Genomic DNA, 40,641 nt, shown 5'->3' on the forward strand with positions numbered 1-40,641 from the left:
CGACCTGTATCTCTGAAAAACTCACCGATACAAGCACCTGTAAACGGAGCAAAGAACTGCATTGGAGCGGGTTCTGAAGCTGCAGCAGAAACTACAACTGAATAAGGAAGTGCTCCGCCTTTTTCCAAAGCTGCTACAATACCTGCAACAGTGGAAGCTTTTTGCCCTATGGCAACATAAATACAGAAAACTGGCTCTCCTCTTTCATAGAACTCCTTCTGATTCAAAATAGTATCAATAGCTACAGCGGTTTTACCTGTCTGACGGTCACCGATAATCAATTCACGCTGACCTCTTCCGATCGGAATCATGGAGTCAATCGCTTTGATACCTGTCTGAAGTGGTTCGTTAACTGGCTGACGGTAGATTACTCCTGGAGCTTTACGCTCTAGAGGCATTTCAAAAAGATCACCTTCAATAGGACCTTTTCCATCAATTGGATGACCTAATGTATCTACAACCCTTCCAAGCATTCCTTCGCCTACTTGAATAGAAGCAATACTTTTGGTTCTTTTTACGTTGTCACCTTCCTTGACCAATTTAGAGTCACCGAACAATACGGCACCTACATTGTCTTCTTCAAGGTTAAGCACCATCGCTCTAAGACCATTGTCAAATTCAAGTAGTTCTCCAGCTTGTGCTTTGCTAAGTCCATATATTCGGGCAACACCGTCACCAACTTGGAGAACAGTACCCACTTCTTCAAGTTCGGCTTCAGTCTTGACATTGGAAAGTTGCTCTCTCAATATCGCCGAAACTTCATCAGGTCTAACTTGTGCCATTATATTTTTAATTAAATGTTATGCTTTATTTTTTAGTATAATTTGACAAAATACCTTTTGGCAAATTCTAGTTTTAATGTTCTCAGTTTATTGCTGATAGAGTCATCCAAAAGTTTATCATTGACTTTAAGGATAAATCCGCCAATAATTTCTGTGTCTATTTTTTCTACTAACTCAACCGTGTTAAGACCAGAAATCTCTTTTACAATTTCAACTACTTTCTTTTTGATATCCTCATCTAGAGCAATAGTAGTGGTGATTTCCGCTACCTGTATACCTTTGTAAAGATTGTACTGCTTCTGAAATTCCAGAGCTGTAGAAACTAACACATTTGCCCTATTTTTTCTGGTGACCAATTCGAAAAAACTCATAGTAATTTTGTTGGCAGTTTTTGAAAACAACTGCCTCAACACGTTGAATTTTTTGTCTGTGTTGACAATTGGGCTATTGAGCATCAGTACCAACTCTCTGTTTTCTGAGGCCAAAGAAATCAATAGTCTGACATCTGTCATGACCTCTTCAAGTTGACCCTTCTCAACAGCTAGCTCCAAAAGAGCTTTGGCGTACCTGGATGCTACTTTTATTTCTGACATAATCAGTTAAACTTAATTTCATTGATCAACTCATCCACAAGCTCTTTTTGCTTGGCATCATCAGCCAAAGTTTTTCTTAAAACTTTCTCTGCTATGGATAAAGATAGGGCGGCTACCTGAACCTTCACATCTTCAAGAGCTGCTTGTTTTTCAGTTTCAATTGCTTTTTTTGCTGCCTCAAGTAATTTGGCACCTTCTGCCTGAGCTACTCCTTTGGCATCTTCAACAACCTGTCTGGCTGTCTCAGTTGCTTTCAGTAACATCTCGTCTCTTTCAAGCTTGGCTTCAAGGATGATTTTTTCGTTCTCTGCTTTCAGATTGGCCATTTCATTTCTGGCTATTTCAGCAGATTTCAGTGCATCTTCAATGCTTTTTTCTCTTTCCTCCAAAGCAGAAAGTATCGGCTTCCATGCAAACTTAGCAAGGATAAACAGCAATATGGAAAATCCAATGATTTGCCATATGATCAAGCCGGAACCGGGAATAATAAGATCCATATCTAGAAATTTTAGCTTATTTTCAGTTTTTGTTCAATGTAATAAAAGGGATTGGCCTAGCGCCAATCCCTGATCTTTGTCTTAGAAAGTGTAATCGCCCAAAGCAATTAGTAGACAAACTACTACTGCAAATAGGGAAACCACCTCAATAAGAGCCGCGATAATCAACATAGCAGTTTGGATTTTTCCAGCTGCTTCAGGCTGACGAGCGATGCCCTCCATTGCTTGACCACCGATTCTACCGATACCCAGACCTGCGCCTATCGCTACAATTCCGGCACCGATACCAGCACCCATAAGTGCGAAACCGGCAGTTAATAAGATTGAAGTTAACATACTTGTTAGGTTTTATAAATTGAACAAAGAAATTACTAATTAATGATGCTCATGTTCTGCGACTGCCTGACCAATATACATGGCAGAGAATAGCGTAAATACATAAGCCTGTATGGTAGCTACCAACAATTCGATCATATTGATAAACACTACCATTATCGTACTTGCTAACCCTACAGCATAGGATTCAAACACGAATATCAATCCAATAAAGCTCAAGATCACAATGTGACCTGCTGTAATGGCCACAAAAAGACGGACCATCAAGGCAAATGGCTTGGTGAAGAGACCTATGATTTCGACCGGAACAATGATCAACAAAAGAGGGACCGGAACACCGGGAGTTGCAACTACGTGTTTCCAATAATCTTTATTTCCATTAAGATTGGTAACAAAGAAAGTAAAGATGGCCAATGTAGCAGTAACAGCAATGTTACCCGTGAGGTTGGCTGCCCCTGGGAAAAGACCCAATAAGTTACCAAACCAAATGAAGAAGAAAATCGTCAACAGGTAAGGCGTAAAGTTTTTGTATTTGTGATGCCCTATATTTGGTAATGCAATCTCATCTCTGACGAAAACAACAATCGGCTCGATAAAGGAAGCTGCTCCTTTAGGTGCCTGTCCAGGATTTTTTTTGTAGTGGCTAGCCGCAGAAAGCAGTATCCAAAGTACTATTGCGATTACAATGAACAACATTGCTACATTTTTGGTGATTGAAAGATCTATAAATGATCTTTCTTCATCCACAGCCTTAAGATGATCATGCTCATCTATATAATATCCATTGTGGCCGTATTCTTTTCCAAAAAGATGTGTTTCTGGATTCTGAAAGTTTGATGAGGAAAACACCTCAAGTCCTCTATCAGAAGAATAGATAATTACAGGCAAAGGAAGTGTCAGGTGAGTGTGCCCAAAAGTTGCAAAATGCCACTCGTGTGAGTCCTTTACGTGGTGCATGATGAAGCCTGTTTTATCATCTTCATCTCCTGCTGCAACAGCTACATTTGAAAAACCAATCCAAAAGACTGATAATAAAACACTTAGGCAAAGTAATTTACGGACCATTAAATGATTTTTTAGAACCTATTTCGAATTCGGGCGCAAATTAGCTATTACCCCGTATATATCAAACAATAAGTAAAAGAAATAAATGATAAAGAAATTGACCACAAACCAAATAATATTTTCAAGTTTTAATACCAGCATAACCGCCACAAAACCAATACTTGCCAAGAGACGGATGCCAATCGCTCCTAATAAAATATTAACAGAATTTTCTTTGCTGATTCCTAATAGATAATGAGTAAACATTCCTGTCAGCCAAGTCAAAATCACAAAAAATGAAAGGATTATCCATACCTTTTCGTGTATCCAATAAGGATCAAAAAAATATTCCAAGAGGTATATGACTCCCGCGATAAGTAAGGAAATCAGAAATAACCAAAATGTAAGTTTTTTAATTGTGTGCATACCCCTTATTTAGAGGATGCAAAACTAGGTATTTTTATTACTCTCTTCATTTTTTTCATCTTTTTTCATCATGATGTATAAATGATAAAAAGAAGCGACCACAGATAAAAAAGAAAAGAGCAAGAGCCAAAGAGGAAATTTCATGTTACTTTGCTCCTGAATATACCATCCCAAAAATGTTCCCAGCCCAATCACCGCAAACATTTGGAATGAGAGGCCCATATACTTTAGAAAAGTATTCAACCTAACCTGCAGCAAACTGTTTCTTACCGGACTCTTCTTTATCTTCCGACTTGGAAACAGTGAGAGAGTTGGAATTCATCTGACATTTCCCATTGAAAACAGCTCCATTTTCAACCACCAATTTTTGTGTGGTGATATTTCCGTTGATAAAGGCGGTCTTTTTCAGAAAAAGCAGATCGCTACAGACTACCTCTCCCTCAACTTTTCCGGAAATTTCCGCTTCTGCAGAAACAATATTCCCTTTGATGGTGGAAGAGTCCCCTATCACCACTTTTGAAGTGGATTTTACCATACCGTCTACGGTACCTTCTATACGAATATTGCCTTGGGCTGTGATATCGCCTGTGATATGTGTTTCTCTTGAAATCACATTGCTGGAGTTTACCATGTCGACCACTGATTTTTTTTCTTCTGGTTTACTGAACATAACTAATCGAAGGAGATAAATTCTTGAGGATTAAGAGGAGAACCTTGATACCAAAGTTCAAAATGAAGATGGGGTCCCGAGCTGAGTTCTCCTGTATTTCCTACAATTGAAATAATCTCTCCACTCCTTACCACATCTCCTACATTCTTCAATATTACCGAATTATGTTTATAAATGGAAATCAACTCATTAGAATGCTGTATCATCAATACATACCCGGTATCAAGTGTCCATGAGCTGAAAATCACTGTCCCATCCAAAATAGATTTCACTGCTTCATTTTCTTTGGCAACAATATCCACACCAAAGTGATCCTGCTGTGGATCAAATACAGCCAAAACCAATCCTTTAATGGGAGTGAAAAAATAAGTGCTTGTCATAAAGCTCGAAAAATTTCTGTTTTGGAGGTTACCTTCCAAAGGAAGTCCGCGCATCTCTTCTATAATGGATTGAGTACCTTTGCTTGGTTGAAACTTCTCTAATTCAGGCCTTGCACTCCCAACTTCAAAATTAGCAGTATCCAAAAAAGCCTGAACAGTATCACCTCCTAATTCATCTCCCCCTATAATACGCTGTATATTCTGTATATAATTGTCTTTCTTCATCACCTCCAGGGCAAGAGAGTCTACCCTATTGGAAAGATTAATAAATAACTCTGTACTCTCTGTTGCTGTCAAACTGGGATCAAACCAGTTTTTCAATAGCGTCTTTGCCAGTACAAGTGAAATCCCAAAGCTTAGTATGAAAAACAAGACCCCGATCAGCAATACTTTAGAAGCTGTAATGCTGAACGAAGTTAAGACTGCAAAATCTTCTTCTTTTCTGATGACAAAAAGAAATTTTGACTTAAAGATTTTCTTGAGTTTATACTTCATTTAAACTTACCTGAACTTTCGAAAATATAATATTAAGTGAAAGCGTTTATTATTTTATAACCAAATCCTTTATTTTGGGGCTTTATAGGCAAAATGAATAAAATCCACTTAATTTATTTCTTATTAATTGCATTGCTAGTAGGGGCATGTTCTTCGGAAAAGAACACATTTACTAACAGGATGTACCACAATACAACCTCAAGATACAATGCTTATTTTTATGCCTACAACAATATCTTAAAACTTGAACAAGCGATCAAAGACAATCATCGAGAAGACTATTCACAGGTTTTACCTGTATTTTATCCAATTGACAGTGCTATTATAGAACAAAATGAAGAAATTCTGACTGAAGTGAAAGACTTCTCTTCAAAAGCTATAGAATGGCACAGGATTTCAAAATGGGTGGATGACAATTACTTCCTACTTGGGCTTGCGGATTATTACAATGCGGATTTTGACGATGCATCAAATACCTTCAGGTACCTGAATGTCAACAGTAAGAAAAGAAATGTCCGGCACCGTTCTTTGATTCAATTACTTCGGCAATTTATTGACTTGCGAAATTATGATGACGCAACTTATGTCATTGATTTTCTCTCAAAAGAGTCCAGAATCAGCAAAGAAAATCGATTCTTACTATACAAGACGCTAGCCTATTATTACGAAACAAGGGAAGATGTGAATGGGAAAATCGGTGCACTTGACAAAGCACTTGACTATACCAAGGACAGAGATGAGCGGTCTAGAATCAACTTTATACTGGCACAACTATATCAAAGGGAAGAGCTAGATGCTTTGGCTTTCAGCTATTATCAAGAGGCTGACAAAGGTAACCCCCCTTATGAAAGGAGTTTTTTCTCTCAGCTATTTGCCCAACAAGTGGCTGAAATCAACAAAAGTAAGGATGTCAAAAAGGTACGCAGCTTTTATGACGACTTATACAAAGACAGTAAAAACAGGGATTTAAAAGATGTGATTTTATATGAAAAAGCCCTTTTCGAACTCAAGATGGACGATATTGAAGAAGCAGAATCTCTGCTCATCAGGGCTGCCAAAGAAGAAGGCAAAAACGAAATACAGAAAGGTTATATCTACCAAAAACTTGCAGAGATAAGCTTCGATATCAAAAAAGACTTCCGTGCTACGAAATTTTATCTTGACTCCGCTGTGGCGAATTTCCGTCCTTCTCATAAAGCTTTTGCAGAAATTACTTCCAGAAAATCCATCTTTGATGACTACGTAGCTCAATATGATGTGATCAACAACAATGATAGCCTCATAAGGCTTGCACAACTCAGCCCGGAAGAGCAGGAGCTTGTGGCAGAAAATTTTATCTCACAAGAAGAGGAAAGGTTGTTAAGAGAAGCCGAGGCTAAGGAAAAACAAAAAAGCAGCAGCAGTATCTTTGACAATTTGCTTGCATTTGGAGGTCGTGGTTCAGGTCAATCATTTTATTTTGACAATGCCGTAGCTATGCAGCAGGGGACCATTGATTTTTATAGAAATTGGGGAAATCGACAGCTGGAAGACAACTGGAGAAGGAATGTTCAGAATTTTCAAACAGCAGGGGGATCAGGCGAAGAAATGGGAGCTGATGAAGAATTAATGGAAGAAGAGGAGGAAGAGGTAAATGTTTTTGCTGATATTCCAGATAAAGCTTCTCTTTTAGCCAATATTCCCAAAACTGAAGACGAAATCCAAAGGCTCAAACTAGAACTGGAAGAGGCATATTTTGAATTGGGAAAACTCATGTTCTTTGATTTTAAGGAAGCAAAAATTGCAAAAGATTACCTGGAAATACTGATTACATCCTATCCAAACTCCAACAAGAAATCGGAAGCTTATTATATCCTTTATTTAGCAGCAAAGGAGCTTGGGGGCAATGAGGATCTTTTCGTACAAAGGCTAAACAGGGAGTTTCCGGATTCCCAATACACCTACTATGTAAACAACCCAAATGCTATGACAGGAAATCAGGCATTTTTGGAATCTTCTAAAAGCTACAAAGAAGCTTATGAACTTTATTACAACAGGCAGTATCAAGAGGCAAGAAGCAAAGTGAGAAATACTTTGGAAAATTACCCTTTAACCAAAAATACTGATAGACTCATGTTACTTGATATCATGGTTTCAGGCAAAATAGAAGATACCGAGAGGTATAAATCAAGACTTGAAAATTATATCCAAACCGCAGAGAATCCTGAATTGGTAAAAATGGCAAGAAATATGCTTAAAGCGCTGACAGGTGAACAAAACCTGGCAGAAGCCCAAATGGAAGAAAGAGAAGATGATATGGAGTCAACCACGGGAGATAGTGGAGAGGCCACGGATGAAGAAGATGATGAGGAAGAAGAATCTCCGTATAAAGAAAATCCTAACCAAACTCATATATTTGTCATCGCTTTGGATCCCGACAAGGCTAAAAATGCGAAAAGTCTTTTGGCAGATCTTGAATCCTTTCATTCTACCAACTTCGGGAATGCCAGATTAAGGACAGGAAACATGAACTTGAGTAGGGAGGAATCCATATTCATCGTCAGTCCGTTCAACAATGCAGAAAGAGGATTGGCCTACAGAGAAAAGTTTATGGAGGAATTTAACTCCAACTCCTTAAATAAAGATGACAAAGAAAAGGTCTTCCTAATTTCAATTGAGAACTTCCAAGAATTGAATAAAAGAAAAAACATCAACGAGTATCGTCAATTTTATAAAAAAGCATACTAAAACGCTTTATCAGTAATTCAATAATGACCAAGAAAATTATCAAGCTCATTTGGATTGGCTTTGCTGCCGGTTTCATTGGGTTCATTCTATTTATCTGGGGAGTCAGTGTCAACTTCCTTGGACTATTTGGGGAGCTTCCCAATTTCAAAGCCTTAGAAAATCCTGAATCAGAATTAGCCTCCGAATTATACTCTGCTGATGGAGTATTGCTTGGGAATTATTTCAGAGAAAACAGAAGCCCTGTCACTTACAATGAACTGTCCCCTAACCTCATCAATGCGCTGATCGCTACAGAAGATGTCAGATTTGAAGACCACTCAGGCATAGACCTGCAAAGTATGGGTAGGGTATTGTTTAAATCCCTCATCTTAAGACAGTCTGCAGGTGGTGGAAGTACCCTAAGTCAACAGACAGCAAAAAACCTATTTAAGACCAGAAACCTTGAATCACAAGGTGTTCTCAGCAGGGTGCCCGGATTAAGAATGCTTGTCATCAAAACAAAAGAGTGGATTGTGGCAGCAAAACTTGAAAAGGCCTATACCAAAGATGAGATCCTGACCATGTACCTTAACACATCCGAATTTGGAAGTAATGCATATGGTATCAAAACAGCCTCAAAAACTTTCTTCAACAAATCACCAAACGAATTGAATGTTCAGGAGTCTGCTACACTTGTAGGGCTTTTCAAAGCTCCTACCTATTATAGCCCTGTTTTCAATCCTGAAAATTCGCTTAGAAGAAGAAACACTGTGCTTTACCAAATGGAAAAGTATGATTTCATCACCAAACCTGAAAGAGATTCACTCTTTCAACTCCCTATCGAACTGGATTATAAAGTGGAAAACCAAAATCAAGGCCTTGCCACCTACTTCAGAGAAATTATAAAGGCGGACTTGATCAGATGGACAAAAGAGAATCTCAAACCTGATGGATCACCTTATGATCTTTTTGGAGATGGCCTTAAGATATTTACTACCATTGACAGCAGACTACAAAAATATGCCGAAGAAGCAGTTTCGGAGCATATGAAAGAGTTACAGAAAAAGTTTGAAAACGAGATGGGCAACCGGGATCCTTGGATAGACAATACAGGAAGGGTAATTCCAAATTTTCTTGAAAATGCTGTAAAAAGGACTGATGCTTACCGCAACCTAATAAAAAGGTATGGAGCAGGTTCTGACTCTGTGGATATCAAGTTGAATGAAAAAAAGAAAATGAGGGTGTTTTCTTGGGAAAGAGGGGAAGTAGATACTTTAATGAGTACAATGGATTCCTTGAGGCACTATAAAAAACACCTTCAAACAGGCTTTATGTCTATGGACCCACATACGGGACATATCAAAGCATGGGTAGGCGGAGTCAATCATAAGCATTTCAAATATGACCATGTCAAGCAAGGAAGAAGACAACCGGGCTCTACTTTTAAGCCCTTCGTATATGCCGCAGCTATTGAGAATGGATACAGCCCTTGCTATACTGTAATTGACCAACCTATCGAAGTAAATATTCCAGGACAACCCTCTTGGACACCCAAGAATGCAGATGGGAAATTTTCTTATGAAAAAATGACTATCAGAAGGGCTATGGCTCAGTCCATCAACTCAGTCACGGCATATATGATGAAAAAACTCAGCCCAAGGGTTGTTGTAGAGACTGCGCATCGGCTAGGTATAACGAGCGACCTTGAGGAGGTGCCTGCTTTGGCACTAGGTACTAGTGATGTATCAGTCTACGAAATGGTAGGAGCTATGGGAACTTTTGTCAATAAAGGAGAACATATTGTTCCCTTCTATATTGATAGGATTGAGGATAAAAATGGCAATTTACTTCAGCAATTTACACCAAAGAAAAAACCAGCTATGAGTGAAGAGCATGCTTACTTGATGCTCTACATGATGAGAGGGGGCTTTGAAGAATCAAAAGGAACCAGCCAGGGTGTGCCATGGACATTAAGAGACGAAGGAAATCAATTGGGTGGAAAAACAGGTACTACGCAAAACGCCTCTGATGGCTGGTATATGGGGATGAGTAAAGACTTAGTCTCAGGAGTATGGGTAGGTGGGGATGATAGGGCCATTCACTTCAGAAGCTGGATACTCGGTCAAGGCGGACAGACTGCACGCCCTATATGGGTGAAGTATATGGCTAAGGCGTATGCCGACCAATCTCTAGGTATTTCAAAGGGTCCTTTCCCAAGACCTGAAAGACCCCTAAGTATAGAAATTGACTGTGACCGGTATGAGATGGAAAGCAACAGATTCAGTGACTTTGACTTTGACCCCAAAAGGGATGATTTCTAAATAAAAAACGAGAACCAAATGCAGCCCCTTTCTTAGGGGCTGTTTTTTTCTATTTTTGCTTTATGCATGCCTCATTCTACAAAGTTGACGAATACCATAATCTCCCCGACCAACCAGGAGTATATAAATATTACAATGAAGCTGACGAATTGATTTATGTTGGCAAAGCCAAAAGTCTCAAAAAAAGGGTCTCTTCTTATTTTGTAAAAATAACTGGGCTTAACCACAAGACCAGAAGAATGGTCAAGGAGATCAAGAAAATTGAAATTGCTTTGGTCAATTCTGAATTCGATGCATTGCTCCTTGAAAATAACCTGATCAAGCAGAGCCAACCTCGGTACAATATACTTTTACGGGATGATAAAACTTATCCCTATTTGGTGGTAACCAACGAACATTTCCCACAAATCCACCCTACAAGAAGAATGATTCAGGGTAAAGGCACCTATTATGGCCCCTTTGCTTCCGTTAAGGCCATGAATAATGTCTTGGAGCTCATTCGTAGTATATTCACCGTAAGAACCTGCAGACTCGACCTAAGCCCGGCAAAGATAAGCGAATCAAAATACAAGGTGTGCCTAGAATACCACCTTGGCAACTGTCTTGGGCCATGCGAAGGATACCAATCGGAGAAAGAATACCTTAAGGATATTGAACAAGCCAAGCACATCCTCAAAGGTAATTTGACTGTAGCTAAAAATTTCTTCAAGGAAAAGATGCTTGAATCTGCAGAAAAGCTGGCATTTGAAAGGGCAGAGTATTTCAAACAAAAGCTGGAATTACTGGAAAAATATCAATCCAAGTCATTAGTCGCCAATCCCTCTATCAAAGATCTTGACACCTTCGCCATAGTAACTGACGAAAAATCTGCTTACGTGAATTACCTTAAAATAATCAATGGCTCGGTTATTATTACCAAGACAGTAGAACTTAAAAAGAAATTAGATGAGACAGAATCTGACTTGCTACTGACTGCAATCGTAAGATTACGGGACCAGTTCAACAGTAATGCACCTGAAATCATTATTAATATCCCTTTAGATGAAGAATATGAGGGGCTCAATATTTCAATCCCAAAAATCGGAGACAAGAAAAAGTTAATTGACCTTTCTCTCAAGAATGCCAAGTACTACAAACAAGAAAAGCTCTTGGCATCTGGTGAGGTCAAAGACAAAAAATTCAGGGTGTTAAAACAACTTCAGACAGACTTGTCTCTAAAAGAAATGCCAGACCACATTGAATGCTTTGACAATTCCAATATTCAAGGTACCAACCCCGTAGCTAGCATGGTCTGCTTCCTCAACGGAAAGCCAGCTGTTAAGGAATATAGACATTATCATATCAAAACCGTAGAGGGTCCGGATGATTTTGCCAGTATGACAGAGGTGGTGGGGAGAAGGTATAAACGACTTCTTGAAGAAGAGAAACCACTTCCCAAACTCATTGTGATTGATGGTGGAAAAGGACAACTATCTTCCTCCGTTGTAGCGCTCAAAAACCTGGGTATTTATGGGCAAGTACCTATTATAGGAATTGCTAAGCGTCTGGAAGAAATCTATTTCCCTGAAGATCAGTTTCCGCTACATATTGATAAGAAATCGGAATCATTGCGATTACTTCAGAGGATAAGAGACGAGGCACACCGTTTTGCCATCACATTTCATAGAAACGTCAGAAGTAAAAAGGCTTTTGGCACTGAACTCACTAAAGTTGAAGGTATTGGAAAACAAACTGCTGAAAAACTATTGAAACACTTCAAGTCAGTAAAAAAAATAAGGGAAGGAAAAGAAGAGGAACTTGTAGAACTGATCGGTGAAGCGAGAGCAATAAAATTAATGGAATGGCTTAAAAATGAAAAAAGCGGGTAAAACCCGCTTTTTTCATTTTATTTTGATTACCATTCCCATAACCCATTTTCATATTCGAGTAACTTGTACTCAAAATCAAGTGCATCCAAAAAGGCCTGCAATTCAGCATTGGGGTTATCAGGATTGACCTTGTCTGCGATTAGGGCTTCGTCCGAGTTAGTATACCTTCGAACAATTGCTCTGAATAATCTTAGATCAAAAGCCTGATCATAACTTAGATTTTTTGATGTGTTTTGGAAATTCAACCATTTTGCTTCTGGATGGTCCTTGAAGTAATTGTAGAAGTCCTTATACCTGATAAAGCCAATAGTTTTCTGACCAGCATTTGCATTGGTCGGAGATGGCATTACCAATTCAATGTATTTGATATCAAATTTAGCCTGCGAATGATGCTTGTCAAAAAGGAAATCTTCCCTGAAATCCAAGTAATACAGTTGTTTCACAAAAATACTGTCACCATTGGCAGAAATCCAGAAATTATCCTGAAACTCGGCTATAGACAATGGTTTTTTGAATTCGTCATCTGCAAAAACTTCAAAAGCATTATCATCAACAATCGCCTTGTATATGTTATTGATGATACCATTATTTTTGGTATCGCCTGAACCATACAATGGCACATTGTATTTCTCCCTTAGGTCGATTCTTCTCCAGACAGCGATCTGATACATTTTGTCATCTTCACGCATAGGTCTAGCGGAATATACCGTATCCATTTGGAATCTTCTGTCTCCATTATTGGATGGGCTTACGCTTGTCGCACCTTGTGCAAAAACATCTAGTCCAAAGAAAACTCCAATTAGAGTAAATATGCCGATAAGTTTAGCTTTTAACATCATAGCTAAGTCCATTTAATAACCTCGTCATTATAACGAGATCGGTTTTATTTAATTGCCATCCTGATAATTTCAGGCTGGTTATTTTTGATTTTATTACCCCTAAAGTTGGTTCTGGTAACTTCCGTTACCCTAATCACTAAGGCGTCACCACTTCTTGCAGCTGCAAGTAAGTTTCTTATCGCTACGTTCTCTCCTGAAATCTGAACCCTCTCACGAGGAACTTCATTTCTCAAAAGAATTACTTCTCCACCTGTTACTTCAAAGTTTGAATCTCTTGCCATTGTTCTAGCAAAAGTAGGCTCGGGTACAGCTCTTACTGCCAAGGAAGCCGGACCTGGTGCTGGATATGCAACACTCAAATCGATTTGACCTCTTCCATCAAACAAACGAATCGTAGGAGCAGGTACTGGTTTGATATCGTAATCTACATTTCCGATTTTATTTCCACCACTGCTTACTCCAATAACTACTTTACCGGAATTGCCTGGAATAACGGTTACTTGACCAGGTCTCTGACCTTTGATAGCAGTACCATTAGACACTGTAAAGTCCGGTGCATAGTTGTTACCAAGTGCGGGAACATCAATCATCAAATCATTAGCACAATCTGCATACAGTTGATTCACTACCTCTGAAGTAACCCTGATTACTGGCTGAGCTACGAAATATTCATAATCAACATTCAATACAGAATCTTTTCCGGCAATATTTACTGTAATTTCACCCTTCAATACCTGTCTTGCAAGACCTCTGTCATCATATTGGCCAGCTGGAGGTACTGTAAAGCTGATTTCTCCAAAGCCATCCACTACCGGAACTTCTCTTCCATTCACGGTCATTTTAGGCTGAGCTGAGGAAGAAGAAGAAGCGATAAATAAATTACCTTCAAACTTGGTCCCTGCAGCTACAACATTGGAGTTTGCAGCTACACTCGCCTTGAATACATCAGATTTGAAGTAGAAAGTACCAATAGACCCTGTAATAGCAGATAAAGCTTCACCTTCAATATTCAAAACCTCATTTTGATATTGAGAAATTAAAGCCATAACTGCACCCACCGGAGATTTTACAAAATTCAGATTCACAAAGTTTTTATTCCTTGCTTCTGAATCATTTTTGAAAATCTCAATGTCTTTTGCGTCTTTGGCTATATCACTGAATTGGAGGTCTATACCGATTCCAGCAAGAATGTTGGTAATCTCAACTGGATACTGATTCAACCTGTCCTGCATATCAAAACCTTTTCTTTGGTTATTGAAAATTTGGCCAGGTACATCCACATTTTTAAGCGCAGAAGTTTTATACATCCCCTGATCATCTTTTGCATTGGATTCTGTAATCAATTCCTGCTTAAGACTTTCTAGATAGCTGTAAACTTCAGCACTGGATTTTCTTACTTCACGGGCTGCTGCCACTTTAGGCACATCCCTTTCATTATTACCTTGTTGTTCAACTGTTCCAGCAATTGAAGAAACAGTGAATTCATTTTTTTGTATAAAGTTTTTAGATGTTCTCTCTAGTCCATCATTCAACAATACAAATTTTTGTAGGATCTGGTTACTTACCTGTAATGCCAGCAATGCTGTCAATACCAGGTACATCATACCAATCATCCGTTGTCTTGGTGTCTCTTTAGCTCCTGCCATTTTAAAATTCTAAAAGATTAAACATTTTTTAAGTTTGGCTTAACCTTTCATGGCTGTAAGCATACCGCCATAGATTTTATTCAAAGAACTTACGTTTTGATTCAATTTGGCCAATTCATTTTTGAAAGCCTCAGTTTCTTTACCTGCCTCAGAGAGACCTTCCATTGCAGCTGTAACATTCGAATAAAACTTATTTAAAGTTTTAACATGGCTCTGAGCATCCTGAAGTTCCATTTCATAGACATTGTTAAGAGCAGAAAGATTCTTGGTTACTTCTACTACTTGACCGTGATAAGCTTTGGCATCCTCGGAAGCCGAAGACAATTCGGTCAAAGCAGCAGCCGTCTTACCATAAGATTGATTCATATCAACAAGGGTCTTAGAAGCAGATTTGACATTATCTGCATATTCGGTTGTAGCGACAGCAGCATCTGAAATTTTACCCATTTTCTCAGCAGAAGAAGCCAAGTTTTGAATTCCTTTTCCTAGGCTATCAAAAAGTTCAGGACCTATTTTAGCATTAGTCAGCATCTCATCAAATTTCTGGGAAATTCCATCATTAACGTTAGCCTTAAGTGGTTTTTTAGCGGCTGGTTCACTTCCCGCCAATTCAGGATAAACTTTAGACCAGTCTATTTCTTCTTGTTTTGGTTCAAATGCTGAGAGGAAAAAAATCAAGGCTTCTGTGGTTAGTCCGACTCCAATCATAAGACTGGCTCCTTGCCAATCAAGAATCTTAAACATAGCACCCAGGATTACGATAGAAGCACCGATACCATAAATTTTAGGCATAATGTCGCCATAAAATTTGTATTTGAATGAATTGTTCTTTGCCATTTTAATAGAGTGTGAGCGATTAAGTGTTAATTGTTATTTGTTTTGTGTTTGTTACCTTCTTCTTCTTCTGTTATTGTTTACATCCATTGACCCTGATCTCCCGATAAATGTCATGGCTGTTCTGAATCCAATATGTGCGGTTTTTACATCTTGGTATTCATAAGTTCTGGTACTTGTTTCAAGATAATGTGCAATATCTTTCCAAGATCCTCCTCTAATAATTTTTCTTGATTCATTGGGGTCGTTGTAGACTGGATCCAAGTCCCAGGTAATTGCACTGGCTACAGGATTGTATGCATCCATAACCCACTCTGCTACATTACCTGACATATTGTAAAGCCCAAATCCATTTGGAGCAAATACATCTACTGGTGCTGTATAAGCAAAACCATCGTCTATGTAATTACCTCTTCCAGGTTTGAAATTTGCCATTAGACAACCTCTCTTATTTTTGATATATGGACCTCCCCAAGGGTATTTGGCTACATCTTTACCTCCCTTAGCGGCATATTCCCATTCAGCTTCAGACGGAAGTCTAAATCCCGGCATATCAAAATCAGACCTATCATTGGCTCTCATGTGATATGTTCTCCACTCACAGTACATTTGGGCTTGTTCCCAACTCACGCCCACAACCGGATAGTTGTCAAAAGCAGGATGATCAAAATAAAACTCCATCAATGGGTCACCATAGTGGTATGAAAAGCTAGTAGACCATACAGTCGTATCAGGAAGAACTTCATCCAAATTAAATGTAGGTGGCTCTTTCAATGTGGTTGGTGTTCCATAATCATATTCTCCAAGTCTTACAGCTTCCAAAAACTGTCTGTATTTATTGTTGGACACTTCGTATTTGTCCATATAAAATTCAGAAATCGTTATTTGCTTGTTAAAAGATGACTGGGTATGTGCGATATCTTCATCGGCTTGCCCCATCCAAAAAGTACCCGCTTTTACAGCTACCATGTCAATAGGCAAATTTTGTTGCCAGTTGGCCCTCTTCGGAACACCTGTCACTTCACCTCTCCGATTATCTTTTTCACTTGCGCTTCCCCTCTTTCCAAACAGGCCGCATCCCTGCAGAATACCGGCCACCAAAATGGCCGAAATAAGGGGGAAAATCCGAGAATTCATTTTATTATACATAAAATACACTTATTAAGTTATGTAGATAACTGCACATATTTGTTTGTCTACGAAAGCGAAATTTAAAGGAAAATATAAGAATAACACAAGCTAATTGTCATATTTCCTAGAATATTTTTAAAACCTATATCTTGGGGTTCTTTGAATTACTCTTTCAAATTCCCTTTTAATCGGAACCAAATTGTAAGTCAACATAAACTCATGACTAGTAGGTGATTTTGCTTCAAGTCCTCCGACCACCAAATCGAAGGCATATCCAATTCTCAAAGAATTATCTCTTAAGATGCTGTAGCCTAACAATAATGATACCGATTCTTCACCACGGTAGGCCAAACCTCCACTTATTTTTTGATTATGTGTCGCTATAACGCTCAAGTCGTATGAAAAATTATTGAAGGAAACGGTTTTTAATAAAAAACTTGGCTCAAATTCCCACATAGCAAATGTCTTTATCCGATAGCCAAACAGTAAATAGCTATGGTTTCTCAGCTGATTATCAAATCCCGGTTCATCAACACCAAAGTCAAAGCCGGGTTCATTTAAATGCCTACTACTCAAACCCACGTAATAATTCCCTCTATCATAAATAGCACCCAGACCTAAATTAAAATTAATTTGAGTCTCACTACCATCAGCTGGAAGATTCGGATCGGGGTTTACAAATATAAGTTCATCATATTTTAATGTACTGGAAAAAACTCCACCTGAAGCACCAATACTCAACACTCCTCTCCTAAGATTTCTGTGATAAGCCAAAGAAAGGTTTATTTCTTGATTGTTTGTAGCACCTATATTGTCATTGATAAAAGTAAGGCCGTACCCAATTTTATAATCTTCTAATAAACCTGATGCTGTGATCAATTGAGTAACTGGAGCTTGTCCACCAGACCCCTGATAATTCATCCATTGGGTACGATGCAGTGCTGTAAACCTATAATCTCCTTCCTTACCCGCAAAGCCAGGGTTGTAAAAGAGACCATTGTACATATACTGCGTAAACTGGGGATCCTGCTGACCAAAAGCCAAAGGTACTTGGTAGATTCCGCAAAAAATTAAGATTACTATGACGACTTTTGGAAATTTCAGCTTATCCATGCAAGTGAAGATCTGTATGAAAACCCTATTCTACATATTAAAACTGAAAAAGACCACAAAAGATTATCAATCTCCTAAATTATTTGCCTTTTTAATGTATAACTCTAGTGCACCAGTCATGCTTGGCGCATTAGGCATAGGTGCTTCTATGTCCAATATCAACTCTTGTTCCCTTACTTCATTCGCCGTAGTTGGTCCAAAAGCAGCGATTCGGGTTTCATTTTGTTCAAAATCAGGAAAGTTGTGCTTGAGAGATTTGATTCCAGAAGGACTGTAAAAAGCCAACACATCGTATTTGATATTTCTTAAGTCTGAAAGATCCGCAGCTACGGTGTGATAAATGACTGCTTCGGTAAACTCAATGTTTGCCTTACTCAAATAATTAGGAATATCCTCTTTCCTTATATCCGAACAAGGGAAAAGGTATTTTTCAGATTTATGCTTCTTGAAATAATCGAATAAATCCGAAGCCGTTTTTTGACCAACAAAAAGCTTCCTTTTTCTAATAACAATATACTTTTGAAGATAATGAGCCGTCTGGTCTGAAATACAGAAATACTTCATATCAGCAGGCATCTCTATTTTCATTTCCTTACATATTGTGAAAAAATGATCAATAGCATTCCTGCTGGTAAAAATCACAGCCGTGTGTTTCAATATATCAATTTTCTGCTTCCTAAAGTCCTTAATCGAGACCGCTTGGACCTCAATAAATTGTCGGAAGTCAATTTTTAAATTGTACTTCTCAGCAAGCTGAAAATAGGGTGAATTTGGATCGTTGGGTTTTGGCTGGGAAACCAGGATACTTTTAACCGGATTAAGTCTGTCTTTGGTACCTTTACTCATGTTCTTAATCTTCTCCTTAAAATTTAAAACTTTCTTGACTATCCTATGATTATTTTTGAAATAATCAAAAACGGAATCAGTTCTGCGGTGCAAATGTAAGCAAATAAATGGTAATTTTTAAAGGGAACCCGATTTACCAAAATTATAAACAAATAAGTGATCCCAACTAAATACACCCAGAAGAAAGCCCACAAAGCAGATGTAACAACCTCATTGATAGTAGTCTGATCATTCAGGTAAAAATATGTCACAACAAGTGTTATGAGAAACAGGGAAATAGATAATAATCTTAACAAATAGAAAAAATGCGAAAACTCATATTTCCCCAAATCAAATACAGAAACAAGGATTTTGAGGAAAATAAACTTTCCCACAAATAAGAAAACCAGTACTACAGAACCTAAAATCCAATAGAAAAAAAGACTGTTCAAACCTCCTGCCGAGATCTCACTCAATAATGGGACGGCATAGACGTGTGCTGCCATCATCGTATTCAGCATCAATAGCATACTCATCATCAGAAGGTAAAAAATGACATCAATTGAGAAAAATTTCTGAAAAATCCCTGCTTCATTAAAATCTTCTCCAGTAATCAGCTTTCTCGGGGTAACAAAGTATTCCAGAACAATAGGGAAAATCACTTTGAAAATGGCTGCCAATAAAAGTATAATGACAAGCCCTGTAAGGTAAAAATCACTAAATACGCTTGTATTCCTTTTCCCATAATCCATACCTCCTGTCAGAGTAGTAGCTGACTCTTGAGATTGGTTTTCAAAAAAACCCTTTTTTACAGATAACTCTGAAAGTCTGTTGTTTTCGTTTAGTGCAGTGAATTCCACATCATGATTTCCTGAAACAGCAAAAAGATTTTTGAGCTGTTGCACTTCAACATTCAGTAAAGTGTCTGTCCCAGAATAAAACCACAATTTTTCATTCATGAAAATAGTGGTGCCGGAGGGTATGGCTAACATCAAGCTACTCTTGGGGAAATTCCCCAGATCCAGAGTGACCTGACTGGTGTAACTTGACCTCAACCATCCTCTTTGATGATTTTTTCGGATTTTAGAATCATAATTTTCAAGAACCTGGGCAGACAATGCTGAGGTCGACATAAAAAAAATAAATAAAACTATAATATTGAGCTTTCTTTCCATGATTTAAAACCTGCCAGTATATCCAAAATGTATTTTTGAAAGGTTCAATGCAAAATCCTGAGCATTGCCACCACCTAAGGCATAAATAAAATTAAAGATTCCGTTTCCGGTTTCCAGGCTGAAACCTAAGCCCACTGCATATGGAAAATCCACAGGTAAATTCTGTACCCTATTTTGAAGACGAGCTATATCGGCAAAAATCATAAAATATGAATAGGTATCAAAGTAATATCTTGGTTCAATATTCAAATAGATATAATTATCAGCAAAAAAGAAATTTTCATTAAAACCTCTAATAGTCCGTAAACCTCCAAGTCTAAACAAATCATTCACAAAAAGATTGGGGTTCTCCATCAAACCTCCTGTCAACCTACTGTAAAGTCCCCAATTCAGATTTTTATAAAAATACTTTTCAAAGGAACCTTTAAAGTAATATTGAAGACTTCTCATGTTCAGCCCATCATACAATTCGGGGGGTAATGCAGTATTGACCAATATATTTTTATTCCCGATGGCAAATTCCATTTTGGCCAATGCTCCCCTGCGTGGGAAAAACACATCATCGAGCCAGGATTTATCAAAACCCAGCCCATAATTATTGAAACGGAAATCACCAACCTCTGGAAAATTCACCCTTTCACTCAACCCCGAAACCCCAATAAGGTCTCCTGCCTGTCTTCGGGTGAAAAACTTAAGATAGGCTCCTCCATCCATCCTGTATCCAAAATCTAACCGAAAATCACGGGTCAAAAACGTACTGTCTTCCTTCAATAAGGAAAAAGAAGCTTGAACATCCATATTGGAACCCAATATGAGAGGTTCTAAAGCTGATAACTGCAGGCTTTGTGAAAATTGATTGAACCTTTGCCAATGGAGCTCATAATTGCGACCCGTACCAGCAACATTATATAATAACAAATCAAACTGCCCAGTAATAAGCAACCCACTCCCCTCTAATTCATTAGGTAAAAATCCGATTATGCCATCTATTGAATTGATTTTTCGATCATCCAAAGGAAGGTACAGTGTTGCCTCCTCATTTTGAAAGCTCAACTCTGGCTCCCCACTCCAGCGGAGGTAAGGCAATTCATTGATTTGACGGATACTGTTATTAATTTTTCTTTGGGAAAAAGGGCTTTCGGGCCTGATCTGTAAAAACTTGGCCAAAAACCGCTTGCTGATTTTTGAATCACCTGTGACTTGAAGACTGTCAAACCTTATAAAAGGACCAGAATCATAATGAAGTGCTGCTGAAATTTTATTGCTATTCTCGGTAACACTATCCAGTTTTATAGAAGCAAAAGGATAGCCTTCGTTTTCTGAGACTGTCAATATCCTTTCAAAGACCCGGGAAAGTTCTGCATAATTAAAATTTCGGCCTTCAAATTGTCTTGTGTCTATTCCTGATTTTATTAAAATGGAATTGGATAAATTCCCTAATCCCAAACTATACCATTCATATTTCTCTCCGGTATCTAGGGACATAAATAATGAGTCTTTTCCTACACTTTTTTCGGTCAATTGTGGCACGAGGTAGCCCCTTTGATGCAATTCAGCGAGCAACCCATTTCTAAATTGTTTCAACTCTGCCTCAGTACCTACTTGAACGGTATCCTGTTGGCTTATTTCGCCGACAATTTCATATTTAAGCCAAAATTGTTGCTGAGCAATCAATTGAAACTGTAATAAAATCAATATCAGGGTTAAGGATAATTTCAAGGCTGACTTCGGAGTTTCTTGTATCTTTGAAGGCTAAAAGTATAAAAATTGTCTGGCATCTATATCCATATTCCTTTCTGTAAACAGGCTTGTCACTATTGTGACTTCCATTTTAGCACCAACCTCAGCCAAATGGATGCATTAGTGAGAATGATTTGTAAAGAAATTGAAAGTAGGAAAAAATTTTTCCCTGAAAATACCAATATACAAACCATCTATTTTGGAGGAGGCACACCTTCCATATTACAAGCACATCACCTGGAATCAATTCTCAATTCCATTTATAGGAATTTTTCTGTAAATATTCAGGAACTTACCCTTGAAGCTAACCCCGACGATCTAAGCCCTGAAAAACTCCAGATTTTAAAATCATTAGGCTTCAAAAGATTGAGCATCGGCATACAGAGCTTTGACCAAAAGGTTTTGGAATTTTATAATCGGGCACATAATGCTGAAGAATCTCTCAGAGCAATTGGTCTAGCCAAATCTGCTGGTTTTGAGAAACTCTCTGTGGACCTTATTTATGGATACCCATTCGAAGACCATAGCATCTGGAAACACGATTTGGAAACAGCCCTAAGCTTAGATCCGGGACATATCAGCAGCTATGCGCTCACCATTGAGCCTAAAACTGCATTGGGCAACTGGAGTAAGAGAGGCAAATTTCAGGAAGCAAGTGAAGACTTTGTTGCCGAACAGTTTGAGTCACTTATGGAGTACTCAGAAAAGGCAGGTTATGTTCAGTACGAAATTTCAAATTTCGCAAAAGAAGGACATTTTGCACTCCACAATTCCAATTATTGGAAAAATAAGCCCTACTTGGGAATAGGTCCTGGGGCTCATTCATTTGACGGAAGCTTTAGGGGTGCTAATATTTCCAATAACAGTATTTATATCAAAAAAATGGACAAAGGCGAAATCCCATTTACGGTTGAGCCTTTGGAAGGCTCTGACATATGCAACGAATATATTTTGACTTCCCTTAGGACCATTTGGGGCACTGATTTGAATTACCTCAAGGAGAAGTTTGGAGTAGACTTGGTTACTATGCATCATTCCAATATTCAAAACCTATTGAGAGAAAACCTCATCATAATTTCGGATACCACACTTACTTTGAGCAAGAAGGGAAAATTACTCGCTGACGGAATTGCAGCCTCCTTCTTTATCGATTGAATTGACTACCTTTGATACATGCAGGATAAGTATAGAGACTTTAGCAAGCGTAAAAAAGAAGCTACTCCATTGAAGGAGGCTTTTGAAGATTTACTCAAAGCCTACAGGCTCAAGGACACTTACGAAGAAAAGCACCTGATACAATCTTGGCCAGAATTAATGGGAAATACGGTGGCTTCCCGCACAAGCTCATTATACATCAAAGACAAAAAGCTTTTTGTCAAAATCAGCTCCGGACCAATCAAAAAAGAACTCTCCATGAACAGGACCAAAGTATTGGGTATCATTCATGAGAAATTCGGCCCTAAAATCATTGAAGAAATTATTTTTCTCTGATTAGTCTTGCGCTGCGAAGACCCTCCGCATTAGTGCAGATGTCCTTTGTAATGGATTTTCTCTGATATTTTTTTCCTCTTCTGCAATAAGCTTAAACAAACCATCAATCGCCCTGTCTGTCACATAAGTATTCAAATCAGGATCAATCCTTCTATTTGTCAAAGGAATGGCGTTGTATGCGTTGGCAATATCACCATAATACCTTGTCGCACCTACCTGATTGAGAGACTCTTCTATTCTTGGTTGAAATAGTGCTATCAATTGAATCTCTGTAGTTCTTCTTAGAAAATTGGTAGCAGCTTCCTGATCACCCTGCAATAAGTTGAAAGCATCTTGAATGGTGAGTTGTCTAATCGCATTGATGAAAATCGGTTTCGCTTCTTTGGCAGCACTCTCCGCCCCCCTATTGATAGCGAGTAATGCCCTGTCGACCTCTGACCCCAGTCCCATCTGCCTAAGGGTATTCTCTACCCTTCTAGCATCTTCAGGCAAGAGAATCCTAATCATATCGTTTCGGAAAAACCCGTCTGTTTCAGAGGCTTGGTCTGCTCCTTTGCTTATTCCCTGAATGAGTGCTTCTTTCAATCCTTGGGAAACTTCTTGTTGGGTAAGTGGAGCAGAACCCCCGGCAGCCTGTAAAATTCTATTGATATCAGATGAAGAACAGCTAATTAAAAACAAACAAACCAGTAAAAATGGAAAGTAACTTGAACGCATAAGGATTTTTTTAAGAAATTAACATTTATTTATAACCTAAGCAATTAATGCAATCAGGTTAATTAAGGAAGAATTGGTATTATTGCGATGCATTTATATTAATGATCAAGCTCCCAAATCCAAATATCGGTAAAGTTAGTCTATTGGTCGCTGTCCTGACCTGGCTGGCCTTACTTTTTGTTGATATTACGAGGATTTTTGGGATAATCAATCAAATGGAGTCGGGCGTAATGCCTGAAGTTTCTTTTATTTTAGAAATCATTTTTTTCATTAATGTTTATCTTTTTTATAATTATAACATATCCAAAAACGAGGATAACGATTTTCTGAATCTGATTTGGAGAGGCGCTTCTACAGGATTAGTAGCCTCAGGCGTGTCCATTCTGATTAGCTTCTTTTATTCTGTACTGGGTGATTCGAAATTGGCCAGTGATATTCTTCTCAAGAATTTCTTCTACCATGTCACTTTCGCGCTGATCAGCCTTTTCCTGATTTCCTGTGCACTGTTATGGAAACATCTTATCCTCTATCAGAAATCCAAAAACATTGTCAAGCAGTGGCAGCTATTCGAAATATTGCTCTTAGTGAGTATGTTTTTTATATTTTTCAATAAAAACTCCCTCGATTACAGTTTCTTGTTTGGATTGGTCATCATCACTGTTTTTTCAATTTCTCTTTCTATCAATCTCAAATGGATTCCCTACCTAACTTTTAAAGAAAAATGGAAATCCATTTTGTTTTTGGTTATTATACTTTTCTCTGTTTCCTATCTTTTTGGCCAGGTTCTCAATTACAGTGAAAGTGAACTGATCATTGTCAACCTCACAGACAACCTGTTTCTGATCGGACTTTTCTCATTTGTATTTTTTTATTCCTTGTTCAGTTTCTTAGTCACACTGTTCAACCTACCCACTTCTTCAGTTTTTGAACAGAAATTGGTAGAAGCTATCAACTTCCAGAGACTGAGCCAATCCATCAAACCGGGACAAAACGAGAACCAAGTTTTAGATATACTTATCGACTCGAGTATGAGCGCCGCCTATGCTGATGCCGGATGGTTGGAAATCAAAGATCAAGAAGATCAGACGGTATTTTTGCATGAAAGGTTTATAGAAAAAAATGCCACCCATCAACTATTCAGGCATATCAATGCCCAAAAGCCTTTCTCCAATTTCGACTGGGAAAAAGCAGGATATGAGAATAAAGTATTTCAGGGAAAAATAGACTTTCCTCCGTATAAATCTGCTCTTATCATACCATTGGTAATCAATCAAGAAACAGTGGGGAGGCTTTATTTGGTCAAAGAAGTCAAAGATGGTTTCAACAAAGAGATGGTCAATATCATTTCCACATTTGTAGGACAAGCCTGTATATCGGTAGAAAATTACAGACTACTAAATGAAGCCATCAAAAACGAAAGGTATAAAGAGGAACTCAAGATTGCACAGCGGGTCCAAAGAAGCTTATTGCCCAAGAAGCTGCATCATGACGAAACATTCAGTATTTCTGCTTTTTCAGTAGCTGCAGATGAAGTCGGTGGAGACTATTATGAAACTTATCCTCTTGGTCCACGTAAGTTTGCTGTGATCATTGGAGACGTATCGGGTAAAGGTACCTCAGCTGCCTTCAACATGTCCCAAATGAAAGGCATTTTCCACAGTCTTGTACAATTGAACCCAAGCCCCTCTGAATTTATCAAAAAAGCCAATGTAGCACTTGGTCAGTGTCTCGAAAAAAATCATTTCATTACCACTTCATTCTATGTTATAGATACAGAGAAAAAAAAGGTGACCTACAGCAGAGCAGGGCATTGCCCAACGCTTTATTACAGAAATTCAGATCAGGAATGTGATTACCTAAGTATTGACGGTATGGGCTTAGGAATCCTTCGAAACAACCTATTTGATGAATATGTCCATGAAACGTCATTCGCATTTGAGTCCGGAGATGCTATGTTGCTCTTTACCGATGGAATCATCGAAGCAAAAGATGAAGCAGGGACAGAGTTTGGTTATGAAAGATTAAAAAAAGTATTCAAGTCAAAATATCAGCTTTCTCCAAGAGAAATCCACGAAAGTATCATAGAGGAGGTATATAGTTTTATTGGAAAAAATGTAGTCATGGATGATGACTATTCCATAGTTGTCATCAAGTTTAAATAAGAACCTAAGCTATTTTAAAGCGTATATTCAGACATGCTGGAAATCAAAATAATAAAAGAAGAAAAATATTCAATACTTCATTTGGAAGGAGAGGTTGATGCCAGTAATTCGGTTGAACTGGACAGCAGTATTCAGGGTCTTTTGGAGGAAGGTGAGTCTGGAATATTGGTAGATGCATGCCATCTCGAATATATTTCTTCTGCAGGCCTTGGTGTGTTCATGTCTTATTTGGAAGATTTTCAAGAGCGAAATATCAAATTGGTCATTTACGGCTTAAAGGAGAAAGTATTTCAAGTCTTTGTCATACTCGGATTGGACAAACTGATGGATATTAAAAACACAAAGGAAGAGGCGCTGGAGGAATTATAATGAAACAAAAGCTAAGGCTATACTGTAACACAGACCAATTGGTCAATCTTAGGCAATTTCTTGATTTAGAACTTAAGGAAACTACGTTGACCGAAATTGACAGCCTTCAGGTTATTTTGGCAGTGGAAGAAGTATGTGCAAACCTTATTATTCATAGTCACGATTGTAACCCAACGGAGTTTATTGAGCTTTACGTTCTCAGAAAAAACGAAACCATCATTTTTGAAATTAAAGACTATGGAAGAGGCTTCAATATCATTGAATACCAAGAGCCCAATATAGACCAAGTATTGAAAACCAAAAGAAAGGGTGGCTTAGGCATCATGCTTGTCAAAAAAATCATGGACAAAATTGAATTTGAATCAAACGGCACCAAAAACACTTGTAGATTGTTTAAGAATCTCTAATCCAAATAATTGTTAATTATTAGTTGAATGTGTGCTTTTGGCCATTATTCTTCATATAAATTTGTAACATTGCAATTGGAATTTGGTATGCCTTATCATATGAATCAAAAGTACTTCTGGTATTCAATATTATTTCTTGCATTCTCCTGTAGCCCTAGAGCAACAGTAATCAAAGAGGAAAGTCAGGAAGAAAAACGACAGGCTCTCCTCAGTATTGAAGGGGAAGAAATCTATCCTGAAGAATTTTTATATCTCCTGTCCAAAAACAGGGAATTTCAAAACAATGACGAGAAGTTATCCCAAGCTGAATTTGAGGAGAACTTTGATCTTTTTGTCAATTATAAGCTAAAGGTTAAAGAAGCTGAGAAAATCGGGCTGGACACTCTGGAGGATTTCCGCAAGGAGTTTGATATGTTCAAACAAGACCTTATAAAACCCTACCTGATTCAAAATTCCCTTCAAGAAGGTGAGCTTCAAAAAGCTTATAGCCGGATGAACGAAACCATCAAGGCAAGTCATATTTTGCTCCAGTTTCCCGCCAATGCAAGTAGAGATGACAGTGTAGCAGTATTTAGAATGGCACTCAAGCTCAAGGAGGATGCAGAAAAAGGAGCAGACTTTAATCAACTGGCACAGGAACATTCCGATGATCCATCGGTGAAAGACAATGGAGGTAGTTTGGGCTATTTCACTGCCCTTCAAATGGTATATCAGTTCGAAGATGCTGCATATGCACTCAATGTAGGAGAAATATCAGACCCGGTTCTTACCAATTTCGGCTACCACATCATCAAAATGGAAGACAGAAAACCTAACCCGGGTGAAATCCGCGTATCACACATTTTATTGAGAAACCAACAAGGAGACCCAGTATCTGAAGAACGAATACTTAGAAAAATAGGAGATATTTACACAGAGCTTCAAAAGCCTGAAAGTGTTTGGGAAGAAGTTTGTGAAGTATATTCAGAAGACTTGGGTAGTAAAAATTCAGGAGGAAAACTTCCATGGATTAGTTTAGGTTCGGTTATTCCTGAATTTGAAAGAGCTGCTTTTGGTCTTTCAGAAATCGGTGAAATTTCCAGTCCGGTTAAAACGCCATATGGATATCATATCATTCGCCTAGAAGATAGGAAACCAATTCCAAGTTTCGAGGAAATGGAGGCACAGATCAAATCCCGGATTTTGCGGGACAGCCGCTCCTCTATGATTCAATCCCAGGTTACTGCAATTCAAAAGTCACGCTATGATTTTGTTGAAAACAGTCCTTTGATTTCAGAAGTAAAAACTATTATTGATACGGATAAAGAAAAAGCCAAAGACAAAATCAAGGAGGCTAACCTTCTAGATAGTCTTTTATTCCTCACCAACATCAATTCAAAAACTGTTGAGGATTATTTGAATTTTATTTCTTCTAATGGAGTGCGGGAAAAATCGAATTCGGTAAGCTTTTTTGATGCTTCATTTGATAAGTTTGTTGAAGTTTCTTTAAATCAAGCTGAAGAAAAAGACCTTGCAGCCAACAATGAAGAATACAAAATGCTGTTACAAGAATATAGGGATGGTATATTATTGTTTTCTTTGATGAATGAAAAGGTTTGGCAAAAAGCGCTTCAAGACGAAGAAGGCCAGCTTCAATTTTATGAAGATCATAAGGACCGGTATCAGTGGAAACAAAGGGTAGAGGCCATTATTATCAATATGGGACAGGAAGAATCGACCCCATCAGTAAGAAAGTTTTTGACTGGCAAAGTCTATAAAAAAGACTTGGCTGATCGTTTGGAAAACACCTTCCTGTTAGATAATCCTTTGGCATTTACGATGGACGAAAATACATTTGAAGTAGAGGGACATCCAATTTTGAGTAAAGTGGATCTTTCAAAGGATTTTAACGAACTCAAGCACAACAATAAAACATCTTTTGTCGTCATCGGTCAAAAGATCCCTGAAGGAATCAAGAAATTTGAGGAGACTAGGGGCAAAGTCATCCAGGACTATCAAGAATACCTGGATAAACAGATGATAGCCTCTCTAAAAGATGGTTATCTAATCCAGATCAACGAGGATGAAAAAAAGAAAATCTCCGAGCGGGTGGTTGCTGACTAAGCTAAGTATAATCGGACTCATTGTTTTGATGTCTGCCTGTGACTTGTTTAAGTTTAAGTCAGACCAGGAAGATGAAGAGGAAAATCCAGTTGTAGCAGAAGTTGAAGGCAATAAACTGAGACTATCTGAATTGGAATTGCTGTCTACTAAAGGCATGAATAGTGCAGACAGTAGTGCAATTATCAACCGATATGTACAGTCGTGGATTAGAAAGCAACTGATGATTCGTGAAGCCTCCAAGGCAATGGCTTATGATGAAGCAGAAATCAATAGGAAACTGCTCGATTACAAATATACGCTGATGGTATATGAGTTTGAAAAAGCTTATTTGGAAGATAATCTTGATGAAAATATTCCTTTCTCTGAAATAGAAGAATATTACAATTCGAATCAGAAAAACTTCAGCCTAAAAGAAATCATCGTAAGATGTAATTTCTTAAAAATGGATAAAAGCAGTAACCAAAACAGAAACTTGGACAGGTTATTGTCAGAATCAGAGGGAAAACAGAGTGAAGCCATAAATGATATTGCTTTAAAGTATGCCAATAACTATTTCTTGGAAGACGCAACTTGGATTCGGTTTGAAGACATTATCATCAATACTCCATTGGCCGACCACCCCAATAAGGTAGGGCTATTAAAAAGTAATAACCTAATTACAGTTGAAGATGAGAAGTATAAGTATTTCTTCCGGATTCTTGAATATAAGTTACAGGACCAAATACCTCCCATGGAGTTTGTCAGTGAAGAAATTTCCAAAATCCTAGTAAACAAAAGAAGAGTTAGCTTGGTAGAACAACTCCAAAAAAACATTTATAACAGTGCACTTGAAAATAATGAGTTTAAAATATATGAATAGCTTAAAATACCTGACTTTATCAATTGTCTTTTTTGTAGCAATTTTCCCTTCTGTAGCTCAGACGGAAGAAGAGCAAAAGCCCGCTAGCAGTACCCCGACTACGGGACAGGTTCTAGATAAGATTGTGGCAAAAGTCAACAATTACATTCTGTTGGAATCAGATGTACAGCAAGCCTATCTTGAAGCTATTGCCCAGTCTAACCAAGAATTTGAAGCACCTTCAAGATGTGATGTGTTTGAATCACTGCTCATCAATAAATTGATGGTGGCTAAAGCAGAACTTGACTCTATAACAGTAACAGACGCTGAGGTTGTGTTTCAAGCAGACCAAAGATTTTCTATGGTCATGCAACAATTTGGAGGCGATGAAGATGTATTGGCGGAAATTTATGGTAAAACTGCTGACCAATTGAAATCTGAGATTGAGGACCAGCTGAGAGAACAACTCATCGTCCAAAAAATGCAGCAGAAAATTACAGCCGGGCTGACAATTTCTCCTGCAGAGGTTAGAAAATTTTTTACAAGTATAGAACGTGATTCCTTGCCGTTTTTCTCAGCGGAAGTTACCGTAGGACAAATAGTAAAAAAACCGGATGTATCTAAAAGTGTAAAAGACGATATCATCGCTCAAATGCGAGAATACAAAAGGAAAATCGACAGTGGTGAGTCCGATTTTCAGACTTTAGCCAGAAACCATTCCGAAGACCCAGGATCTGCTGCACAAGGTGGAGAATTGGGGTTTTTCAGAAGGGGAGAACTGGCACCAGAGTACGAAGCCACAGCATTGGGTCTTAGACCTGGTGAAATCAGTGAACCCATCGAAACTCAATTTGGATTTCACATGATCCAATTGCTAGAAAGAAGAGGAAATACCTATAATTCTAGGCATATTCTCATTCGACCATTGCCTTCTGAAGATGATATCAAAAAAGCTGAAAGATACCTAGACAGTTTGAGACAGCAGATCATTGACAAAAAAATCGAGTTTTCAAAAGCTGCAAAAAACCATTCAGACGACAGACCAACCTCCGACAATGGTGGTTTCTTCTCCGACCCACAAAACCAGTCCAATAGACTTACTTTGAGAACCTTAGAAGATCCCGTTCTTTATTTCACCCTTGACTCTATGAAAGTAGGCACCATCACTTCACCCATGAGATTTGAAGATGAACGTGAAGGCACCAAAGTCAGAATTCTTTATTATAAAGATAGATTTGCCGCACATAGGGCAAATATGACCGATGATTATGAGAAACTTAAAGCTGCTGCTCGAAGGAAAAAGGAAGATACCATACTTAGTGGATGGTTTGTAAAAGCAAAAGAAGATGTATTTATAGACATTGACCCTTCCTACGACAGATGTGAAGTTCTCAAGGATTAATTTGAATTGAATCTCTTCTCTTAAAAACAAAAAAAGAGGAAGAATTTTAAAATAAAAAACCGTTGTGATTGGACACAACGGTTTTTTCTGTTTAAAAGAACTTGTTCAGTTAGCTTTGCACATTGATCAGAGACTCTCTCCTTCTCATTTTACCTGCAGGTAATCCGTACATCATTTTAAACCTCCTACAGAAATAGGCAGTATCCTTGTAACCAACTTCTTTTCCAATATCTCTGATACTCTTTTTAGAGGTTCTAAGCAATTCTACAGCCGCCTCCATTCTCTGGTATTCAATATAATCCTGAGGATTGATTCCCGTCAACATCTTAAAATATTGTCCAACATAATCCTCAGACACATTGGCAACCTTAGCTAAAACTTTGTTAGAAAGGTCTCCTCCGATATTTTTCTTGATGTAATTGAATAAGTCAATCAATCTTGGATCCTTGAAATAAGTACTGTTTGTGGAAAGTTCTTCCATAAACAACCTATTCTTGAGAATATGTCTGACAATCTCTATAACCAATAATTCGGTATGTATTTTCATTACCCTCTCTTTTCCTGGGGTACTTTGTTCTGTCTCCTTGACCATGTCTTCCACTATAGTAGCTATCCTGTCATTGAAACGGATCGCAAAAGGAGGAATCCCCAAAGAATGGAAAAAGTTGACTACGTCAAACACCTTCGCCTCAAAAGTCACAATAGTAACACAGTCTTCCTCAGTGTTTTTGATATCTCTGAAGCTGATAGTCTGTAAATATTTTCTCTTATTGTCTAGAAAGGTGTCGTTTAAAACTTCATTCTTTTTAGAGGCTGCACCAAAGGAAACTGATGATTTTCTGTTTGCTGGAATAAACAATATCTCACCCTCATTGACCAACTCCTGTTCATCCCCAAATTTCAAACTTCCTTGATGGAGCAAAACCAAAGTGTTTTCAGCATCATTGTAGTCAAGCACATTAACAGGCTTCTCTATTCTGTAATTATTTCCTCTTAAAAAGCGGACACCAACTGATTCAATGACTTTATTGTAATATTCCATGATTTAGGTTGATTAAGGTTTTTTCCCAAAACTATAATAATTTTCTATAATCAAGCAGAATTATTAAATAAAAAATTAGAAAGAATAAAAAAAGGGCATAAAAACCAGTTTTTATGCCCTCATTTTGGAAGAAGTAGATATTATCTTAAAATGCTTCGGGATATGACTATTTTTTGAATTTCACTTGTCCCCTCATAAATCTGGGTAATTTTCGCATCTCTCATTAGACGCTCGACATGATACTCTTTCACATAACCATATCCACCATGAACCTGAATGGCCTCGATGGTAACATTCATTGCAACTTCAGATGCGTACAGTTTAGCCATAGCACTTGCATCAGAATAATCCATGCCTTGATCCTTAAGCCATGCAGATTTGTATACCAAAAGTCTGGCTGCTTCAATCTGAGTAGCCATATCTGCCAGCTTAAACTGAATGGCCTGATGTTGGCTTATAGGTTTACCGAAAGCCTTTCTCTCCTTTGAATATGCCAAAGCCAATTCATAGGCTCCTGATGCAATCCCCAATGCTTGGGCTGCTATACCAATTCTACCTCCGTTGAGGGTCATCATGGCAAAATTAAAACCGAAGCCTTCTTCTCCTATTCTGTTTTCTACTGGCACTTTAACATCTGAAAACATCAAAGAGTGGGTATCGGAACCTCTGATTCCAAGCTTATCTTCCTTCTTACCTATCACAAAACCTTCCCATTCTTTTTCTACTATAAATGCAGAAATACCTTTATGTCCTTTTGCAGGATCAGTCTGTGCTATTACCAGATACACACTTGCAGTATTGCCGTTGGTAATCCAGTTTTTCGTTCCATTCAATACATAATGATCACCTTCTCTCTCAGCTGTAGTTTTTTGCGAAGTTGCATCAGAACCTGCTTCAGGCTCTGAAAGGCAAAAAGCTCCGATTATCTCACCGCTTGCCAATCTTTTAAGGTACTTTTCTTTCTGCTCTTCAGATCCGTACTTTTCCAAGCCCCAGCATACCAAAGAATTGTTGACGGACATTGAAACCGACGCTGACGCATCAATCTTAGAAATTTCCTCCATCGCCAAGACATAAGAAATGGTGTCCATGCCACCACCATTGTACTTGGGGTCTACCATCATACCCATGAAGCCTAATTCTCCCATCTTTTTGATTTGTTCGTATGGGAATCGTGCTTCGGTATCTCTTTCAATGACTCCTGGCAAAAGCTCGGACTTTGCAAAATCCCTTGCAGCATCCCGCACCGCTAAGTGCTCCTCTGTATATTCAAAATGCATATATGTATTTGGGTTTAACAATTTAGGCTCGGAATATAAGTACAAAAAAAATAAGGGGCAATTTCTTGCCCCTTAAAGTAAACTCATTTATGCATTTTGAGTTTCTATGACATTAATCTCTGTTACCAAAGAAGATCATGATATAGTAAGCCAAAGTAGCCAAAGCTGCTAAAGCAGCTACCACATAGGTCATTGCAGCCCACTTTAAGGCATCTTTCGACATTGCATACTCATCAGGTGTAACTACGTTTCTTTCTTTTACCCAAGCCAATGCCCTTGCACTTGCATCAAACTCTACAGGTAAAGTTACCAAAGTAAACAATGTCATGATACCATAAGCACCTACTATAATAAAACCTATTAGCTCATATGGCAACCCGATGAAAGCACCTCCAAAAAGAGAGGCGATCAATACTATATTTAATATTTTACCGCTGGCATTCTGCACAGGAACCATGGCAGAGCGCAAATTGAGCCAAGCATAAGCAGTGGCATGCTGTATGGCGTGACCACATTCGTGGGCAGCCACTGCGGCGGCGGCGGCATTTCTCCCATAATATACATCCGGACTAAGGTTTACTGTTTTATTAGCAGGGTTGTAATGATCTGTCAATTGGCCTTCAACTGAAAGTACCCTAACATCAGACACATTGTTATCTGCCAACATCAACTCCGCTATCTCTTTTCCGGAAAGGTTAGCTTTGAGAGAGGTTTGCGAATATTTTTTGAATTTGCTCTTAAGCCTTCTGCTCACTATAAAACCTAGAGCAGCGAATACAATTACTATTAGAATAATCATGGTTAGAAATATTTTACTTAATGAGTTACGAATTTATTAAGATTTTGATGCTTTATCAGAAGTTATTTTGAAGAAAAATATCATGCATACTAATCCAGTGACAACAATAGTCAATACTTGACTGCTATGGATTATCACTGCAAAGATTTTTCCTTCTTCATTACTCAAGCCGTATGCCATCAAAATAAAAGCCACTAATGCATGAAAGGTCCCAATTCCACCTTGAACAGGTGCTACCATGCCAATACTTCCCATTACCATCACCATGAGTACTGACCCAAATGACAAACTGGCAGTGGAAGGTATTGCCCATGCTACAAATAGCATGGTAATGTAATATGTAATCCAAATAGCAGAAGAACTTGACCAGAATCCAGCTTGATTCTCTACTTTCTTCAAACTCATCAGGCCAAAAATGAGATCTCTCATAAAATGTCTGACTTTTTTGATTAATCCTGAATCCCTGTATTTCTGGAAAATGAGATAGATAAATATCACTGCTATGATCCCTCCCCCAATTACCAATGGGAATGCTTCATAAACTTTTTCCAACAGACCTTCTATGGAAACCAAATCTGAAATCAAATTTACAAAGAGTTTATTCTCCAGTAGGAAGGCCAGAAATATAGTAATTACCATAAACAAAAGGTCTATGGTCCTTTCCAAAATAACAGTACCTATCAAAGTTCCCATTTGGTGGCCTTCCATCTTCGAAACTACGCCACATCTAGCGACCTCACCGGCTCTTGGCACCAAAAGATTAACAAGATAACCTATCATCAATGCTATGAAGGACCTCTTGGTCCTAATAGTAGACTTCTCTGAGGCCTCTATCAGAAGTTTCCATCTCCAAGCCCTCAAGTAAAACCCCAAGAATGACACCAGAATTGAAGCCGCAATCCAGAGAAATGACGTCTCGCGCAAAGCATCAACAAGGCTCTGGAATTTGATGTCTTTATATAGAAACCAAAAAATCCAAATGGCTATGGCAAGTGACAACAATACCTGAATCCACTGCTTTTTGGTTAGTCTCACTTTATATCAATTTATTATGGTCATCAGGAAAAACAACAACAGGTTTGTGTTTCTTGGCTTCCTCAAAATCCATCGAGGCATATGAAATAAGAATTACGACGTCACCAACCTGCGCTTTTCTAGCTGCTGGCCCATTAAGGCAGATCATTCCACTACCCCTATCGCCTTTAATGACATAGGTTTCCAGACGTTCACCATTATTAATATTGACAATCTGCACTTTTTCATTTTCAATGATATTGGCAGCATCCATCAAATCTTCGTCGACAGTAATGCTCCCTACATAATGTAATTCGGCTTGGGTAATTTTTACCCTGTGGATTTTTGATTTAAGTACTTGGATATGCATGGGGTAGTATATTTCCTTTAATCTTCTGTTACTGTTATATTATCTATCAACCTTACTTTACCTATATAAGCGGCGATGCAGATCGAACTTGGAATAGTATGGTCAATCTTTTCAAGTTTGTCCATGGTATGGGAATTCACCAGTTCAAAATACTCAAGCTTGATGTCTTGGACGGTAAACTTCTCCTTGATTTCTTCACGGGTGCTTAACCAATCTTTGCCTGATAAAAGTTCTGACTTGCCAAAAGAAAGTGAATGGATAATAATCAAAGCCTTTTCTTTTTCTTTTTCTGAAAGCCTCATGTTTCTAGATGAAAGAGCCAAGCCACTTCCCTCTCTAACAGTAGGAAGTGATATTATTTTCACGTCCATGGACAGGTCAGCAACCAACTGTCTGATGATAGCCACCTGCTGTAAATCTTTCTGTCCAAAGAATGCTATATGAGGCTTAACAATATTTAACAACTTAGCTACCACTATTCCTACACCACTAAAATGTCCCGGACGGAATTCACCCTCTAAGGTATTATCAAGCCCCTCGAAGAGCATTTTTAGACGGGGTTTATTTGGATAAATCTCCTCCAATTCAGGCAAAAATAAATAGTCAACCCCGGTTTTATCCAATAATTCCATATCTTTATCCAAAGTCTGCGGATATTTCGCAAAGTCCTCTGCATTATTGAATTGTGTAGGATTTATAAAAATAGAAACCACAACATAATCAGAATATAATTTTGCTTTTTTTATCAAATCCAAATGACCATCGTGCAGAGCGCCCATAGTAGGTACAAATCCAATTGAAATTTGGTTATTTTTTAGAATAGAAAGTTCAGAATTGACCGCCTCTTTGGTTCGGAGGATTTTCACCGTGTTGTATTTTAAGAATGTAAAATAGAGGCAAAACTATATTATAATTCAGAATAACAATGGCTTTACCACATTTTTTTTGTAACTTTGTACGTATTTTATTCCTAAACAAAAATCAACAAGATATGTCCAAACTCCGTATCCTCTACGTTGCAAGTGAAATCAATCCTTTTCTAGAAACTTCTGAAGTTGCAAACTTCGTAAGAGCATTGCCTCAGGCCATGCAGGAAAAAGGAATGGAAATCCGCATCCTTGTCCCGAGATTTGGATTAATTAACGAAAGAAAAAACAGACTTCATGAGGTAGTCAGACTTTCTGGGATTAATATTGCAGTCGGAGAAGAAGAGAAGCCGCTGATTATAAAGGTAGCTTCAATTCCAAACGCAAAACTTCAGGTTTACTTCATCGACAATGAAGACTATTTCCAGAGAAAAAGCGTTTTCCATGACAAGCAGGAAAAATTCTACGAAGATAATGACGAAAGAGCCATTTTCTTTTGTAAAGGAGTGATTGAAACTGTCAAAAAACTGGGTTGGGCCCCAGATGTGGTGCATTGCAATGACTGGATGACCAGTTTGATTCCAATGTATCTCAAAACAACCTACAAAAACGAACCCTTATTTAAGGATACAAAATCTGTATTTGCAATCTACAATACAGGTTTTACCCATAAGTTTGGAGATGATTTGTTGGAAAAAGTGAAAATGGTTGACATTGATGATGCCATTCTTGCTCCCCTCAAATCAAAAGACTACGAAGGTTTCCTTAAAATAGGAATGGAATATGCCGATGTAGTCATCAAGAGCGACGAAATATCAGAAAACCTAAGCAAACTCATAGAAGAGTGCTCTAAAGACAAGAAGTGTGAGATTAACAGCGAAGAAGACGAACAACTTTTTGAAAGTTACTATAACATCTATACTGACCTGGCCGGCTAAGCTGGCTCTAGGTCTGTTCATTTCAATTATCATTGCGAGTTCCTGTGCAGATCCTTCCACCATTGGGTTGGAATTGGATCCCAATAACAATCAGATTGGGGTTTCCTTCGTGGAAATCCCTTTATCTGCTTCTGTTGTTCTGCAGGACTCTTTTAGCACCATCAACTCCAACAACTTGATTTTCGGAAATGATGAAAGTGATTTTTTCGGTAAAACAGAGGCCCGTTCTTACACGAGATTATTTTTCAACCGCGAAATTCCAAGACCAGCAAATGATGCTGTTTTGGATTCCGTCAGATTTAATTTTAACGTCAGGACTGTATTGGCAGATGAGCACAGTACGGAAAAGACTATAAGGGTCCATAAACTTGAGGAGCAGATAAGAGACATTGTATATTATAATTTTAATTCCCTGAATTTTGAATCTGAACCTTTCTTAGAGGCAAAAATCGACTTCTCAGAAAGAAGAGATACGATTATCAGTGTCAAAGACGAAAGTGATTTCACAAAAAAAATATTCGAAGACTTAAAAGAAGGCTCCGCATTCCAGGATGTTTTCACCTTTAGAGAATATTTGGCAGGAATCGTATTCACAGGAAATGAAGATGAAAATGTATCTATGACACTTCGCCCTGGAAATAACACAGGAATGGTATTTTTTTACAGAAATACTGGTGATACTGTATCAAGAGCTTATCCTATAGCTACCGGTGTCAACAATAATGTAGCTAGACATTTCAATCAAATTGACCGAAATCCTGAAGGGACACCATCAGCTGGTTTGATTGAACCATGGAAAGCATTTGACCTAGATGGGAAAGCAGGGTCAATGAACAATACAGGAATACTTGTAAGACTTGATATGAGTCCTTTGGATGCCTTTTTGGATACCTTGGAAAATGTAACATTCAACCGTGCATCACTTGAAGTAGGTCCCGTTTTGAATGCTACAGATACCCGAAGACCTCCTCAATTGCATACTATGTATTTTACCAATGAGACCAATCGGGTGCTACTACGAAATGATGGGAGGCCTATGGCTGTACATCCGGATAACTTCCCACAAGTAGATCCTGAAACGGATGAACCTATCTGGTCTGAAACGCCCGCATATTTGGCTTTTGACGCAGAATCACAGATTTATACGCAAATGATCACATCTCATATCAATGCGCTGTATAGGAGGAAATTTCAAAGAAGAGACTTCTTGCTGTACCCTATCGTTGGAAACAATGATGACTATAGACAATCTTTAAGGAGTTATATTTTCAATTCAAACGATGTGAAACTTAAGATTTACTACTCTACCACCAGGGTTTTGTAAATTCACTTTATTCACTGAAGTCTAACAGTCCGAGGTCCAAATTTTAAAAAAGTGGATTTATCGGACTGTTTTTTGTTAGGTTAAATAAAAAAACTTTAGATTTGATTTTCAAAATTTTTACTTATGTGTGGAATTGTTGCATATGTTGGGAAGCAGGACGCCTTACCCATTATCATTAAAGGATTAAAAAGATTAGAGTACCGTGGTTATGACAGTGCCGGTGTTGCATTGCTAAGCACTAACGGACTTGGGGTATACAAAAAGAAAGGTAAAGTCTCCGAGTTGGAAAATCACCTCCTGACTCAGGTCAACCTTGAATCCAAGATCGGAATAGGTCATACGCGTTGGGCAACACATGGTGAACCCAATGATGTCAATGCGCACCCTCATTATTCAGCCAATGAAAAGTTTGCCATGATCCATAATGGCATCATTGAGAATTATGATGTCCTCAAAACCGATTTGATCAATAAAGGTTATCAATTTCATTCTGAAACAGACTCAGAAGTCTTTATCAAATTCATTGAAGATATCTACAATAATAATGACTGCAGCCTTGAAGAGGCGGTGAGACTGGCTTTACATAAAGTAGTAGGCGCTTATGCTATCGTTTTGATGAATAAGGAAGAGCCTGATACATTGATTGCTGCAAGAAAGGGTTCTCCACTTGTCATTGGTGTAGGTGATGGGGAATACTTCCTTGCCTCCGATGCAACCCCTATCATTGAATACACCAATCAGGTGGTTTACCTGGATGATTATGAAATTGCAGTCATCAGGGATAACAAGCTACAAATCAAAACTATTGAGAACGTAGAAACCAATCCTTATATCAACCAATTGGAAATGGAGTTGGAAGCCATAGAAAAAGGTGGTTACGAGCACTTCATGCTGAAAGAAATCAACGAGCAGCCAAGATCCATTGCCGATTGTATGAGAGGTAGACTGGATGCCAAAAATGGAAGGCTTGTTCTCGGAGGGCTCCGCGACTACATGAATAAGTTTCAGAACGCAGACCGTATTATCATCACGGCCTGTGGGACTTCATGGCATGCCGGATTGGTAGCAGAATATTTGTTTGAGGAATTTGCCAGAATTCCAGTTGAGGTGGAGTACGCATCTGAGTTCCGGTACAGAAACCCAGTAATCAGCGATAAAGACTTTATCATTGCGATCTCCCAATCCGGAGAAACTGCTGATACCCTTGCTGCCATTGAGTTGGCAAAATCAAAAGGAGCAACCATTTTTGGGGTCTGTAATGTAGTAGGATCCTCTATTCCAAGAACAACCCACGCTGGATCGTATACCCATGCAGGACCGGAAATCGGTGTGGCCTCCACGAAAGCCTTTACTGCTCAGATTTCAGTACTGACCATGATGGCACTGAAATTAGGATACAAAAGAGGTACTTTGTCTGAGAGCAGGTACATGCAACTTTTAGGAGAGTTGGAAACAATCCCATCCAAAGTAGAAAGGGCACTCAAACTTAATGATAAGGTTAGAGAAATTGCCAAAGAATACAAGGACGCAAGAAACTTCCTTTACCTAGGCCGAGGATACAACTTCCCGGTAGCCTTAGAAGGAGCATTAAAACTGAAGGAAATCTCCTACATCCATGCTGAAGGTTACCCTGCTGCAGAGATGAAGCACGGACCAATTGCATTGATTGATGAAGAAATGCCTGTGGTTTTTATTGCCACCAAGGATTCTTCTTATGAAAAGGTAGTTTCCAATATTCAGGAAGTCAAAGCAAGAAAAGGTAAAATCATCGCTGTGGTCACTGAAGGAGATACAGTCGTTAAAAATATGGCTGATCACGTCATTGAAATCCCAGCTACAGAAGAAGCCTTTGTTCCTTTGATTGCTGTTGTACCATTGCAACAACTTTCTTATCACATTGCCGTCATGAGAGGCTGTAATGTGGATCAACCGAGAAACTTGGCGAAGTCAGTAACAGTAGAGTAGTATTTCACCATAGGGGTACAGCTTTTTCAATGTGCCTCTGTGGTTATTCTATTTTCACCACAAAGACACAAAGTACACAGAGATTCTCCTGAAAAATATCATTCCAAAATATTTACTAAGTTATTTTCTTTTT

36 protein-coding genes and 1 pseudogene are annotated in these 40,641 nt (G+C 38.3%); 14 read left to right on the forward strand and 23 right to left on the reverse strand.

Annotation, left to right across the window (positions count from 1 at the left end; all coding sequences use genetic code 11):
* The 8 genes and pseudogenes from EA341_RS14690 to EA341_RS14725 all read right to left on the reverse strand — a co-directional run.
* A pseudogene (locus EA341_RS14690) lies at positions 1–782 on the reverse strand (F0F1 ATP synthase subunit alpha); the annotation flags it as partial.
* A 32-nt stretch (positions 783–814) separates the two neighbouring features.
* Complete coding sequence (gene atpH / locus EA341_RS14695; protein ID WP_293015881.1) at positions 815–1,375, reverse strand: ATP synthase F1 subunit delta; 561 nt, start codon at positions 1,373–1,375, stop codon at positions 815–817.
* A 2-nt stretch (positions 1,376–1,377) separates the two neighbouring features.
* Entirely contained in the window at positions 1,378–1,872 is a 495-nt protein-coding gene (gene atpF, locus EA341_RS14700) for a F0F1 ATP synthase subunit B (protein ID WP_293015883.1), read from the reverse strand.
* An 81-nt stretch (positions 1,873–1,953) separates the two neighbouring features.
* On the reverse strand, positions 1,954–2,208 hold the full coding sequence (gene atpE / locus EA341_RS14705; RefSeq protein WP_009032918.1) for an ATP synthase F0 subunit C: 255 nt from the start codon (positions 2,206–2,208) through the stop codon (positions 1,954–1,956).
* A 39-nt stretch (positions 2,209–2,247) separates the two neighbouring features.
* Entirely contained in the window at positions 2,248–3,273 is a 1,026-nt protein-coding gene (gene atpB / locus EA341_RS14710) for a F0F1 ATP synthase subunit A (protein ID WP_293015884.1), read from the reverse strand.
* 429 nt (positions 3,274–3,702) lie between these two features.
* Positions 3,703–3,900, reverse strand: a complete 198-nt coding sequence (locus EA341_RS14715; RefSeq protein ID WP_293015886.1) for an AtpZ/AtpI family protein — start codon at positions 3,898–3,900, stop codon at positions 3,703–3,705.
* Between the two features lie 22 nt (positions 3,901–3,922).
* Positions 3,923–4,348 carry a polymer-forming cytoskeletal protein gene (locus EA341_RS14720; RefSeq protein ID WP_293015887.1) on the reverse strand — a complete coding sequence of 142 codons (426 nt, stop codon included), beginning with the start codon at positions 4,346–4,348 and terminating at the stop codon, positions 3,923–3,925.
* A 2-nt stretch (positions 4,349–4,350) separates the two neighbouring features.
* Positions 4,351–5,223 (reverse strand): M23 family metallopeptidase, encoded by an 873-nt coding sequence (locus tag EA341_RS14725; protein ID WP_293015888.1) that lies wholly within the window; start codon positions 5,221–5,223, stop codon positions 4,351–4,353.
* A gap of 180 nt (positions 5,224–5,403) precedes the next feature.
* On the opposite strand from EA341_RS14725, the gene EA341_RS14730 reads away from it, so the two are divergent.
* The 3 genes from EA341_RS14730 to uvrC all read left to right on the forward strand — a co-directional run bounded on the left by EA341_RS14730 (position 5,404) and on the right by uvrC (position 12,118).
* Positions 5,404–7,950: a tetratricopeptide repeat protein gene (locus tag EA341_RS14730; RefSeq protein WP_367127588.1), complete on the forward strand. Its 2,547-nt coding sequence runs from the start codon at positions 5,404–5,406 to the stop codon at positions 7,948–7,950.
* 23 nt (positions 7,951–7,973) lie between these two features.
* Entirely contained in the window at positions 7,974–10,250 is a 2,277-nt protein-coding gene (locus EA341_RS14735) for a transglycosylase domain-containing protein (RefSeq protein WP_293015891.1), read from the forward strand.
* A 62-nt stretch (positions 10,251–10,312) separates the two neighbouring features.
* Entirely contained in the window at positions 10,313–12,118 is a 1,806-nt protein-coding gene (gene uvrC, locus EA341_RS14740; protein ID WP_293015892.1) for an excinuclease ABC subunit UvrC, read from the forward strand.
* Positions 12,119–12,144: 26 nt separating this feature from the next.
* On the opposite strand, the gene gldN is transcribed toward uvrC, so the two are convergent.
* From gldN to EA341_RS14780, 8 genes are all read right to left on the reverse strand, one after another.
* Positions 12,145–12,957, reverse strand: coding sequence for a gliding motility protein GldN (gldN, locus tag EA341_RS14745; RefSeq protein WP_293015894.1), 813 nt, complete (start codon positions 12,955–12,957; stop codon positions 12,145–12,147).
* Between the two features lie 44 nt (positions 12,958–13,001).
* The gene (gene gldM / locus EA341_RS14750; protein WP_293015896.1) at positions 13,002–14,603 is read right to left on the reverse strand and encodes a gliding motility protein GldM; all 1,602 of its coding nucleotides are present in this window, start codon (positions 14,601–14,603) and stop codon (positions 13,002–13,004) included.
* Positions 14,604–14,642: 39 nt separating this feature from the next.
* Entirely contained in the window at positions 14,643–15,440 is a 798-nt protein-coding gene (gene gldL, locus EA341_RS14755) for a gliding motility protein GldL (RefSeq protein ID WP_293015898.1), read from the reverse strand.
* Positions 15,441–15,491: 51 nt separating this feature from the next.
* On the reverse strand, positions 15,492–16,586 hold the full coding sequence (gene gldK, locus EA341_RS14760; RefSeq protein WP_293015900.1) for a gliding motility lipoprotein GldK: 1,095 nt from the start codon (positions 16,584–16,586) through the stop codon (positions 15,492–15,494).
* A 117-nt stretch (positions 16,587–16,703) separates the two neighbouring features.
* Positions 16,704–17,681, reverse strand: coding sequence for a type IX secretion system membrane protein PorP/SprF (locus EA341_RS14765; RefSeq protein ID WP_293015902.1), 978 nt, complete (start codon positions 17,679–17,681; stop codon positions 16,704–16,706).
* Between the two features lie 66 nt (positions 17,682–17,747).
* The gene (locus tag EA341_RS14770) at positions 17,748–18,527 is read right to left on the reverse strand and encodes a uroporphyrinogen-III synthase (RefSeq protein ID WP_293015903.1); all 780 of its coding nucleotides are present in this window, start codon (positions 18,525–18,527) and stop codon (positions 17,748–17,750) included.
* 38 nt (positions 18,528–18,565) lie between these two features.
* A complete protein-coding gene (locus tag EA341_RS14775; protein WP_293015904.1) occupies positions 18,566–19,681 on the reverse strand; it encodes a DUF4271 domain-containing protein in 1,116 nt (371 codons plus the stop codon).
* Positions 19,682–19,684: 3 nt separating this feature from the next.
* Positions 19,685–21,400, reverse strand: coding sequence for a hypothetical protein (locus EA341_RS14780; RefSeq protein WP_293015908.1), 1,716 nt, complete (start codon positions 21,398–21,400; stop codon positions 19,685–19,687).
* A gap of 48 nt (positions 21,401–21,448) precedes the next feature.
* On the opposite strand from EA341_RS14780, the gene hemW reads away from it, so the two are divergent.
* Both hemW and EA341_RS14790 read left to right on the forward strand, forming a co-directional pair.
* The gene (gene hemW, locus EA341_RS14785) at positions 21,449–22,576 is read left to right on the forward strand and encodes a radical SAM family heme chaperone HemW (RefSeq protein ID WP_293015909.1); all 1,128 of its coding nucleotides are present in this window, start codon (positions 21,449–21,451) and stop codon (positions 22,574–22,576) included.
* 18 nt (positions 22,577–22,594) lie between these two features.
* Complete coding sequence (locus tag EA341_RS14790) at positions 22,595–22,912, forward strand: DUF721 domain-containing protein (protein WP_293015910.1); 318 nt, start codon at positions 22,595–22,597, stop codon at positions 22,910–22,912.
* Here EA341_RS14790 and EA341_RS14795 read toward each other — a convergent pair whose 3' ends face one another.
* Complete coding sequence (locus EA341_RS14795) at positions 22,913–23,629, reverse strand: DUF4197 domain-containing protein (RefSeq protein WP_293015911.1); 717 nt, start codon at positions 23,627–23,629, stop codon at positions 22,913–22,915.
* Between the two features lie 101 nt (positions 23,630–23,730).
* Between EA341_RS14795 and EA341_RS14800 the strand changes: the two genes are divergently transcribed.
* The 6 genes from EA341_RS14800 (at position 23,731) to EA341_RS14825 (ending at position 30,910) form a co-directional block, all read left to right on the forward strand.
* On the forward strand, positions 23,731–25,791 hold the full coding sequence (locus EA341_RS14800) for a GAF domain-containing SpoIIE family protein phosphatase (protein WP_293015913.1): 2,061 nt from the start codon (positions 23,731–23,733) through the stop codon (positions 25,789–25,791).
* 33 nt (positions 25,792–25,824) lie between these two features.
* Complete coding sequence (locus EA341_RS14805; protein WP_293015914.1) at positions 25,825–26,160, forward strand: STAS domain-containing protein; 336 nt, start codon at positions 25,825–25,827, stop codon at positions 26,158–26,160.
* A complete protein-coding gene (locus tag EA341_RS14810; protein ID WP_293015915.1) occupies positions 26,160–26,567 on the forward strand; it encodes an ATP-binding protein in 408 nt (135 codons plus the stop codon). The genes EA341_RS14805 and EA341_RS14810 overlap by 1 nt, the downstream gene beginning before the upstream one ends.
* A gap of 99 nt (positions 26,568–26,666) precedes the next feature.
* Positions 26,667–28,670 (forward strand): peptidylprolyl isomerase, encoded by a 2,004-nt coding sequence (locus EA341_RS14815; RefSeq protein WP_293015918.1) that lies wholly within the window; start codon positions 26,667–26,669, stop codon positions 28,668–28,670.
* Positions 28,630–29,529, forward strand: a complete 900-nt coding sequence (locus EA341_RS14820; RefSeq protein WP_293015920.1) for a peptidyl-prolyl cis-trans isomerase — start codon at positions 28,630–28,632, stop codon at positions 29,527–29,529. The genes EA341_RS14815 and EA341_RS14820 overlap by 41 nt, the downstream gene beginning before the upstream one ends.
* Positions 29,522–30,910, forward strand: a complete 1,389-nt coding sequence (locus tag EA341_RS14825) for a peptidylprolyl isomerase (RefSeq protein ID WP_293015921.1) — start codon at positions 29,522–29,524, stop codon at positions 30,908–30,910. The genes EA341_RS14820 and EA341_RS14825 overlap by 8 nt, the downstream gene beginning before the upstream one ends.
* 109 nt (positions 30,911–31,019) lie before the next feature.
* Here EA341_RS14825 and EA341_RS14830 read toward each other — a convergent pair whose 3' ends face one another.
* The 6 genes from EA341_RS14830 to panC all read right to left on the reverse strand — a co-directional run bounded on the left by EA341_RS14830 (position 31,020) and on the right by panC (position 36,281).
* The gene (locus tag EA341_RS14830; protein WP_293015922.1) at positions 31,020–31,952 is read right to left on the reverse strand and encodes an AraC family transcriptional regulator; all 933 of its coding nucleotides are present in this window, start codon (positions 31,950–31,952) and stop codon (positions 31,020–31,022) included.
* A 140-nt stretch (positions 31,953–32,092) separates the two neighbouring features.
* On the reverse strand, positions 32,093–33,232 hold the full coding sequence (locus EA341_RS14835; RefSeq protein WP_293015923.1) for an acyl-CoA dehydrogenase: 1,140 nt from the start codon (positions 33,230–33,232) through the stop codon (positions 32,093–32,095).
* A 112-nt stretch (positions 33,233–33,344) separates the two neighbouring features.
* The gene (locus tag EA341_RS14840; protein WP_293015924.1) at positions 33,345–34,031 is read right to left on the reverse strand and encodes a zinc metallopeptidase; all 687 of its coding nucleotides are present in this window, start codon (positions 34,029–34,031) and stop codon (positions 33,345–33,347) included.
* Positions 34,032–34,067: 36 nt separating this feature from the next.
* A complete protein-coding gene (locus EA341_RS14845) occupies positions 34,068–35,066 on the reverse strand; it encodes a lysylphosphatidylglycerol synthase transmembrane domain-containing protein (RefSeq protein WP_293015928.1) in 999 nt (332 codons plus the stop codon).
* A 1-nt stretch (position 35,067) separates the two neighbouring features.
* Complete coding sequence (gene panD / locus EA341_RS14850) at positions 35,068–35,415, reverse strand: aspartate 1-decarboxylase (protein ID WP_293015930.1); 348 nt, start codon at positions 35,413–35,415, stop codon at positions 35,068–35,070.
* 17 nt (positions 35,416–35,432) lie between these two features.
* A complete protein-coding gene (panC, locus tag EA341_RS14855) occupies positions 35,433–36,281 on the reverse strand; it encodes a pantoate--beta-alanine ligase (RefSeq protein ID WP_293015932.1) in 849 nt (282 codons plus the stop codon).
* 125 nt (positions 36,282–36,406) lie between these two features.
* Between panC and EA341_RS14860 the strand changes: the two genes are divergently transcribed.
* The 3 genes from EA341_RS14860 to glmS all read left to right on the forward strand — a co-directional run bounded on the left by EA341_RS14860 (position 36,407) and on the right by glmS (position 40,508).
* Complete coding sequence (locus EA341_RS14860; RefSeq protein WP_293015934.1) at positions 36,407–37,219, forward strand: glycogen/starch synthase; 813 nt, start codon at positions 36,407–36,409, stop codon at positions 37,217–37,219.
* Positions 37,179–38,543, forward strand: a complete 1,365-nt coding sequence (locus EA341_RS14865; protein ID WP_293015936.1) for a DUF4270 family protein — start codon at positions 37,179–37,181, stop codon at positions 38,541–38,543. Before EA341_RS14860 ends, EA341_RS14865 begins: the two co-directional genes overlap by 41 nt.
* Positions 38,544–38,666: 123 nt before the next feature.
* The gene (gene glmS / locus EA341_RS14870) at positions 38,667–40,508 is read left to right on the forward strand and encodes a glutamine--fructose-6-phosphate transaminase (isomerizing) (protein ID WP_293015937.1); all 1,842 of its coding nucleotides are present in this window, start codon (positions 38,667–38,669) and stop codon (positions 40,506–40,508) included.
* Positions 40,509–40,641: the final 133 nt, after the last annotated feature.

Source organism: Mongoliibacter sp. (assembly GCF_007692705.1).
Classification (GTDB): Bacteria; Bacteroidota; Bacteroidia; order Cytophagales; family Cyclobacteriaceae; genus Mongoliibacter.

Excerpts from the sequence above, each read along its gene's own strand:
- EA341_RS14830 (WP_293015922.1), bottom strand. The coding sequence starts at position 31,952 with ATGGAATATTACAATAAAGTCATTGAATCAGTTGGTGTCCGCTTTTTA.
- gldL (WP_293015898.1), bottom strand. The coding sequence starts at position 15,440 with ATGGCAAAGAACAATTCATTCAAATACAAATTTTATGGCGACATTATG.
- atpH (WP_293015881.1), bottom strand. The coding sequence starts at position 1,375 with ATGTCAGAAATAAAAGTAGCATCCAGGTACGCCAAAGCTCTTTTGGAG.
- EA341_RS14790 (WP_293015910.1), top strand. The coding sequence starts at position 22,595 with ATGCAGGATAAGTATAGAGACTTTAGCAAGCGTAAAAAAGAAGCTACT.
- panD (WP_293015930.1), bottom strand. The coding sequence starts at position 35,415 with ATGCATATCCAAGTACTTAAATCAAAAATCCACAGGGTAAAAATTACC.
- EA341_RS14835 (WP_293015923.1), bottom strand. The coding sequence starts at position 33,232 with ATGCATTTTGAATATACAGAGGAGCACTTAGCGGTGCGGGATGCTGCA.
- gldN (WP_293015894.1), bottom strand. The coding sequence starts at position 12,957 with ATGATGTTAAAAGCTAAACTTATCGGCATATTTACTCTAATTGGAGTT.
- EA341_RS14800 (WP_293015913.1), top strand. The coding sequence starts at position 23,731 with ATGATCAAGCTCCCAAATCCAAATATCGGTAAAGTTAGTCTATTGGTC.
- EA341_RS14815 (WP_293015918.1), top strand. The coding sequence starts at position 26,667 with ATGAATCAAAAGTACTTCTGGTATTCAATATTATTTCTTGCATTCTCC.
- glmS (WP_293015937.1), top strand. The coding sequence starts at position 38,667 with ATGTGTGGAATTGTTGCATATGTTGGGAAGCAGGACGCCTTACCCATT.
- EA341_RS14860 (WP_293015934.1), top strand. The coding sequence starts at position 36,407 with ATGTCCAAACTCCGTATCCTCTACGTTGCAAGTGAAATCAATCCTTTT.
- EA341_RS14725 (WP_293015888.1), bottom strand. The coding sequence starts at position 5,223 with ATGAAGTATAAACTCAAGAAAATCTTTAAGTCAAAATTTCTTTTTGTC.
- EA341_RS14795 (WP_293015911.1), bottom strand. The coding sequence starts at position 23,629 with ATGCGTTCAAGTTACTTTCCATTTTTACTGGTTTGTTTGTTTTTAATT.
- EA341_RS14840 (WP_293015924.1), bottom strand. The coding sequence starts at position 34,031 with ATGATTATTCTAATAGTAATTGTATTCGCTGCTCTAGGTTTTATAGTG.
- EA341_RS14820 (WP_293015920.1), top strand. The coding sequence starts at position 28,630 with ATGAAAAAAAGAAAATCTCCGAGCGGGTGGTTGCTGACTAAGCTAAGT.
- EA341_RS14735 (WP_293015891.1), top strand. The coding sequence starts at position 7,974 with ATGACCAAGAAAATTATCAAGCTCATTTGGATTGGCTTTGCTGCCGGT.
- gldM (WP_293015896.1), bottom strand. The coding sequence starts at position 14,603 with ATGGCAGGAGCTAAAGAGACACCAAGACAACGGATGATTGGTATGATG.
- gldK (WP_293015900.1), bottom strand. The coding sequence starts at position 16,586 with ATGTATAATAAAATGAATTCTCGGATTTTCCCCCTTATTTCGGCCATT.
- EA341_RS14720 (WP_293015887.1), bottom strand. The coding sequence starts at position 4,348 with ATGTTCAGTAAACCAGAAGAAAAAAAATCAGTGGTCGACATGGTAAAC.
- EA341_RS14810 (WP_293015915.1), top strand. The coding sequence starts at position 26,160 with ATGAAACAAAAGCTAAGGCTATACTGTAACACAGACCAATTGGTCAAT.
- EA341_RS14715 (WP_293015886.1), bottom strand. The coding sequence starts at position 3,900 with ATGGGCCTCTCATTCCAAATGTTTGCGGTGATTGGGCTGGGAACATTT.
- EA341_RS14765 (WP_293015902.1), bottom strand. The coding sequence starts at position 17,681 with ATGGATAAGCTGAAATTTCCAAAAGTCGTCATAGTAATCTTAATTTTT.
- uvrC (WP_293015892.1), top strand. The coding sequence starts at position 10,313 with ATGCATGCCTCATTCTACAAAGTTGACGAATACCATAATCTCCCCGAC.
- EA341_RS14825 (WP_293015921.1), top strand. The coding sequence starts at position 29,522 with ATGAATAGCTTAAAATACCTGACTTTATCAATTGTCTTTTTTGTAGCA.
- EA341_RS14730 (WP_367127588.1), top strand. The coding sequence starts at position 5,404 with ATGTACCACAATACAACCTCAAGATACAATGCTTATTTTTATGCCTAC.
- atpF (WP_293015883.1), bottom strand. The coding sequence starts at position 1,872 with ATGGATCTTATTATTCCCGGTTCCGGCTTGATCATATGGCAAATCATT.
- atpE (WP_009032918.1), bottom strand. The coding sequence starts at position 2,208 with ATGTTAACTTCAATCTTATTAACTGCCGGTTTCGCACTTATGGGTGCT.
- EA341_RS14775 (WP_293015904.1), bottom strand. The coding sequence starts at position 19,681 with ATGGAAAGAAAGCTCAATATTATAGTTTTATTTATTTTTTTTATGTCG.
- atpB (WP_293015884.1), bottom strand. The coding sequence starts at position 3,273 with ATGGTCCGTAAATTACTTTGCCTAAGTGTTTTATTATCAGTCTTTTGG.
- EA341_RS14805 (WP_293015914.1), top strand. The coding sequence starts at position 25,825 with ATGCTGGAAATCAAAATAATAAAAGAAGAAAAATATTCAATACTTCAT.
- EA341_RS14770 (WP_293015903.1), bottom strand. The coding sequence starts at position 18,527 with ATGAGTAAAGGTACCAAAGACAGACTTAATCCGGTTAAAAGTATCCTG.